Below are 55,523 nucleotides of genomic sequence, written 5' to 3'. Positions count from 1 at the left end.
AGCGTCCAATCCGGCGCCCTATGCGGCACCGACTGGTGGAGTTCCAAACACGATGACCGGCAGACTAGATGGAAAACGCGCCCTGGTGACCGGAGCGGGGCAGGGCATGGGACGGGCCATCGCGCTCGCCTTCGCCCGGGAGGGGGCCAGCGTCGTCGCGGCCAGCCGCACGCTGTCGAAGATGGAGGATCTGCCCCGCATCGACTCCAAGATAACCCCGGTCGCGCTCGACGTGACCGATCCGGCGGCGGTCCGGCGCGTCGTCGCCGAGGCCGGGCCGCTCGACATCCTCGTCAACAACGCCGGGTGGGTCCACAACGGCACCATCCTGGATTGCGGCGACGAGGATTGGGCGCGCAGCCTGGACCAGAACGTCACCTCGATGTTCCACACCATCCGCGCGGCCCTTCCGGGCATGATCGAGCGGCGCCGGGGTTCCATCGTGAACGTCGCCTCGGTGGCGTCGAGCCTGACCGGCGTCGCCAACCGCACCGCCTACGGGACCAGCAAGGCGGCGGTGATCGGCCTGACCAAGGCCGTGGCCCGCGACTTCATCGGCGCCGGCGTCCGCTGCAACGCGCTGTGCCCCGGCACCACCCACTCGCCGTCACTGGAGGAGCGCATCCAGTCGAGCGCCGATCCCGAGGGGATGCGGGCGCAGTTCGTCGCGCGCCAGCCGATGGGCCGCCTGGGCACCGTCGAGGAGATGGCCGCCGCCGCCGTGTATCTGGCCAGCGACGAGTCCGGCTTCATGACCGGCGGCCTGCTCGTCGCCGACGGAGGGCAGACGCTGTGACCGGACAGGCTCAGCCGTCCGCGCGCTACCACGCGGATTCCCTGGACTCCTTCTGCCGCGCTGTGTTCCTGGCCACGGGAGCGGACGAGGCGACGGCGGATGCGGCCACGCGCGCGATGATGCACGGCTCCCGGCTTGGGGTCGACAGCCACGGCGTGCGGCTGCTCGGGCATTATGTGGCCACCATGACCCAGGGACGGGTGAACCCGCGTCCCGCTCCGCGCATCCTGTCGGAATTCGGGGCCGTCGCCACGCTGGACGCCGACCATGCCCACGGCGCGCTCGGCGCCTACCGCGCGCAGGAAAAGGCGGTCGAACTGGCCGGCCGGTTCGGCATCGGCGCGGTCGCCATCCGCAACAACTCCCATTTCGGTCCGGCCGGCGCCTTCGCGCTCGCCGCGGCGGAGGCGGGCTGCATCGGCATGGCTTTCTGCAACTCCGACAGCTTCATGAGGCTGCACGACGGTGCCGAGCGCTTCCACGGCACCAACCCGATCGCCATCGCCGTTCCGGTGAAGGACGGCGATCCGTGGCTGTTCGATATGGCCACCAGCGCCATCCCCTACAACCGCGTCCAACTCTACCGCAGCCTCGGGCTTGCGCTTCCCGAAGCCACCGCGTCGGACCCCGAGGGGCGCAACACCACCGATCCCGAGCGGGCCGAGATGCTGGCGCCGCTGGGCGGAGAGTTCGGCTTCAAAGGGGCCGGGCTCGCGGGCTTCGTGGAAATCCTGAGCGCCATCCTGACCGGCATGAAGCTGAGCTTCGAGATCCTGCCGATGCCGGGGCCGGACATGAGCACGCCGCGCGGCATGGGCGCCTTCGTGATGGCGATCCGTCCGGACGCCTTCCTGCCGCGGGAAAACTTCGAGGACAACATGGCGCGCTATCTGGCCGCTCTGCGCGGATCCCAGGCCGTGCCGGGCCGAACGGTCATGGCGCCCGGCGACCGCGAATGGGCCGAGGCGGGGCGCCGCAGGACGCTTGGCATTCCCATCGACCAGACGACCATCGACACCTTCAACCAACTTGCCCAGGCCTATGGCATTCCCGTTCCGGTCCCGGCGGGCTCACCAACATAAGGCCGAGTGGGACTGGCCGGCTCGGTCGCACACTCGTCGTGTGCGCGTAATAATGGCAGGGCGGGTCCCTGTTTCCCGAACAGTCGGGTAATCTCGGTTCGCCCAGGATGACAGGTGAACCCGGCGACGGGGAAGCGGGGACCGGATCAGACCCCCTGGAACCGAACGATTCCAGGGGACTGTCTGTTATGAGGGCGGAAAAGCCCTGGATTGTTGAGACGCCACCGGTTGCCCGAGGCTGCGCCATTCACGGCGGCCGCCGGCTTCCAATGCCGTTCAGTGTGCCCTGACAACGGTGAGGAAGGCGGGGTTGTCAAGGGCTTGGTCGATGGCCGCCTGCATGCTGTCGTTGGTCAGTTTGCTCAGTTCCTCAACCGAACCGAAGACACCGGTTATGAATGGGTTTCCCGCGCCCTCGCGGTCGTCTTGCACGACCTTGCTGTAGACCGGCTGGCCCGTGCTCTTATCCAAAACCGCGACACGGAACCGCGCGTGCGCCTCCTTGCGGACCAACTGACTGCAATCGAGCTTCTCGACCGTGATGTCCAGGCCGTAGCTTCCGCCATTGGTCGAGGCGAGAAGACCGCGCGCGTTGAGAGCGTCCTCGAAAGCCTTGTGCACCACGTCCTTGACCGGGCCTGACGCTTCGATGGTCTTCAAGGCGTTGCCATAACCGCCGCGGATCGCACCCAGATGCTTGCCGGTGTATTTGCGCGCGTCCGTGACGGTGAGCACCTCGACGTTCGGCTTCGCCAACGGTGGTCTCTGCACGGCGGCAGGACTGTAGGTCATCGGGACCTGATGCGTCGAGCATGCGCCCAGCAGACTTGCCGCCATCAGCGCACACAGCGCGGCCATTCGCATTCCAATTTCCCCTTCGGTTGTTGAGGCGGTCTCCTCATGCGCATTCATGAACGGAAAAACCACCGTGGCGAGCATATCCATGGATGCGGGGAAGGGGAACTGAAAATGGCAGTCAGGCCATTGACTGCAACCATTCAAACAGGAAGTATGCCGTCCTCGCGTCACATCGACAAAGGACAGGCCTGTGCGCAACATTCTGGCCGCCGCCGCCATTCTCTTTCTCGCCGCCTGCCAGACCCGGCCGATCACGACGACCCAGGAGCACGCTGTGCCCCCTGGGGCACAAGCCCTGCCGCTCAACGCCATCGAACTCGCCATCGTCGAGGCCGGCGCCCGGCGCGGCTGGCGTTTCCAGCACCTTGCGGATGGACAGGTCCGTGCCACCTACACCAAATGGCCGTGGGTGGCCGAGGCCGATGTGCTGTTCTCGAACCGGAGCTACCGCATCCAATACGTCAGCGCAAAGAACATGGAGCGCAGCAACGACGGGGTGGAGCGGGCCTACAACCGCTGGGTCGGCAACCTCGAACGCGACATTGCGGCCAAGCTGGACCAGATCGCAGATCGCCGCTGAGTTCGGTCGCTTGACGTTGCGCCAGCAACAGGGGTAGGAGGTCGCTTCTCCGACCGGCAAGTCTCATGGAGACGGCATGAGCATCCGGGCCTGCGCCATCATCCCCAGCCACAACCACCACACGGCGCTCGGCGGCATCGTCGCGGCGCTGCGGGGGCATGGGCTGGAGGTCATCCTGATCGATGACGGCAGCGGTGAACCGGCCCGCACCGCCATCGCGGCACGGCACGCCCCTGCCGATGGGGTCGAGGTGCTGCGGCTGGAGGTGAACCGGGGCAAGGGCGGCGCCGTCATGGCCGGACTCCGGCGCGCTCATGAGCGCGGTTTCACCCACGCGGTGCAGGTGGACGCCGACGGGCAGCACGACCTTGCTGCCGTTGCCGACCTCCTGTCCACCGCGGCGGCGCATCCCGATGCGCTGGTCAGCGGCCGGCCGGTCTATGACCACTCCGTCCCCCGCTCGCGGCTGATCGCGCGCTGGGCCACCCATGTGTGGATTTGGGTGGAGACGCTGTCGCTGCGGGTGAAGGACAGCATGTGCGGCTTCCGCGTCTACCCTCTGGCCCCCACCATGGCGGTGCTGGACAGCGAACGGCTCGGCACCCGCATGGACTTCGACCCGGAAATCGTCGTTCGCCTGTTCTGGCGTGGCGTTCCGCTGATACACATCCCCGTGCGGGTCGTCTATCCCGAGGGAAACACCTCCAACTTCAACCTCCTGCGGGACAACCTGCTGCTGACGCGCATGCACACGTGCCTCGTGCTGACCATGCTGCTGCGCCTGCCTTCAGTGCTGCGCAACCGTCCGCCAAGAATGGGAGCCGACGCGCACTGGTCGACCGTGGGGGAGCGGGGCGCCTGGTGGGGCATGAGGCTGGTGACGCTGGTCTACCGGCTGCTCGGCCGGCCGGGCTGCATCGCGCTCCTGTGGCCGGTGGTCAGCTATTTCTATGCGACCAACGCCGCGGGGCGGCGGCATTCGCTGGATTTCCTGGCGCAAGCCAACGCGGCGAAAGGCCTGCCCGCCCCTTCCTGGTGGGACGGGTTGCGTCACCATATGAGCTTCGCCGTCAAGGCGCTCGACACCTTCATCGCCTGGGCCGCTCCAGAGCGCACCGGTCCCATCGCCGTCGACGGCGCGGAGCCGCTGAGCCGCCTCGCCGCGGAGGGGCGGGGCGCGCTGCTGATCGTTTCGCACCTGGGCAACGCCGAGTTGTCGCGGGCCCGCCTGGGGACCCGGTTCGAGAAGGACATCAACGTGCTGCTGCACACGCGGCACGCCGTCCGCTACAACCGGATGATCCGCTCCGTCCGTCCCGACGCCGCGGACCACACCATACAGGTCACCGACATCGGCCCGCAGACCGCCATCGATCTCAAGGAGAGGGTGGAGCGTGGCGAGTGGATCGCCATCGCCGGGGACCGCACACCGGTGGAGTTCAACGGCCGGGTCAGCCGGGTTCCGTTCCTCGGCCGGGACGCCGCCTTCTCGCAGGGGCCTTACGTGTTGGCGGCGTTGATGGGCTGCCCGGTCTATCTCCTGTTCTGCCTGCGCGAGGGGCAGGGCCACCGCGTCACCTTCGAGCCCTTCGCCGAGCGCATCGAATTGCCGCGGCGCGGGAAGGACGACGCGCTCGCCGCGCTTGCCGCACGCTATGCCGCAAGGCTGGAATACCATTGCTTGCGCGACCCACTGCAATGGTACAACTTCTTCGACTTCTGGGCCGACCCGAAGGCCGGACAGCGGTGAGACCACTCTACGGAATTTTACAGCCTGAGATGGCATCGCGTGGGGCGAGGCGTTTAGAATGTTGGGCTCTCGTCCTGCATTGCCCGGCTTTCCTTCCATGACGCATCGTCCCTCGTCCGGCCAGTCCTCGGCGTGGCCGATGCCGACGTTCGGCGGTTGGCCGGCCGGGGAGCACGAGCATCATGCGGTGGTGGTCGGCGCCGGGATCGGCGGGCTGTCGGCGGCGGCGACCCTGGCGGCGCGCGGGCTGAAGGTGCTGGTGGTTGAGGCGCACGACCGGCCGGGGGGCTACTGCTCGTCCTGGCTGCGCAAGGTCCGCGGCCGGGACGGTTCGGTGGGGCGTTACGTCTTCGACGCCGGGGTGCAGGATTTCAGCGGACTGGGCCCGCGCGGCCCGCTGCGGCGGCTGCTGGACGGCCTAGGCGTCGCGCAGCGCATGGATTGGCGCCGGGTCCGCCACCGCTATGTGCAGGACGGCCTGCGCCTGGATGTGCCGGACCAGCCGGCGGATCTGGTGAGGCGCCTCCAGGCGCTGTTCCCGCCTGAGGCTCCGGGGATCGCCGCCTTCTTCGCGGAGATGGAGCGCGTCTACACCGATCTCTACGCCGATGTGGACGACACCGGCGGCGTGCCGATGCCGCCCGCCACGCTGGAGGAGATGCGGTCCTGGACCGCCCGCCGGCCCGACGCCTGGCGTTGGATGCACCGCCCCTACACGGAGATGCTGGACACCCATCTGCGCGACCCGCGGCTGAAGGCCCTGCTGACCACCATCAGCGAGTACGTCACCGACCGCCCCGAGCTGCTCCCCGTGCGCGAGATGGCCCCGCTGTTCGGCTATTATCTGGAAGGCGGCTGGTACCCGGCCGGCGGCTCTCAGCGGCTGGCGGAGCTGCTGTGCGCGGTGGTGCGGGAGCGGGGCGGCGCTGTCCTTCTGCGCACCCGCGCCGAACGCATCCTGACCGAGGGCGGTCGCGCCGCCGGCATCGCCACCGCCGACGGAACGGTGCACCGGGCGCCGCTGGTGCTGGCCAATTCCGACGTGGTCGGCACGTTGACGCGGCTGGTGGACCCGGCGCTGCTGCCCAGGCGCTACGCCCAGCGTGTGAAGGGTCTGAAGCGCGGCCCCACGGCGGTGCTGGTCAGCCTCGCCGTGGAGGGCGTTCCGGACCTGCCGGCCCGCGTGTTCGTCGGGGCGGACGGCCTGCATTTCGGAATCGGCAACCCGAGCGCGGTGGATCCGTCCCTGGCCCCGGAGGGCCACGCCGCCGTCACCATGCTCTGCCTGCGGCCCGAACCGGAGGCCGCGGAGTGGTTCGCCGCCGACAAGGCCGCCAACCGCCGGCGCAAGGAAGCCTTCGCCGACCGTCTGGTCACCGCGGCGGAGGGCGTGCTTCCCGGGCTGCGGGGGCGCATCCTCTACCGCCAGACGGCCAGCCCGACGACCTTCACCCGCTACGCGCTCGCCGACAACGGCGCCATCTACGGCGCCGCCCGCGGCCAATGGTGCCCGCCGAACAAGACGCCGTTGCCGGGGCTGATGCTGGTCGGCGCCGGTTGCCAAAGCGGTCCCGGCGTCGAGGCGGTGGTGATCTCCGGCATGAGCGCGGCGAACCTGGCGACGGGGATCCCGGCGGAGGCCAAGGCGGCGGAGTAGGCGCCCGTCTACCCGCGCCGGAACACCAGCGACGTGTTGATGCCGCCGAAGGCGAAGTTGTTGGACATCAGGAACTCGGTGTCGATCCGCCGGCCCTCGCCCATGATGTAATCCAGCTCGGCGCAGCGTTCGTCCACATTGTCCAGGTTGGCGGTGGGGGCGAACCAGCCCTCGCGCATCATCTCGATGCCCAGCCACGCCTCCAGGGCGCCGCAGGCGCCCAGCGAATGGCCGAAATAGCTCTTCAGCGAATGGATGGGCGCGCGCGGGCCGAAGACGGCGTGGGTCGCGGCGGTCTCGGCGATGTCGCCCCACTCGGTGGCCGTGCCGTGGCCGTTGACGAAGCCGATGGCGTCCGCCGACACCCCGGCGTCCTCCAGGGCCATGCGCAGGGCGATCTCCATGGTCCCGGCCTGCGGCTGGGTGACGTGGTTGCCGTCGGAGTTGCAGGCGAAGCCGACGATCTCCGCATGGATGTTGGCGCCGCGGGCAAGAGCGCGCCCGCGTTCCTCCAGGACCAGGGTGGTGGCGCCTTCACCGATCACCAACCCGTCGCGGTCGCGGTCGTAGGGGCGGGGGCTGGTGTGCGGGCGGTCGTTGCGGGTGGAGGTGGCGAACAGCGTGTCGAAGACCGCCGATTCGGTCACGTCCAGTTCCTCGGCGCCGCCGGCGATCATGGCGTCGGCCTTGCCCCACTTGATCGCCTCGTAGGCGTAGCCGATGGCCTGGCTGCCGGAGGTGCAGGCGCTGCTGGTCGGGATGATGCGGCCGGTCACGCCGTAGAACAACCCGATGTTCACCGCCGCCGTGTGGCTCATCATCTGGATGTAGCTGGTGGCGTTGAGGGTCTTCGACGCGCCCTGGGTCATCAGCTCGGCGAAGGCGATCACCGGGGCGGGGCTGCCGAACGACGATCCGTAGGCGATGCCCACCCGCCCGCCGCGGACGAACGGGTCGTTCAGCAGCGCCGCGTCGTTCAGCGCCTTCTCGGTGGCGTAGACCGCCATCCGGGAGACCGGCCCCATGGTCCGCGTCTTCTTGCGCGGATAGCGGTCGTCCACCGAGAAGCCGGTCACCGGGGCGGCGAGGCGCGTGTTGATCCCGTGGAAACGGTCCCACTCCGCCATGGTGCGGACGGCGGTTTCGCCCTTCGCCATGCGGGCGCGGATGGTCGGCCAGTCCTCGCCCAGCGCGCTCACCCCGCCCATGCCCGTGACAACAACCCTGCGCATCACACCATACCCCCGTTCACCGCGATCACCTGCCGCGTCACGTACGCCGCCCCGTCGGAGCAGAGGAAGGACACCACCGACGCCACCTCCTCCGGCCGTCCGGCCCGGCGCATGGGGACCAGCTTCAGGGCTTCCTCCATGGGCAGCCCGTCGGTCATCTGCGTCTCGATGATGCCGGGCGCCACGCAGTTCACCGTGATGTTCCGCTTCGCCAACTCGATCGCCAGCGCCTTGGTGGCGCCGATGATGCCGGCCTTGGCGGCGCTGTAGTTGACCTGCCCGCGGTTGCCGATCAGCCCCGACACCGACGACAGCGTGACGATCCGCCCACCCTTGCGGGCCGAGACCATCGGCATCACCAGCGGCTTCAGCACGTTGTAGAAGCCGTCGAGGTTGGTGTTGAGGACCGAATCCCAATCGTCGTCCGCCATGGCCGGGAAGGCGGCGTCGCGGGCGATGCCGGCGTTCAGGACGGCGCCCCAATAGGGGCCGTGCGCCTCCATGTCGGTCTCCAGCGCGGCGCGGGTCGCCTCGCGGTCAGCGATGTCGAAGCCGAGCAGCCGGCCCTCGCCGCCGGCTGCGCGAACGTCGGCCAGCGTCGCCTCGCCGCCGGCCGCGTCGCGGCCGTAATGCACCACCACCGCGAAACCGTCGGCGGCCAGCCGTTCCGCGACCGCGCGGCCGATGCCCTTGCTGGCGCCGGTGACCAGGATCGTCTTCTTCATCGTTTGACCTGAACTCCCTGACTGGCGAGCAGCGCGGCCGTGTCCTCGGGCTGGTAGACGGTGAGCTGGGCCTTCGCCAGCTCCTCCCCGCTGCCCGCGCGCGTCACCACACAATCGAAAGACCCGATGTTCTCGTCCCGGAAGACCGGCGCCACCGACACCTCCAGCCGCTCGCCGACGGCGAACCAGGGGACGAAGGAGCGGAAATCGCGCGTGCCCAGCAGCAGCCCGAGGCGGACGTCGCCGCCGGCTTCCCTGGCCTCGGCCCCGACCTGGGCGCCGCAGGTCTGCGCCATCCACTCCACGGCGACATGGGCCGGGGCGCCCCGCCCCGTCACCACGAAGGGCGCCCCCTCCCGCACGGTCAGCGCCGACACGAAGCGGCCGTCCACCCGTCCGACCGCCTCGTCCAGCAGGATCATTGGCCGTGCGTGCGGCAGCAGATCCTCGATGGGCCACGGATACGCGCTCATCGCCATTCCCCCCGGCCCAGCACCAGGGCCACGTTGCTGCCGCCGAACGCGAAGGAGTTGCTGAGCATCGCCGCCGGCCCGGCGGGAAGCCCGCCGGAGAAGGTGGCGCCGGGGCCGATCAGGTTCAGCGGCGGGATCTCCGGGTCGGGCGCACCGTCCCACAGATGCGGGGGCAGCAGGCCGTCCGGGTTGTGGGCCGGATGCAGCGTCAGCCAGAGGAAGGCCGCTTCGCACGCCCCGGCGGCGCCCAGCGTGTGGCCGGTCATCGCCTTGGTGGAACTGCACGGGGTCGCTCCGCCGAACAGCGCGTGCACCGCCTTGCCCTCCATGGAATCGTTCAGCGCCGTCGCGGTGCCGTGCAGGTTGACGTAGGCGATGTCCGCCGGCGTCAGCCCCGCGTCGTCCAGCGCCGCCCGCATGGCGGCGAGGGCGCCGTGGCCCTCCGGGTCGGGGGCGCTGACATGGTGCGCGTCGGAGCTTTCGCCCACGCCCAGCAGCCGCACCGGGGCGTCCTCCGCGGTCAGCAGGAAGACCGCCGCCGCCTCGCCGATGTTGATGCCGTCGCGATTGGCGCTGAAGGGATTGCAGGGGCCCGCCGACACCGCCTCCAGCGCGCTGAAGCCGCCGAGCGTGGTGCCGCACAGCGTGTCGGCGCCGCCGACGACAGCGGCGTCGCACAGCCCGGCGCGGATCAGCCGCCGGGCGGACGCGAACGCCTTGCCGCTGGAGGAGCAGGCCGTCGCCACCGTGTAGGCCGGCCCCGGCAGGTCGAGCGCGCGCGCCGCGAACTCTCCCGGCCCGCCGGTGGCGAGCTGGTCGTAATGGAACGGACCCGTCCACGCGCCGTCGCGGCGCATCGCCGCGAAGCCGGCCTCCGCCTCGGCCATGCCGGAGGTGCTGGTGCCGACGATCACGGCGATCCGGTGCCGGCCGTGGCGCGCGGCCGCCGCTTCGACGGCGTCGCGGATCTGCTCCAGGGCCAGCAGCAGCAGGCGGTTGTTGCGGCAGTCGTAGCTTTCCAGCCCCGCCGGCACCGGCGGCAGCGGCGTGTCCACCGAACCGACATGCACCGCGCGGCCGGGCACGAAGCCGGAGCGCGGACGCAGACCGTCGCGGGTTCCCTCAAACAAGGCATCGGCGACCGCGCCCGCCCCGGTTCCGATGGGGGTGGCGAGGCCCAGGGCGGCAAGTCCGAGCGGACGGCTCATCGCGCCGCCGCCGTGGACGCCGGCGTGGATGCCGCCATGGACTGCACCTCGATCTCGTAGCCCCAGGCGAGGTTGGCGTAGCGCAGCGTGCCGGTCCACGGCGCGCCGTCGGCCCAGCTGCGTTCGGCGCGCAGCACCTCCTCGCCGCCGATGCGCACGCTGCGCCGGTGCGCGTCGGCGCTCAGCGTGCCGCCCGCGGGGGCGAGCGCCTGCCGCACGACCGCCTCGGGCCAGTACAGCACGACGATGTCGGCCAGCATGCTGCCCGGCCGCAGGGCCGGGGGCAGCCAGGGTGCGGTTTCCACCTCCAACCCGGCATCGTTCCAGGTGACGGTCATGGCGCGGCGGCCCAGGCTGTCCACCCCGACCAGCAGGAAGCGCTCCGGCGTGACGCTGACCCGGCCCTCGAAAACGAAGGTCTGGCCGTCGCGGCTGGCGGTGATGAGCTGCGCCGCCTCGACGCTCTGGCCGAGATCGGACGGGCGCGGCAGGGCCAGCGGCTCGCCGGGGGCGAGCAGCGGCGTGCTTGGGTCCGCCGGGGCGCTGCCGGGCACGGAGGCGCACGCTCCGAGCAGGAACAGGAGCGCGACCCACCCCTTATGCATGGTCATGACGTGAGGCGATTTCCCAGAAGCGAATCTGACGTAGAGCATACACCAATCAGAGTAGTCGCGCATTGTTTGTGGCTTCATTGTGGCGTGTGCCACGCGCGGCCAGCGGTGCGAAAAGAAAGGCAATCGAGTTTCCGACCAGCATGGTCACGCCGAAGCTGTGCACCGCGGGAACGGCGCTGAAGGCCAGAAGCCCGAAGGACAGCAGGGTCGTCAGCGTCGCCAGCCACACCGCCAGCATGGTCACCGGCTGCTGCTCCACGCCGCTCTCCGCGCAGAAGACGGCGTAGTCCACGCCGATGGAGAGGATCAGCACCAGCGCCATGGCATGGAAGAAGGTGAAATCCTGGCCCATCAGCCCCACCGCCGCCGGCGCGAGGATGAGCGCCGCCCCGGGTGGCAGCAGCGCCCACAGCCCCCCGCGCCAGCCGTAGCGCCACATCAGCACGGGCAGCATCAGCAGCCCCGCCAGCCCGGTCAGCAGCAGCGCCCGGTGCCGGTACTTGGCGAGCAGCGCCGAGAAGTCCGCCGTCGGATCGACCAGCCGGACGCCGGCCGTGCCGGCCACCGCGGCGCGCACGGCGTCCGGGTCGCTCAGCCCCTGCAAGGCCACCACATGCAGTCCCGGCCCGAGCACGAGTTCGCGCAGGAACGGCACGCTGTCCGCCGCCAGCGCACTTTCCAGGGTCAGCACCCCGCCCGGCGCCTTGCTGTTCGGCCCCTTATCATTCGGATCGGCCGGCGGCAGGCCGAGGCTGGCGCGCTGCGCCGCCAGCAGCGGACCGTCGAGCGCCGTGGCGACCAGCGCGCGGTTTTCCCGCTGCGTCCGGGCGGACGGCACGAAGGCGGCCGGCATCTGGTAGCCGGCGATGCTTCCCTTCGCCTTCAGCCCGGCCAGCGTGGCGGCGAGGTCCTCCTGCCGCCGCAGCGCCGCCTCGTCGTCCGCAGCCTGCACCAGCAGGAACTGCGCGGCGGTTGTGGCGCCGATCAGCCGTTGGATCTCGTCCTGCTCGTGCCTCAGCTCCGCCGAGACCGCCTGCAACCGCCGGACGTCGTCGTCCGCCGACAGCCGCGCCAGCCCGACCGCTCCGGCCGCCACGCAGCCCAGCACAAGAACGAGGCGCGCGCCACGCCAGCGCCGCTCCTCCCAGAAATCCCACAGGCCCGCCGCGGCGCGCAGCATTCCGGCGCCGTGCGTCAGCCGCCCCGCCCGGTCGAGCGACGGCAACCACAGCACCACGGTCAGGAAGGCGCCCACGAGCCCAATGATCGAGAAGGCGGCGATCTGCCGGAGCCCCGGAAAGGGCGCCAGCATCAGGGCGGCGTAGCCGATCAGGGTGGTGACCAGCCCCAGCGCGATGCCCGGCAGCACGTGGCGCAGTCGGTCTTGCGGGCTTCCCGACAAGGGGTCGAACAGGCTGGCGCTGTAATGCAGGCTGTAGTCGACGGCAACGCCGATCAGGCTGGACCCGAACAGCAGCGCCGCCACATGCAACTCGCCGAACAGCAGCAGGCTGCCGCTCAACCCGACCGTCATCCCGACGCCCAGGGCCAGCAGATTGTGCAGCAGCGGCCCCGGCCGGCGGAACGCCAGCCCGACCAGCAGCACGGTGCCGACCAACGACAGCGTGCCGAGCGTGGACGCCTCGGCGATCGCGGTCTTGGAGCCGGCATGCGCGAAGAACACGGCGCCCAGCCGTTTCACCGTGACGCCCGGCATGTCCCGAACGGCGGCGTCGAAGGCACCGACCAGCCGGTCCTGCAAGTCCAGCTCGAACGGCTCGCCGGCGAGCACGGCGCTGACCAGCACCCAGGTCGTGCCGTACTCGGTGACGCTGAGCATGCCCTCGTCGGGGGTGAGGCGCGACAGCGGGAAGGGCAGGTTGGTGAGGAAGGAGGGCAGCAGCAGGAACGGGTCGGTGCGCAGCAGCCCGGCATCCACGAGCCCGGCGAAACCGAACGCCTGGGACAGCGCGCGGGTGGCGACCTCCTCCCCCTTGCCGGCCGTCAGGAGCGCCCGGTCGCCATCGCTGAGCAGGCTTTGGCGATGGGGAAAGTAGAGAGCCCCCAGCCGTTTCAGCCGGTCGACGTCGATGCCCTCGCCGATCCGCTCCACCTGTCCCGTGGCCAGAAGGGCGTCGCCAAGCGTCGTCGCCGCCTCGCGGGCGGTTTCGCGGTCGGCGTGGCCGACCAGCGCCAGCACCCGGCGACCCAGCGCCTTGGTCACCGCGTCGTTGGCGCGCTGCAGGACAGGGTCCTGCTCCTCGCGCGGCAGCAGGGCCAGCAGATCGGTGCGGAAGCCCAGCCCGTCGTGAAGGCGCAGCGCGAGATAGCCGCTGGCCAGCAGGACGAGCGCGAGCCAGAGCAGCGCGCCCAGACGTCTCACGGGCGCGCCGCCGAGGCCAGCAGCGCCGCCTCGTCCGCCGTCGGCGGCTCCGCCTTCAAAAACTGGTCGCGGAAGGTCAGGCGGTCGCGGTCGCCGTCGGGCTTGACGATGTCCACCGCGTCCACGAAGCGCCCGCCGCGCACGTCGATGGCGCGGATCGGCATGGTCGGGTCGTCGGCCCGGCGCGGCGTCAGGTGGAGGGTCCAGGCGTCGGCGCCGCCCCCGCGCTCCACCGCGAACATGTCCTCCAGCGCCTTCCAGTCGCCGGTCAGCGCGCCGCCCAGCATGGTGTAGAGCTTCGACATGAAGGGCAGGCGCGCGGCGGGCAGGCGCATGGTCTCGTTGCCCTTCACCTCCTGCACGAGGCCGGCGGGGCTCATGACGGTGGTGACGGCGAAGGGGGTTTCGGTGCGCCAGATCAGCCCGCGGCCGGGCGCCAGGGCGAAGCGGCCCTCGCTCTTCAGCGGCGCCTGGAAGCCCTTGAGGAAACGCTCCTGCACGAAGGCGCCGCGCAGCATCTGCCCCTCGCTCAATGTTTCGGCGGCCCGCGTCTCGGCAACAAGCGCCGGCAGGGCGGCCAGCAGCGCCAGGATGAGAACGACGATGCGCGTCACAGCAGAGCCCTCACCTTGTCCGTGAACACCGCGGGGCATTCGAAGCACAACTCCGCCCCGTCCTCCTTCACCGCGAGCTGCACGGTGCGCGCCTTGGTCAGCAATTCGCCGCTCGGCTCGTCGTGGATGCGGTAGTCGATGCGGATGCGGTTCTCATACTCGACCAGCGTGGCCGTGATCCGGATCGACTGGCCGAAGCGGATCGGCCGCACGTACTTCACGTGGAGGTCGACGATGGGGAACACGTATCCCGACGACGCCATCTCCGGGTAATTGTAACCGATGCGGTCGAGCAGCGCGCAGCGCGCCTGCTCCAGATACCGGGCGTAGTTGCCATGCCAGACCACCTGCATGGGGTCCAGGTCGTAGAACTGCGCGCGGGTGCTCACCTCTGCCGAAATCATGGGGCGATCCTCTCCATGCCGACGGAGCCGGAGGACAGCGTCTCGTCCCCGCAGCGGTACTCGAAGGTCAGGCGCCGCCGTGCCGGGGCGTGGCGCAACGCCAGCGTCACCAGCGTGTCCGGAACGGTGACGCGCCGAAACTTCACCTGGAGCGACTGCGCCGCCTCGATCCCGAGGCCGAGATGCGCGTTGGCGAACATCACCGCCCAATCGATCTGTGCCACGCCCGGCACGATCGGCATGCCGGGGAAATGACCATCGAGCTGCGCAAGGTCGCCGGGAATGAAGAGGTCCAGTTCCACCCCGTCGGCAAGCGGCCGGACGGCGCGAACGTCGGGGGCGGTTGGCCGATGTGTGGCGATCTCAGACAGGGCGGTCTCCTGGAACAGGGCGGCGATGTCGGCCTGCCGACGCTTGCCCAGCGTGCCATCCGGCAAACGGCTCACGAAACGCCAGCGGCGCGGCAGGCCGGCGGGCTCCTGAACGGCGGACAATTCCCGCCGCAGCAGGCGGCCGAAGCGGAAGGCGCCGAGGTCCGCCAGGCGCGCCGCGCCCTCGGCGCTCGGCACCACGACGGCGCAGAGCTGCTCCAGCATCAGAGCGGCGGCGTCGGCCACCAGGGGGGAGCGGCGCAGCTGCGCCTCCACCTCGGGCAGGCTGACGCGCTTGCCCTCCACCTTGGCGATCCGGTCGGCGCGGCCAAGGACGCGGAAGCCGCCGTCCTCGGCCATCTCCACGAGGTCCGAGCTGACATGCTCCCGACCCTCGACGTGCGTCGCCCCGACCCGCAGGCGACCGTCCGGAGTGCGTCCGGCGACGACGCCGGGCAGCGGGCGCCAGGACGGATCTTCGGCGTCGCGGCGGCGGTGGGCGATGGCTCCGGTTTCGGTGCTGCCGAAGATCTCGGTGACCGGCGTGCCGAAGACGGCCGCCGCCTCACGCGCGGCCGGCTCCGGAAGCGGGGCTCCGGCCGACAGCACCAGCGCCGGGCGCCGCGACGGCGGCAGCGGCGCGATGCCCGCCAGCCGCGTCAGGTGCGCCGGGCTGGTGACCAGCACGGACCCCGCGTCGAGCGCGGCCAGCGCCGTCTCCCACAGCTCGTGCATGGCGCTGGCGAAGGGGCGGCCGGTGACCAGCGGCCACAGCAGGCGGAAGTTCAGACCGTAGACGTGCTGGTGGGGAACCGTGGCGTGCACGCGAGCGGTTGGCCCGGCGAGCCGTCCGAGCACGGCCTCGGTCGCCAGCGCTTCGGCCTCCAGCATGCCGAGGGTGCGAACCACCCGCTTCGGCTCGCCGGTCGAGCCGGAGGTGAAGAAGGTCAAGGGCGTCTCGGGGGCGAGCGGAGACAACGTCATGCTCTCGCCACCGGGGCGCAGGTCGTCGCCGACGGGCACGGCTCCGTCTGCGGTCAGGGCGGCCAGCGTTCCCGGCTGGGCGTTGGGCGGTATCGTGACCTCGGCGCCGGCGTGCAGCAGCGCCAGCAACCCGACCGCCCCCCAGTAGCCGTCCGGCGCGACCAGAAGCCCGCGCCGGCATCCCTTCAGCCGTGCCGCGTTGCCGGCCACGTCGGCGCGGAAGCGGGCGAAGGTGACGCCGTCGGCAACCGGCGCGTCGTCCGGCCGCCCCACGGCGAGCAGACGGGACAGCGGGATGGCGGTCATGCCCCGGCGTGCCTCCGGCGCAGGGAGCGGCGGACCAGGACCTCGCCGCCGAACAGCGCTCCCATGACGATGTAGGCGATCAGCCCGGTCCACAGCGCCCACGCCTCGTCGCTGCCCCACAGGGCCAGCGCGCCGGCGACGGCGGCGTTCACCACCAGCCAGACGGTCCACACCATGGTGACGGTGCGGCAATAGGCCTGACCCGCCGGTGGCAGATCGGGCTCCTGGAGGCGGGCGAACCGCTCGACGAGGCTGGGCGGCTGCCGCAGCGAGGCGCCGAACACCGCTGCGGTGCCGAGGCTGAGGGCGACCGGATAGGCCTTGGCCGCCAGCGCGCCATCGAGCGCGGCGAGCAGGCCGACCAGGGCCGCCGCCGCCGCCAGCGGCAGGCGCCAGACCCGTGCCTCAGGCGCGGAGCAGGCGGCAATGCGCGCGCCGATCAGCGCCAGGGCCACCGCCACGAAAGCCAGCGGCGGCACCAAAGCCCGACCGCCATAGACCAGCGCGGGATAGAGGGCCCCGGCGACGACCAGGGCCGCGACGCCGAAGGGGACCGGCCTATTCCTGGAGGAGGGCATGCACGCGGTCGAGAACATCGCCGACCGTGCGGACGCTCTTGAACTCCTCGGGCTTGAACTTGCGGCCGGTCAGTTCCTGCAGCTTCACCACGAGGTCGACCGCGTCGATGCTGTCGAGGTCGAGGTCCTCGAAGAGCCGCGCCTCGCGGGAAATCTTCTCGGGCGGCACCTCGAACATGTCTTCGAGATAGCTCTGCAGACGTGCGTAAATCTCATCCGGCGTCAGCATGGCCCTTACTCCGCACGCTGGGATTGAATAAAGCGGGCGAGGGAGCGCACGTTGGCGAAGTGCTGCTTCACGTCGTCGGTCACGGACTCGATCTTGATGCCGTAAGCTTTGCGCAGCGCGACACCCAATTCCAATGCGTCGATGGAATCGAGGCCCAACCCGTCATTGAAGAGCGGTTCCTCGCTGTCAATCTCTCCCGGGTCGATGTCTTCCAGCTTGAGCGCGTCTACAATCAAGGTCTTCAACTCACGTTCAAGCTTTTCCATCGGCCAACCGTTCCGCAAAATAATCCTCGAGGCTGCGCACCAACTTCCTGGCCGCCAGCGAGCGGTACTGATAGCCGAGCAACCCTGTAACGTCCAGACGATCCCCTACCATGACGCGAAAAATCGGTCGGCGCGGCGGGGTCATCCACCATTTTTCGCCCTTTATGAGCGTGGGCGGATCGCAGGTTATCGTGACGGGTTGCACCTCGGCTTCCAGCAGGGTCGCCAGATTGGCGAAACCGCGGCGGAAGCGGACCGGCTCGCCGGGGACGGTGCGCGTGCCTTCGGGGAAGATGATGATTCCGTCTCCGGCCTCCAGCGCGGCGCGGCAGGCGTCGAGCAGCGCCTCGGGGTCGAGGTCGTTGCGGATGTAGCCGGCGCCGCGCACCATGCCGCCCAGCCAGCGGCTCTCCCACAGCTCCTTCTTCACGATGCACTGGGCGCGCGGCATCAGCGCCATCAGAAGCACCACGTCGAGCAACGAGGGATGGTTCGCCACCACCAGCTTGCCGCGCCCGTCGCGCAGCCGCTCGGCGCCCTCGACCTCCAGGTCGATGACGCGCAGCACAAGCAGCATCCGGATGTAGAAGCGGAAAATGAGATGGACGAGATGTTGGCAGCGCTGGCGCCGCACCGCGCCCGCCGGGCTGGTCAGCGCCACCAGCGGAAAAACGGTGGGCGCCAGGATCGCGCCGCCGCCGAACAGGAAGGCGAAGGCGAAGCCGGTGGCCGCGCGCCGCCACAGACGGTCCAGACACCTAGCCGGCACGGCGCCACACCCAGTCGAGCCGCGCCCCGTGCGAGGTCGCCTGCGGTGCCCCGGACAGCAGGAAGCGCAGGAAATCCAAGGCCGTGGACTCCGCAGGCGGCTCGCCGGTCGCGGGCGCACACCGCAGTGCGAGTCCTTCGCCCTCTGCATCCGCGGGGCCGAGCACCAGGGCGACCGCCAGCGGCAGGGCTTCGTCGGCGGCGGTGCGGAACGGCGCGTACTCGTCAGGCATCGGCGCGTCGGCGTAGAGCAGCAGCACCGGCTCCGACGGGGTTTCGGCCAGGCTGGCGGCGGCCTCCAGGAGTCCGAAGCCGAAGCTGTCCGGACCGGCGGCCAGCGCCGTGTGGCCGCGCCGATTGCCGGTGTGGATGGACAACAACCCGGCCAGACCGTGATGAACGGACAGGCTGAACTCGGCGGGCGACGGCAGTTCGCCCTGCCGCAGCGAATCGATGATGCCGACGGTCCGCGCCAGTTCCCCGTGGCCGGAGGCGAGGACGTAGCGCGCCGTGTGCGCCGCGTCGCCGCAGGCCAGCGCGGCGGCGATCAGCTTCTGCGCGATGGGCGAAGTGCGACGGCGCAGCATCATGGGGAGCGCTGGCGGCGGGGCATCGTCCGGCATGGCGGGCGCACCCGCCCAGGCCCGCCACGCGGCCCGAGTGCTGCGGTCCGGTGCCCAGGCACACCAGCCGCGGATGGCGACACGCAGGGTTTCAGTCATGGTGCGGGCCGGACTCAGTGTTTGGCTTGGCGCAGGCGCCGTTCGATCTCGTCTTCCAACGCGCGCACCAGCTTGTTGTAAGCGTGATGAACGGTTTCACCACGCTCCCGCAGGTTGGTCGTGGACACATGATCGATGGTGTAACTTTCCTGCGAATACCGGATTTCGACGACCGCCTCGTGGTCCTTCCATGCCTTCGTCGCCAGGATCTCACCGGGCGCCTTCCACTCCGCGGACCAGCCGCGGTCGGTCGCCGCCTCCATGATCGTCCGCTGGAGCGCCGCGGCGGGCAGGTCGCGCGATGCCGCCGGGATGGGGTGGTCGGTTGCCCTGTAGATGGGTTGCCGACGGCTGCAGCCGCCAAGCACGGCGACCGTCGCCAGAATTAGGAAAAGCGCGCGGATGCCGGTCGTCAAAGTCATGTCCTGCCGTTTCCGGACGCCATGGGAGCGAGTCGGGACCCTATCATGACAGGGTCACGTTGTGGATAGAGGCCCATATCAATTCTGCGGTGCGGTGGCCGGCGTGGGCAGGCGACTGCCGGTCTTGCCGTCGATGGCCGGCTTGGGCGCGCGTGGGGCGGCCACCGTCCGGGGCGGGGGGCAGCCGCGGTGCGGCCTGGTCATCAGAGCCGGGCATGCCTGGGCGCGCGCGTCGGCGCCGCTTGGCAGGGCGCGCCTCGTGTCGGACGCCCACGCGGCCACGTCCTGCGTCACCCGGTCGCCGTCCAGCGTGCGCATCAGCAGGTGCCGCCCTTTCGGATAGAGCGCAATGCGCGTGTCCGGCGGCAGAGACCGGGCCAACGCCGCCACCCCGTCGCGCGGCACATGCACATCCAGGTCGCCCAGCATCAGCAGCACCGGAACGTCCACCTTGCGCGCCTCGAAACGGGCGTCGTGCATCAGGTCCACGATGCCGGCCAGCGTCTGGAAGCGCGTCCGATGGATGATCAGAGGGTCTTCGCGCATGCGCCGCAGGACCACGGGATCGTCGGTGGAGGGGGTGGCCACCCGAAGCGGCGGCACGGTCATGTCCGGCACCAGCGAACCGAGGATCATGGCCGCATCCAGCGTCACCGTCGCCCGAAAGCCGGTGCCCCAGACCGCCGGAGCGGACAGCACGATGCCGGACAGCAGTCCCCGCTCCGCCCGCGCCGCCGCCAGAACGACGACCGCACCGCCCATGCTTTCGCCCAGCAGATAGACGGGCACGCCGGGATGGCGTTCGCGCGCCAGCCTGGACAGCGCGACGATATCGTCGGCCATCCGCTCGCCGCCGTACCAGCGACCGCGCTCCATGGCCTTTCCGAAGCCACGCTGGTCGATGGCGTAGGTGGTGATGCCCGCCCGCGCCCACAGCCGCGCCGGCCGGTCGAACGCAAACCCGTAATCGTTCATGCCGTGGGCGGCGACGATCACCGCCCGCAACGCGCTCTCCGCCCGCCAGGTGTGAAGCGGTATCGGCGTGCCGTCATCGGCGATCATCGCCCCGCCCGTCAGCACCGGAGGTGCGGTCACGGCCGGCGACGGGAACGGCGGATCAGCGGTGCAGGCGCCGGTCAGCACCGTCGCCGCAAAGGCCACCGCCAGCAACAGCCGACGCCGCATCGTTCGCTCCTCGCCTTCCGCATCCGTGCAGGGGTTGCCGCCGCCGCCGTGCCCGTGACGGCCGCCCTACTTGGCGCCCAATTTGACCACGGTTCCCTTGAGCGCCACCCCAGCCATGATGTTGCCGGCGCCGCACATGTATTCCGTGTTGCTGGTTGTTTCCGTGTTCTTGTAATTGCTTTTGATGTTGATCACCGCATCGCCGCCCTGTTTGCGGGCGCGCTCCTGCAGTTCCAGAACGGCGCTGAGGAAGACCCACTCGCAGGCTTCCTGATCGGACTTGTTGAAGGCGTTGGTCTTCTTGTTGGTCGCCCATTCGCCGAGGTTGGCAACGGGCTTGGGGTGCTTCTGCTCACCGAAATAGAGCCTCACGCCCCTGTCCAACTTATCCTGAGCTGCGGCTGTGCTGAGCGCAGCTTCCACCGGAAACGAGAGACGCTCATCGCGGGCCAGCGCCGGAGAGTTGGCAGTAACGATTATGGCAATCAGCGTCAATGCGGCGGTATGGTTCACGAATCCCCTCAGGGTAAGAGCTATTCACAAGGCACTCTATTTTAAGGAGAGTCATCGGCTATGCAACCGCTTTGAAAGAGCGCCGGCTGGCAAACGCACCAGCCTGCGGCCATTTGCTACGGCGCGTGCGGCGAAACAGCGCGCCCGGATCGCCATCCGCCTCGCCCCGGAGATCAGGTGGACGCCTCGAAAAACCATAGTGCTGTCAGCGTTGCCGCGACTCCCTTGGGCTGGGCAGAACTGACCGGATTCCGGCACTTCCACAACAAGATCGGCCCGGCTCGGATCATTTTCATGAGCCGACGCCGTTAAGAAGGCCGTTGTCGGGTGGTTCAATGTAGAGACGGGCTCTCCGTGGTTTTCGCCCCGTACCGGCCGCCGCAAAGGCAATGGATTGCTTTGCGAGGGCCTCGGGAATGAGGCAGGGTTCTCCGGCCTGGCCTAAGGTGCGGGCGGTGAGGTGGTTCGCGCGGGACGACCCTCGATGGGGTAGGCAGGGTCGTTGTAGCCTGGAGACGACGGATGTCCGGTCGTTACCAGCCGGTCGATCAACGCCTCGTCCTCGGCGGTGAAGGCGTAATCCAGCGCGCCGAGGTAAGCGCGCCATTGCTCTTCCGTGCGCGGCCCGGCAATCGGAGCGGTCACAAGGCGATTGTTGAGCACCCAGGCAACGGCGAATTGCCCCGCCGTGATCCCGCGCGATTCGGCATGGCCCTTGATCTCCTGGGCGATTTCCAGACTTTCCTTGCGCCATTCCGTGTTCATCATGCGCTGGTCCTTGCGGCCGGCGCGGGTGTCGGCGGGCGGCTCATCCCCAGGGCGATATTTGCCGGTGAGCACACCGCGGGCGAGCGGGCTGTAGGGGACCACGCCCAAACCGTAGTGGCCGCAGGCGGGCAGGATTTCGACCTCGGGCATGCGGTTGAGGGCGTTGTAGTAGGGCTGGCAGGCCACCGGCCGGTCAATGCCCAGACGGTCGCACAGACGGCAGATCTCGGCGATGCGCCAGGACCGGAAGTTCGACACGCCGAAGGTGCGGATCTTGCCGCTGCGGATCAGGTCGCCCAGCGCGGCAACGGTCTCCTCCAGCGGGGTGTCGGGGTCCTCACGGTGCAGGTAGTAAAGGTCGATCCATTCCGTGCCCAGGCGCCGGAGGCTCGCGTCGCACGCCACGTTCAGCCGGCGCCGCGAGAGGCCCCGCTGGTTCGGACCCGGTCCCGTCGGATTGCCGACCTTGGTCGCCACCACCCAGCGCTCGCGGTCGCTCCTCACGGCGCGGCCGACGACCTCCTCCGACCGGCCTTCGTTGTAGACGTCGGCGGTGTCGATGAAGTTGATGCCGGCCTCCGCGGCATGCGCGATGATGCGCACGGCCGTCGGCTCGTCGGTGGGGCCGCCGAACATCATGGCGCCAAGGCACAGCGGCGACACCTTCACGCCACTGCGGCCGAGCTTGCGGTAGTTCATCCTTGCCACCCTCCCGTTGTGGTGTTTTGGCCGGCTCCGCCCGTCATCCTGGCCGCGGGCGATGCGAGTTGCCAGGGAAATGCCTTGCCGAGACGATGACGGAGTCTGAAGCCCACGTCCGGTGAGACAACCGTTTCGCGCAAACCGCACTCCATTGAGATGTTTGCGAAAAACCCGGCGCGATTCAGCATCAGCCCCCCAAAAGATTGGTGCGAACCTGCAGCAGATGCTCCTGGAGGGCGGCACGGGCCTGATCCCCGTCACGGTCCTTGAGCGCGCTGACGATGCGCCGATGCTGGTCCTCATAGACGGCGCGCCGCGCCGGCGTGAGGCTGCGCACCTTGAGCCGCGCCCATTCCGGCTGGTTTCGGATGGCGTTGATCGCGTCGTAAACATCCGACAGCAAGCCGTTCTTGGCTGCGCCGATGATCGTCACATGCAGCATGCCGTCCCAGTGTTCGAACTCCGGAATGTCCTGGGCGCGCTCGGCATGGCCCAGGCATTCCTCGATCCGGTGGAGATCCGCCGCGGTGGCCCGCCCGGCGGCCAATTCCGCCGCCTGCGGCTCGACCATCAGCCGCAGTTCCATGATCTCCGCCGGGCTGGCGCCGATGATGCGGCTGGTCAGGCTTTGAGCCTCGTTTGTGGTCTTGAACGTCGCTTCCGATGTGACGAACGAGCCGCGGCCCACATGGCGGACGATCTTGCCCTGCTCCTCAAGCACGCGAAGGCTCTTGCGCAGCGTGTTGCGGGAAACGTTGAAGCGTTTCTCCAATTCACGCTCGGTCGGCAGTTTGGTGCCCGGACCCCAGGTTCCGTCGGCAATGCCTTGTTCGATCAACGCAACAACCGCGCTCGCTCCGGAAGCAGCCCGATCCCTGAGATTCAGCGCGTCCATGTTCGTCTCACCGGCATTATTGCTCCATTCTTCATCCAATATGGGGCGTCCGGAGCCGCCGCGCAATCTCAATTTTAGGGGTGGTGACGCTTTGGGTTCAGACGACGGACCGGAAAGAATGGGGCCAGGTGCATTTTCTCCTTGACCAATCATGAACCGAAATCGTCATAATGGATCACGCATGGCGCTGATGGCGCAGCATTGAGCCTGGAAATGGCTCAAAATCGGATCAGCGGAGGCAGCGCATGAAATTCGTCACCTTCCAACATGAGGGGCGCCGCAAGGTCGGGGTGATCGATCCGGACACGCAGCGGGTTTGGCCGATCGAATCCGTTCTCGGTGAGCCGGTCCATGACACGCTCGACCTTATCCGCCGTTACGACGCGGCCAAGGGAGAATTGACGCTCGCCTCTGCGTGGATTCCATTGGCCGACGTCCGTGTCGACGCGCCGATTCCACGCCCCGACCGCAACATCTTCTGCGTCGGCAAGAACTACCACGACCATGCCCACGAGTTTACCCGCAGCGGTTTCGATGCCGGGTCGAAGGTGGCGGCCGACGCAATCCCGGAAGCGCCGATCTTCTTCACCAAGCCGCCGGAGACGGTGATCGCCAATGGTGATCCAATCCGTTACCCGCACGGGGTCAGCGACAGCCTTGACTATGAGGCCGAACTGGGCGTGGTCATCGGCAAAGGCGGCCGCGGGATCACCAAAACCAAAGCCTACGACCATGTCTTCGGTTACGTCATCATCAACGACATGACGGCGCGTGACTGGCAGTCGCGCCATAAGCAGTGGTTCCTGGGAAAGAGCTTCGACACCTTCTGCCCGATGGGTCCTTGGCTGGCGACGGCCGACGAAGTCGATGCGGCCAATCTGGCGCTGCGCTGCTGGGTGAACGACGAACGGAATTGCGTGAGAAGCTGCCGACAGTCATTGAATCCACGGGCGAGGCTCTGGAGCGCGCCGTTCGGTTCCTGCACGAACTAGGGGTCCACAGTCACCGTCTGCTGCCTTACGCCATGCAACTTGTTGTACTGTGCGCGTTCTTCCTGGAGTGTCCGGATCCGACCGAAGAACAGAGGCGGTTCCTGAAGCGGTGGTTTTGGGTATCGTCGTTCACGGCGCGCTTTTCCTCCAGTAATCCTTCGCGCGATGGGTACCTTGTTGCCGAATTCCGGGACCGTGTATCACGCACGGCAAATCCCACAACATTGGACTACATGCGCCTCGACGTTCCAGCCGAACCGTTCCCCTCGACCTTCGACATGCGCAGCGCCCGTGCTCGAACGTTGCTGCTTGTTCTGTTGTCGCTCGCACCACGCGCCGCTAATGGAGAGGTGATCCCTGAACCCTGGCGACGCATCGCCGACCACGGCCCGAACGCCATTGGATATCTGTTGGCAACCGTAAACGATAAGGAGTTGAGGTCTAGCCCTGCGAACCGCATTCTTAGAATTGACATGTCGCAACGCCGATCCCAGGCAAAAAACTGGCTAGAAACTCTTTCCGACACTTCGCACGAAATCAGAAATATAACTCTAGAAAGTCATGGAATTCCACTTGAGGCTTTTCAGTTTCTTCTGAATGGAGACGGTGAGGAGTTCCTTCGTCTGCGCCGCGCTCATCTGATTGATTTGGATCGCCAGTTTATGAGCAGTCAAGGTGTCATTCTGCCGCGAGACCTAGAGCCAAAGCCTGCGGCAATCGACAACGACGAGGACTGACCCCGGCGCGCTCCAAGCAGGCATCCGGCTGGCTCACCGGAGTCAGGGGGCAATGGCTGCTGCAGATAGGAGTCCGAAAGCTCCTCCCTTACGAGCCCAGCGTATGGGGTGGCACGTCAAGGGTCAGTCCTATTGTGGATCCGGGTCAGTTATATTGTGGGTTAGGGTCAAGTATATTGTGGTCCGACAACTTCAACGGCGTCCGAACAGCCGTTCGATGTCGGAGAGCTTCAGTTCCACATAGGTGGGGCGGCCGTGGTTGCACTGGCCGCTGTGGGGGGTGGCCTCCATCTGGCGCAGCAGGGCGTTCATCTCCTCCACACTGAGGGAACGCCCGGCGCGGACGGAGCCGTGGCAGGCCATGGTCCCGCACACGTCCTCCAGCCGCTCCTTCAGCGACAGCGCATCGCCCAACTCCGCCAACTCTTCGGCGAGGTCGCGGACGAGGCTCTTCACGTCGCTCTGCCCCAGCAGGGCCGGGACCTCGCGCACCAGGACGCAGCCGGGGCCGAAGCCCTCCACCGCCAGACCCAGTTCCGCCAGTTCGGCGGCGCGGCCCAGCAGGCGGTTGGCGGACGGCTCGTCCAACTCCACCAGCTCCGGGATCAGGAGGGCCTGCCGCTTGACGCCGCCCTCCAGAAGGGCGGTCTTCATCCGCTCATAGACCAGCCGCTCGTGGGCGGCGTGCTGGTCGACGATGACGATGCCCTCGCTGGTCTGGGCGACGATGTAGGTGTTGTGGACCTGGGCGCGGGCCGCCCCCAGCGGGTGGCTGTCCAGCGGCGGAGCGGCGGCGGCCTGCACCGAGTAGTCCGGCGGGCGCGCGGCGGGCGCGGCCTGCCAGCCGGCGAGGCGGCCCTGCAAGGGGGGCAGCGGCGCCGGATGGGGCGCCTGGAAGGCGGCGGCCCGGTCAGCCAGCCCGCGCGGCACGACGGAGCCGTAGCTGCCGCCCCAGGACGGCACCGGCTGCTGCGCGGGGTTGCGGTAGGGCAGGGGAGAAGGCGGTGGCATGGTTCCATCCGCGTCCACCCCGCTCTCCGGGCGCAGCGCCCCCAGCGTCGCCAGCCCCACGGTGGTCGAGGCGCGATGCCCGGCCTCGGCCAGCGCGTGCTTCAGAGCGCCGACGATCAGCCCGCGCACCAGGCCCTGGTCGCGGAAGCGCACCTCCGCCTTGGCGGGATGGACGTTCACGTCCACCTCCTGCGGGTCGAGGTCGAGGAACAGCGCCAGCATGGGGTGGCGGTCGCGCGGCAGGAAATCGGCGTAGGCGGCCCGCACCGCGCCGACCATCAGCTTGTCCCGCACCGGGCGGCCGTTGACGAACAGGTGCTGGTGGCGGGCCGTGGGGCGGTGCAGGGTGGGCAGGCCGATCCAGCCGGCGAGTGCCACCCCCTCGCGGGCAGCCCGCACCGGCACGGCGTTGTCCTGGAAGTCGCGGCCCATCAGGGCGCCCAGCCGGGTCAGCCGGGCGTCGAGCAGGTCGCCCTGCGCCGCCGACAGGCGCAGCGTCGAACGCCCGTCGCCGTCCAGCGTGAAGGCCACGCCGGGGTGGGCCATGGCCAGCCGTTCGATGCAGTCGCCGATGTGGTCGAACTCGGTCCGGGCGGCCTTGAGGAACTTCAGGCGGGCGGGCACGGCGGCGAACAGGTCGCGCACCTCGACGCGGGTACCCTGGGCCAGCGCGGCGGGCTGCGGCGCGCCCTTCAGGCCGGCGTCCACGGTCAGCGCCCAGGCGCTGTCGGCGCCGCGCGGGCGGCTGGTCAGGGTCAGGCGGCTGACCGCCCCGATGGAGGGCAGAGCCTCCCCGCGGAAACCCAGCGAACGGATGTCGAGCAGGTCGTCGGACGGCAGCTTGGAGGTGGCGTGCCGCTCCACGGCGAGCGCCAGCTCGTCGGGGCCCATGCCGCAGCCGTCGTCGGTGATGGTGATGAGCGACTTGCCGCCGTCACGCACCACCACATCGATGCGGGTGGCCCCGGCGTCGATGGCGTTCTCCACCAGTTCCTTGACGGCGGCGGCGGGCCGCTCGATCACCTCGCCGGCGGCGATTCGGTTGACGAGCGTGTCGGGCAACATGCGGATCGGCATGCGCCAAATATAGTAGGCTCACGTCAGGAATGCCACCATGTGCGGCAGGGGTTACGCCTTGGCGAACAAATCCTTCAGGCCCTTCAGCAGACCCGTGGCCACCTCAGCGGCGACATCGTCCATACCCACGGACCGGACCGAAGCGAGCAGACGGGCGCTTGGACCGTCACCACCATCGGTCACCGCCCACAGGCTGGCGTCCTGGCCGGGTCGGGTGTCGGTATAGCGCCCCAACGCGCCACCCTTGACGGCGCCGAGCAGCGGTGCGGTGCGCCCGTCACTGTCGTTCAGCGCGACCATGCGCAGCGGCTTTTCCGGTTTGCCGGATGAGGAAGGGCTGGTCAGGGCTTCAAGGCCGGACAGGTCGAAGGCTATTTGCAGCGTGTTGCTGCTGTTCGGCATGCCGATGCCGATCATCCCGGCGCCGGACTTGGCGTTCTCCTCGAAGGGGTCCTTGAACCCGGCGGCGCGCAGATTCTCCGGCAACTCGGGCTTGCTCAGGCCGTTCTTCGCCGCCACCTTGTCCAAAAAGACGGACGCCGCGTCGGCCAGCACCAACGGCTGGTCTTCGGGCAGCTTGAGCGTCTGGCGCAGCAGCTCAAACGACTGCCGGGCATATTCGCCGCGCTGCAGGTTGAACTGGGCATAGGCAAGGCGGTTTTCCATCTCGACCGCCACCGGGTCGGAGGATGCCCCGGTGTCCCCCTTCGGCGGAATAGGGATGGAAAAAGACCGTTCGTTCAGAGCTTTGGCGGCTTCCGGGGACAGACTCACAACATCCTCAAGCCCCCGGCGGCCGACCGGACTGGACTCATCCGATGGTTTCGCCGAGGGATGCTTCGGGGCACTGCCGCCGACGCCGTAGCCAATGATCGCCGTGCTCGCGGTGGCGGTGACGGGCATGGAAATCCTCCGAATTCGGACGCCATCCTCCCGAAAATGCACTTGGAGGTGGCGAAAATGATGGCCGATTCGAGAGGGGTTGTCCACACCGTTCCGTCCGGCCCGAGCGGGTCACGCCGGACCGGTCTTGTCGGCGGGACGGCCATCCTCCTGGGGCTCCGGCTCAGCGGGAGCGGCGGGGGAATTGGCGCGGGACGGGCCGGTGACGACGTCGAAATCGAAATCGGACATGATGGGACCTCCGGTTCGTAAGGGAGGCCGCCGTGACCGTCAGGAGGATTTTGCGTGCACCGCGTGCTGAAAACACAAAAGCCGCCTCGGGTCGGGCGGCTTCGGGTGCATCGTGGGTGTGCGATACCTAGGCCGCCGGTGTGTACCAGCGGTACCAAAATCGCCCCAGAAGGGCGGGAGAGGGGAGGCGCACGGGGTTCATGGCCTGCACCCTACGCCGGATCGCCGCGCCGAACAAGGATTTCCTGCGGGAGCGTCGCCCGGCGCCTCGGTCATCCCGACGTCAGGCGACCGCCTCGCTGATGTCGTCGTACAGCTCCTCCGCGGCCTGGGCGGCGCCCCAGGCGATCTCCACGATCTTGTCGGCCTGGGCGGACAGGTCGGTGAAGGAGAGGCCGAGATCGAGCAGGACGAGCGATTTGTCGAAAACCTTCAGCCAGCCCGGCTTGCCCTTCTCCAGCATCTCCAGCGCCTCGTCCATCCGGTTCGCCCACTCGCGGCCTTCGTTGATCATCTCCTGCTTGGCGACGATCTTGACGATCAGGTCGTTGATCTGCTCTTCCAGCTTGGGCAGCGCCGCGGCGAGCGCCTTGTTGTTCTTGGCGACGGTCTTCATGTCCTTCATCGCCCGGTCGAGCTTGGACATCACCTTGCCGAGCTCCCGCGAGATTTCGTGGGACTTGACGTCCACGCCGTCGAGCTTGCTCAGATACTGCTTGATGTCGCCGCGGCACTTCCCGATCGTGCCGAGTTCCGTCCCGAAGACCGCGTTGATGACCTCCTTCGCGGAGTCGGAGCTGTTGCGCGCCACCGACTTCTTCGCGTTGTAGGCCTTGACGAGCTTGGTGACCTGCCCGTTGATCGCCGTGCGGAACTTCTCGGCGGACAGCCAGAGCTTGACCAAATCCTTGAACAGCCCGAGGCAGCTCTTGACCATGCCGTAGATGCCGATGACCGCGGACACCCCGCCGGTCGCCACGGCCCCGCCGATCCCGGCGGCGGAGATCGCGACGCCGCCGATCTGGAGGCCGACATGGACGGCGGCCCGCCACTTGTACTTGCTGTAGTCCTTGTTGGTCTTGATGATCTGCGCCCACGCCTTCTTGACGTTGGCGTCCACCTCCTTGGTCAGGTTGGACGCCTTCATCTTGAGTCCGGCGTAGCAGACGTCCGCCGCGGCCTTCTGCATGGTGGGGTCGCCGACCAGCCGGCCGATCACCTTGTCCGTCTTGACGACTTCGGCGACCGCCTCGGCGATGAAGTCCTTGTAGGCGGAGGAGGCGGCGTCCTGGAGCTTCTGCCAGGACAGCGGATCGTCCTGGAGCTTCTCGATGAACTCCTTATCGAACTCGACGCCGATCCCGATGTTCAGCTTGCCGTTGCCGAAGGTGATGTTCTTCGGCTTGGCTTCCGCCAGGATGGCCTTGGCGGCGTTGACCTCGATGAATTTCAGGATGGGCATCAGCGTCTCCACACGCACGGGAATTCCGAAGCGGTCCGGAAAAGCGTGACGGTGGAGGATTGCTGGCGCTACAAGCGATTGCACCAAATTGGCGGAGTGGACGGCGCAGCGCCTGGATGGCCGGGGCTTTGTCCATCCAACCCGGACCTCATCCCGGCGGAACGAGGGCCAGGCCGTGGAGGGGAGGGCGTTCCCGTCGCAAGGAGTCAGCGGCCGTTCCGTCGCATGATCTCGGCCAAATGCGACGCCTGTTCCTGCACCATGCCAGCCACATCGTCTTCGCCCATGCCGCGGGCGGCGTCCGTGAGGCTGGACAGGGAGACGCCGGCGTCCTTCAGCTTGTTGCTTGCCGCTTCCTCTTCGCCGTTGCGGATGAAAAAAGGGTCGCCTAACTTCATGTAATAGGGCGAGATGATTCGGGTCTGGCGCAAATGGGCGTTCGCCCGGCTGTTGCCATGGGGTTCCGCGCTCGGTTGCCCGGTGCCCGTGCCGGGCTCCACTCCGGAAAGGGCGCGCAGGATCTCGCTGTAATCGTCGGAACCGCCCTGGCCATTCTTGTCCAATTCTCCCAGCCGCGCGACCAGCTCCTTGCGCCGGGCCAGCGTGTCGTCCGTCGCCTTCAGCATCTCATCCGCGGTGGCGGTGGCGGCGCGGGCGAAGAGGCCGCGATTCAGGGACTCGAACATCCGGCCTCCGTTCGAGAAGGCCGTGGACCGAGCCATCTTCAGGCTGCCCATCAGCGCATTGTTCACGTCGTCTCCGGTGACCTTGCCGCTGTCCACGAGGCCGCTGAGCAGGGTGCGCTCGTTCTGCTTGAGCTTGTTGAACAGGTCCAGCGAAGGCCCCTTCAGGCTCGCCGCCAGGGGGCTCAAGGACAGCGTGTCTTTGGCGCCCGTGGCGGTGGTGGCAGCCGTTGCCGCTCCAGGGGAACTGCTTGCGGCGCCTTGGGCCGACGATGTGGATTTTGCGGCGGTGACGGCCGGGGTGGCAGCCAAAGGGGGCAAGGCGTCCATCGGAACATCCCTCACGGTTATGGAATCCCGTGATGATGACTTTAGGGTTGTTTTTCCCCTTTGGCAATGAAACCATAAGGAAGTGCGACAGCGCTCAGCGGTGCTTCCGGTACCAGCCGATCAGCCCGTTGGTCGAGCCGTCGTGCCCCAGCGCGGCGGTCGGGCCGGTCTGGAGTTCGGGCAGGATCTTGCCGGCCAGCTGCTTGCCCAGTTCCACGCCCCATTGGTCGAAGCTGTTGATGGCCCACACGATGCCCTGGACGAACACCTTGTGCTCGTACAGCGCGATCAGGGCGCCCAGCGTGTGCGGGTCGAGCTTCTTGAACAGGATGCTGTTGGACGGCTTGTTGCCCTCGAACACGCGGTGGGGGACCAGCGGCTCGATGGCCTCGGCCGGCTTGCCGGACTTGGCCATCTCGGCGCGCACCTCGTCGGCGGTCTTGCCGCGCATCAGGGCTTCCGGCTGGGCGAAGAAGTTCGACAGCAGGATGCGGTGGTGGTCGCCGATGGGGTTGTGGGTTTCCGCCGGGGCCAGGAAGTCGGCGGGGACCAGCTCCGTCCCCTGGTGGATCAACTGATAGAAGGCGTGCTGGCCGTTGGTGCCCGGTTCGCCGAAGACCACCGGGCCGGTGGCGTAATCCACCCGCGCGCCCTGCCGGTCCACCGTCTTGCCGTTGCTCTCCATGTCCAGCTGCTGGAGATAGGCCGGGAAGCGGTGCATGTACTGGTCGTAGGGCAGCACGGCGTGGGACTTGGCGCCCCAGAAATTGACGTACCAGACGCCGAGCATCGCCATCAGCACCGGCATGTTGCGCTCCAGCGGCGCGGTGCGGAAATGCTCGTCCATGGCGTGGGCGCCGTCCAGCAGCTCATAGAAGCGGTCCATGCCGATGCCGAGCGCGATGGACAGCCCGATCGCCGACCACAGCGAATAGCGCCCGCCGACCCAGTCCCAGAAGCCGAACATGTTCGCCGGGTCGATGCCGAACTTGCGCACCTCCGCCTCGTTGGTGGAGACGGCGACGAAATGCCTGGCGACGTGGGCGGGGTCGCCGGCGCTCTCCAGGAACCAGCGCCGCGCGGTGTGGGCGTTGGTCAGCGTCTCCTGGGTGGTGAAGGTCTTGGACGCGATGACGAACAGCGTCGTCTCCGGGTCCAGCCATTCCAGCGTCTCGCTGATGTGCGTTCCGTCCACGTTGGAGACGAAATGCACGCCGATCTGCGGGTGCAGGTAGGGGGTCAGCGCCTCCGTCACCATCACCGGGCCGAGGTCGGACCCGCCGATGCCGATGTTGACGACGTCGGTGATCGGGTGGCCGGTGTAGCCGGTCCAGGCGCCGTCGCGGACCTGCCGGACGAAGCGCTCCACGCGGTGGAGGACGGCGTTCACCTCCGGCATCACGTCCTGGCCGTCCACCATGACCGGGCGGTTGGCGCGGTTGCGCAGCGCGGTGTGCAGGACGGCGCGGTCCTCGGTGATGTTGATCCGCTCCCCGGCGAACATGCGGTCGCGCCAGCCCTCCACGTCCTGCTGGCGGGCGAGGTCGAGCAGAAGGGTCCGAGTCTCCTCGGTGATGCGATTCTTCGAATAATCGAACAGCAGGCCGCAGGCTTCCAGGGAGAAGCGGTTGAAGCGGTCGGCGTCGGCGGCGAACAGGTCGCGCATGTGGAGGGCCGAAACGTCCTGGCGGTGACGGGCCAGGGCTTCCCAGGCGGGCGAACGGGTGAGCGCTGACATTGGGATTTTGCCTCCTTCTCGCGTGCGCGGAGCCTAGCACCGATCGGTGCGCGCCGGGTACGCGCCAAAGCGGCGCATCCAACGTGCACAAAGGTCTAGGTGAAGCGGTCTAGGTTGAGCGGACTATGCGGGGCGGACGATGAAACCGGCAACCGCTGCCCTGTGTTCTTTTCAGGACAGGAGGTGACCATGAGCGATCCGAACAAACCCGAATTGAACCCGCCGGTTCCGGCCGAAGAGGAACGCCGCGAGGACGAGCGGCCCGATCAGGTGGGGATCATCCCCGGCAAGGTGCCGGGCCGCCCCGTGGACCCCGGCGATCCGCGCTTTCCGGGGAGCCAGCCGGATCTGGCGTGAGCGGAGTGGTCGCGGCGGGCCCCCCTCCCGACCTCCCCCTGCAAAGCGGGGGAGGGTTGGGTGGGGGCTCGTCGCAACAACGCTCCTCAGCTCCCCCCGTCGATCGTCCGCGTCGCCGTCACGCCCTCCGGACGGCCGACCAGCACGGTCAGCAGCCGGTTGGGGTCGAGCAGCCGCTTCGCCACGCGCTGCACGTCGGCCTGGGTGACGCCGTTGATGAAGGCGTCGCGGCGGTCGAGATAGTCGATCCCCAAGTCGTCGCGCTTGACCTGGAGCAGGATTCCCGCGATCGCCTGCGTGCTGCCGAGCTGCAACGGGAAGCTGCCGGTGAGATAGGTCTTGGCGTCGGCCAGTTCCTCCTCCGTCACGCCCTGCTCGGCCATGCGCTTCCATTCCTGGCGCATGATGTCCAGCGCCTGACCGGCCTTGGCGTTCACCGTGTTGCCGCCGGCCATGACCAGCGCGGAATGGTCCATCGGGATCAGGTAGCTGTAAACGCCGTAGCTGAGGCCGCGCTTTTCCCGCACCTCCTCCATCAGGCGGGAGCCGAAGCCGCCGCCGCCCAGGACGTAGTTCATCACGGTCGCCGCGTACCAGTCGGGGTCGGCGCGCTTGAGCCCGGTCTGGCCCATCAGCATGACGGTCTGCGCCGTCGGGCGGGTGGCGACCAGCGTTTCGCCCAGCCCCTTCGGCTCGACGTCGGGGATGGCGGCGTTCGCGGAGGTGGCGGGCAGGCCGCCGAACACATGGTCGAGCGCGCGGCCCAGATCCTCCGGGCTGATGTCGCCCGCCGCGGCGACGACCAGCCGGTCGCGCCCGAAGCCGGCCTTCACGAAGCCGCGCAGGTCGTCCGGGGTGATCGTCGGCAGCGACTCCAGCGTGCCGCGGATCTCGTCGCCGTAGGGATGGCCGGGGAAGGCGGTGGAGTAGAACAGCCGCCGCCCGACGTAGTTGGGGTCGGCCTGATCGCGGCGCAGGCTGGACAGCACGGCGGCGCGCATGCGCTCAACCGCTTCCGCGTCGAAGCGCGGCTCGGCCAGCGACAGGCGGGTCAGCTCGAACGCTTCGTCGCGGCGGTCGCTCAGCGTGCGCAGGCTGCCGCCGAAGCCGTCGCGCCCGGCGTCGTAGCCCAGCGCGATGGCGTTGTCCTGAAGCCGCGCGGCGAAGGCCTGGCTGTCATAGGGACCGGCGCCCTCGTCCAGCGTGCGGGCGGCGAGGTTGGCGAGGCCCTCCTTGCCCTTGGGGTCGGACGCCCCGGCCCCTTCGAAGGCCCATTCCAGGGCGATGATGGGAACCTTGTGGTCCTCGACCAGCCACGCCTCGATCCCGCCGGGGCTGACCACCCGCTTGATCTCGATGGCGGTTGCCGGAGTGGTGATGGCGAAGGCGAAAAGGAAAAGACAGGCGCCGAAGACGCGCTTGGACATAAGGCGCTTGGATAGGACGATCATCTCAGCTTCCCTTGTCCTGGAGCGGCAGCAGAAGGCCGGTGACGTGGTTGGTCTGGCCCAGAACGGCGCGGGCGGCGGCGTTGACCTGGTCGGCGGTCACCGCGTCGATGCGCACCGGCCAGTTCTCCACGTCGTCGATGCTCTGGCCGGTGGCGACGGCGGCGCCCAGCGTCTGGGCCGGGCCGGTCAGGCTGTCGCGGGCGTAGGCGGCCTCGGCCAGCATGCGCTTCTTGGCGGTGGCCACCTCCTCCTCGGTCACGCCCTTTTCGACGAGCGTCAGTATGTCGGCCTCCAGCGCCGCTTCCAGTTTCTCCATGGTCACGCCGGGGGCCGGCGAGGCGCCCGCCGCCAGCGAGGTCATGTCCCAGGACGACGGGCTGTAGCCCAGCCAGGCCGAGGTGGCGATGCGCTGTTCCACGACGAGGCTGCGGTAGAGGCGGGAGGTCGGGCCGCCGCTCATGATCTCCGACAGCACCTGGAGCGGGTAGGCGTAGCCCTCCTTGTCGGTGCGGTAGGAGGGGGCGAGCCAGTTCCGGCGGATCGAGGGCTGGCGCACCTCGTCGTCGCGCAGGATGACCCGGCGGGCGGCGCTGATCGGCGGCTCCTGCACGCGGACGCGCTCCGGCACCGGGCGGGCGGCGATGCTGCCGTAATATTTCTCGGCGAGTGGCTTCAGCTCTTCGGCCGTGACGTCGCCGGACACCACCAGCACGGCGTTGTTGGGCGCGTACCAGCTCTTGTAGAAGGACTCCGCCTCCTCCCGCGTCAGGGTGGCCATCTCCTGCGGCCAGCCGATGATCGGCGTGCCGTAGGGGTGGTGGACGTAGAGGGTGGCGTTGATCTGCTCGCCGATGCGGTCGGCGGGCTCGTTCTCGATGCGCTGGCGGCGCTCCTCGATGATGACGTCACGCTCCGGATAGACCAGCTGGTCGGTGAGGCGGAGGTTCGACATGCGGTCGGCCTCCATCTTCATCACCAGCTCCAGCCGGTCGCGCGCCACGTTCTGGAAATAGGCCGTGTAGTCCCAGGAGGTGAAGGCGTTGTCGCGTCCGCCGTTCTTGGCGACGATGCGGGAGAAGGCGCCGGGCGGAACCTCCTCCGTCCCCTTGAACATCAGATGTTCCAGGAAATGGGCGATTCCCGACACGCCGCGCGGCTCGTCCGCCGCGCCTACCTTGTACCAGACCATGTGGGTCACCACCGGCACGCGCTGGTTGGTCACCAGCACGACCTGCATGCCGTTGGACAGGGTGAAGGTCTCCGGAAAGAAGACGCCCTTCTCGGCGGCGAAGGCAGGGGTGGCGGCGGGGACGGCGCCGGCCAGGGCGAAGGCCAGGACGCCCGCGGCGGCAAGCCGGCGCCAGGGCCGTTTCCAGGGTGGCGGGGCGGTGGGGCCGTTGGGGAGCATGGGCCTCTCGTTGGGTGCGAAGGGGACGGGAATGCAAAAGGGGCGTCCCCGTCTGGGAACGCCCCCTAGATACTGGTGCGGCGAAGCGCCCGGAACAATGCCCCGAGTTGGGGCCCTGAATTGGAGCCCCGAAGTCGGCTTAGAACAGCCCTTCCAGCGGCGCCCGGCGCTTGCGCTCGATGGTCGGGACGGTGCCGTCGTTCAGCGCCTTGCCGGCGGCCTGGGCCTCGCGCAGGCGCTGGTTTTCCTTCTTCGGATCGACGACCTCGTAGGGCTGCTCCTGCGTCTGCCAGAACAGCAGGGAGTCGATCCAGCTCTTGTCGGCGACGACGAGCTGGGTCGTCTCCTGATCGACCTTGTTGCGGATGCCCGGCTCGATGCCGCCCTTGGCGCCGGCCTGGGCGATCAGCGCCGACTCGCCGGCGGTGTGTCCGGCGGTGGCGGCCGTGGTGCGCGAGGAGCCGCCGAAGACCGAGGCGGCGGCCACCGCGGACGACGTGGCGTCCTGCGGCCGCGCCGCGCCGGGGCGCGGTTCCGGCAGGCGGGTCAGGCTGGGCGGCATGGTCAGCGGCGCGCGGGACACGACCGTGAACTCGTCCGGGCTCGTACGGTCGAGGCCGATGGAACGGCGGACGTCGGTGCATCCGGTGAGCGCCAGCGCGACGAGCGCCAAGCCCAGCAGCGGACCCCGCCCCAGGGAACGGGTGGAGCGCCGTGCGATGGAGGAGGCGGAGGAAAGCATGGTCACGTTCGAGTCCCGTCGTCTAGTCGTCAGGCCGCTTGTCGTCGGGCCGCGTCCCTTATAGCGGCTCCGTCGCGTGAACTATTACGACTTTTCGCGGCCGGCGAACAGCCCATCCAGCACGAGAAGCGCCACACCGACGCTGATTCCGCTGTCTGCCACGTTGAAGGCCCAGAAATGCCACCCCCCGATGTGGAAATCGAGGAAATCGGCGACGGCCCCGTAGAGGAAGCGGTCGATCACGTTGCCGATGGCGCCGCCGATGACCATGCCCAGCGCGAGCGCGAGGTAGCGCCGGTCGGCCTGCCGCAGCCAGAGCAGCAGCGCCACCACGATGGCGAAGGCCACCGCGGCCAGCACATAGGGCATCCAGGCGTGGGAGCTGCCGAAGGTGCCGAAGCTGACCCCGGTGTTCCAGGCCAGCACGAGATTGAAGAAGGGCGTGACCTCGACGACCCGTGGGTAGGGCTGCATGACCACGTCGAGGATCCACCATTTGGTGAGCTGGTCGAGGACCACCACCAGCGCGGCGACGGACAGGCCGAAGACCGTGTGGCTGCGGCTGCCGGACGTGGAGAGGCTGCTCATGGAGTGCTCCGAAGAGTGAAAGGCGTCCAGGCCCCCTCCCTAAACCCTCCCCCGCCTTCGGCGAGGGAGGGGATCAAGCTCCCTCTCCCGCGAAGCGGGGGAGGGATGGCGAGGGGGCCTGCTGCGAATCAGAACGCCGGTTCCGCGTCCACGGCTTCGGCGCAACGGAGGCACAGCGTCGGGTGTGCGGCGTTCGTGCCGACCTCCGGAAGGATCTTCCAGCAGCGCTCGCACTTGCCCCCTTCGGCGAGGCCGGGCACCACCGCGATGCCGGCCACGTCGGGCAGCACGAACGCTCCCTCGGGCGCGGGGCCCTCCGCCACGGTGATCTGCGAGGTGATGCAGATCTCGGCGAAGTCCACGCCGTCCAGCAGCGCCTTGGTCGCCGCGTCCACGAAGACGGTCGGGTTGGCCTGCAGCGACGAGCCGATCTTCTTGTTGGCCCGCTCCAACTCCAGCGCGCCGGTGACGGTGCGGCGGACGGTGCGGATGGACTCCCACTTGGCGGCGAGAGCGTCGTCGCGCCACTCCGCCGGGATGGCCGGGAAGACGCGCAGGTGGACGCTCTCCTCGCTCCAGCCCTCGACGCCGGTCAGGCCCGCGGGACGGGCCAGCCACGCCTCCTCCGCGGTGAAGCAGAGGATCGGGGCCAGCCACGCGGTCAGGGTGGAGAGCAGATGCTCCATCACCGTGCGGACCGAGCGGCGGCGCACCGAGCCGGCCGCGTCGCAATAGAGGCTGTCCTTGCGGACGTCGAAGTAGAAGGCCGACAGCTCCACGGCGCAGAAATTGTGGATCGCCACCGACAGGTCGTGGAAGTCGTAGGCCTCGATCTTGGCGCGGATCAGCGTGTCCAGCTCCGACAGGCGGTGCAGGACCCAGCGCTCCAGCTCCGGCATCTCGGCGACGGCGATGCGCTCCGCCGGGGTGTAGTCGGCCAGCGCGCCGAGGATGTAGCGCAGCGTGTTGCGCAGGCGGCGGTAGTGGTCGGCCTGATACTTGATGATCTCCGGCCCGATGCGCTGGTCCTCGGTGTAGTCGGTGCTGACCACCCAGAGGCGCAGGATGTCGGCGCCGTACTTGTCACAGACCTCCTGCGGGGCCACCACATTGCCCAGCGACTTGGACATCTTGCGGCCCTGCTCGTCGAGCGTGAAGCCGTGCGTCAGCACCGCGTCGTAGGGCGCCCGGCCGCGCGTGCCGCAGCTTTCCAGCAGGGAGGAGTGGAACCAGCCGCGGTGCTGGTCGGAGCCTTCAAGGTACAGCGAGGCCGGCCACTTCAGCTCGGGCCGCTGCTCCAGCACGAAGGCGTGGGTCGAGCCGGACTCGAACCACACGTCGACGATGTCCTTGACCTGCTCGTAATCGTCGGCGCGGTAGGCGTTGCCGAGGAAGTCCTGCGCCGGGCGGGCGAACCACGCGTCGGAGCCTTCCTTCTCGAAGATGTCGGCGATGCGGTTGAACACCTCGGCGTCGCGCAGGATCGCGCCGTTGTCCTTGCGGACGAACAGGGCGATCGGCACGCCCCAGGCGCGCTGGCGGCTGATGCACCAGTCCGGGCGCTGCTCGATCATCGCGCGGATGCGGTTCTCGCCCTGGGCCGGGAACCACGTCGTGTCGGAGATCGCCTGCAACGCCGTCTTGCGCAGGTCGTTCGTCTCCATGGAGATGAACCACTGCGGCGTGGTGCGGAAGATCAGCGGGGCCTTCGACCGCCAGGAATGCGGGTAGCTGTGCTTGACGCGGCCCTTGGCGAGCAGCGCCCCGACCTCCTGGAAGGCCTTCAGCACGGCGCCGTTGGCCTCGCCCGGCTTGCCTTCGGCGGTGTAGACGCGCAGGCCGGCGAACAGCGGCACATGGTCGTAGTAGCGGCCGTCCTCGCCGACCGTCTGCGGCACCTCGATGCCGTTGGCCTGACCGAGATGGAAGTCGTCCTCGCCGTGGCCCGGCGCGATGTGGACGAAGCCGGTGCCGGCGTCGGTCGTCACGAAGTCGCCGGCCAGCAGCGGCACCTTGAAGTCGTAGCCGCTGCGGGTCAGCGGGTGGTGGCAGTAGCCGCCGGCCAGACGCGAGCCGGGGAAGCGGTGCAGCAGCCGCGCGTCCTTGATCTTGGTTTCCTTGAAGACGCTCTCGGCCAGCGCGGTGGCGACGACGAGCCGCTCGCCGACCTCGGCGAGGCTGCCCTCCTCGACCGCCAGCACCTTGTAGGTCGCGTATTCGATCTCGTCGCCGAAGGCGATGGCGCGGTTGCCCGGCAGGGTCCAGGGGGTGGTCGTCCAGATGACGATGTTGGCGTCGTCGACCTCCGGCGCCGGCGAGCCCCAGATGGCGAAGCGCGCGAAGACGGTGGTCGAGGTGTGGTCGTGGTATTCGATCTCCGCCTCGGCCAGCGCGGTCTTCTCCACCACCGACCACATGACCGGCTTGGCGCCCTTGTAGAGGCCGCCGTTCATGGCGAACTTGTGGATCTCGCGGACGATCTGCGCCTCGGCGGGCAGAGTCATGGTCAGGTACGGGTCGGCCCAGTTGCCCTCGACGCCCAGGCGGCGGAACTCGCCGGCCTGCACGTCCACCCACTTCTGGGCGAACTGGCGGCACTCGGCGCGGAACTGGTTGAGCGGAACCTCGTCCTTGTCCTTGCCCTCGGCGCGGTACTTCTCCTCGATCTTCCACTCGATGGGCAGGCCGTGGCAGTCCCAGCCGGGGACGTAGTTGGCATCGAAGCCCTGCATCTGGCGCGAGCGGACGATGACGTCCTTCAGCACCTTGTTGACGGCGTGGCCGATGTGGATGTTGCCGTTGGCGTAGGGCGGGCCGTCGTGCAGGACGAACTTCTCGCGGCCCTTCGCCGTCTCGCGCAGCCGCTGGAAGAGGCCCATGTCCTCCCAGCGCTTCAGCAGCTCCGGCTCCTTGGTGGGCAGGCCGCCGCGCATGGGGAAGTCGGTGCGGGGCAGGAAGACGGTGGACTTGTAGTCGCGGGTCATCGGGGATTCCTGGAAGACGAATTCTTCGGGCGGCAGCGGTCGGGCCGCCCGACGCACACACGGAATTGCCCGGCCCTCCTCAGAGAGCCGGGCCGGTAATTCGCGCCGGAGGCGCCGTGACCCGCCAATCGAGCTTCATGGCGCGGATATTAGCGGGGTGTGCGGTGCGGTCAAGGAGCAGGGCGAGAGGCTTTCCCTGCGAAGGGCCTCAGTCGAAGCTAGCCTTGCCGCCGTGGGCGGCGGACCAGCCGACCGGGTCGTTCAGGAACTTCTCGACCTCCGACAGGGTGTTCTCGTCGAAGTACTGGTTCTCGCGGGCGACCTTCAGCACGTCCCACCAGGTGCACAGCTCGTGCAGGCGGACGCCGATGCGGTCCATGTTGGTCTTCGACTGCGGGAAGATGCCGTAATGGAAGATCACGAAGCTGTCGGTCACGGTGGCGCCGCCGTTGCGCAGCGCGGTGACGAAGTTCTCCTTGCTCTTGCCATCGGTGGCGAGGTCCTCGACCAGGATGACCCGCTGCCCCTCGGTCAGCACGCCCTCGATCTGGGCGTTGCGCCCGAAGCCCTTCGGCTTCTTGCGGACATACTGCATGGGCAGTTCCAGCCGCTCGGCGATCCAGGCGGCGAAGGGGATGCCCGCCGTCTCGCCGCCGGCCACCGCGTCGATGCTCTCGTAGCCGATCTCGCGCTCGATGGTCTGGACGGCGAAGTCCATCAGAGCCTTGCGGGCGCGTGGGAAGGACACGATGCGCCGGCAGTCGGTGTAGACCGGGCTCGCCCAGCCGGAGGTGAAGATGAAGGGCGTCTCGGCGTTGAAATGCAGCGCCTTGATTTCCAGCAGGATCTTCGCGGCGGTGGCGGCGATGGTCGCCCGGTCACCATTGGCAGGGGCGGGCAAAGCGGCGGTGGTCATGGCCTAACGGCTCCCAGGGAGGCTCAAACTGCCCCGTGTGTAGCCCCCCGGCGTGCGAATCGCAATGGGGCGGGCTTGCCGGTCAGTCCAGCCCGTGCCGGTTGGCCGGGATGAAGTCGTCGTCCAAAATCTGGGCGAGGTTGTAGGGGCAATCGGTGGGAAGGGCTTCGGGCGCCACACCGTCGAACAGTTCCAGAGCCTTGACCGCCAGCCGGTGCCCTTGCTTCCACGCCTTCGGGAGAAGATCGGGCGCCCTGCGCGCCAGGGTGCCGCTGTCCTCCAGCGCGTAGACCGCCCGGCCCCGCTGCTCCACGACGCTGAGCATCCATTTGTTGCGTGGCGCCGGGGCGGGCGAGTGCTCCAGCTTCAACAGATGTTCGATGACGTGGGTGAGGGCGCTGACCAGTGCGCTTTCCTGGCTGCGCCCCAAGCTCTCGACCTCCTCCGCCAGATTCTCCAGATCCAACTCGGAGTTGACGCGCGTCTCCGCCATCCGACGAAGCGCGGCGGCCTGCTCCAGGGTCCAGGCGTACCAGTCGGTGTCGTAGAGGCGGCCGTCGGGCATGGGACCCTCCCGGTGGAATCCGTGCGTCAGGTTACCCTGGAACGCCGCGGGCGGTCCATGGGTTCACTTCCCCGGCAGCGCCAGTGTGATGCAGCGGGTCAGCACCGGGTTGCCGGTCATCTCGCGGTAGGCCTGGACGATGGCGGGCTCGGCGGCCTTGCACTGCTCCATCGTCTGGAACTCGATGGTGGTCGGGCCGCCCTGGTTCAGGATGAACAGCAGCAGGATCACGCGGTCCATGTCGCTCAGCCTTCCGACTGCGGTTCCCGGGCCAGCACGGCGCGGGCCGCCGCGGCGTCCTGGACGATCTGGTCCTTCAACTCGTTGAAGCTGCCGAACTTGCGCTCCGGCCGCAGGAACTCGATGAGCTGCACGCGCAGGTGCTGGCCGTACAGATCGCCGTCGAAGTCGAGGATGTGGGTCTCCAGCCGCTCCACCGTTCCGCCCACGGTCGGGCGGCGGCCCAGGTTGGCGACGCCGTTGCGCCAGACCGTGCCCGCCCCCTGGTCCACCCCGGTGCGCACCGCGTAGACGCCGAAGGCGGGGCGCAGATAGTCGGCCAACTCGACGTTGGCGGTGGGGAAGCCGATGGTGCGGCCCTTGTGATCGCCGTGCTCCACGCGCCCCTCGATCTCCCAGGGGGAGCCGAGCAGCCGCGCCGCCTCGCGCGGGTTGCCGGCGACCAGCGCGTCGCGCACGCGGGTGGAGGAATAGACGCCGTCTGTATCGTCGGACACCGGCCCGACCTCGGTCACGCCGAAGCCGTGGGCCGCGCCGGCCTGCCGGAGCAGGGCGGGGTCGCCGCCGCGGCCGTGGCCGAACAGGAAATCGTAGCCGCAGACGACGTGCCGCACGCCCAGTCCGGCCACCAGATCCTCCTGGATGAAGGCGTCGGCGGTCTTGTGCAGGAAGCTCTCGTCGAAATGGCAGACGAACAGCAGGTCGACCCCCAGCGCCTCGATGTGGCGGGCCTTGACGCGGAAGGGCGACAGGCGGAAGGGCGCGTCGTCAGGGCGGAAGACCGAGCGGGGATGCGGCTCGAAGGTCATCACCGCCGAGGGCGCGCCGAGATCGCGGGCGATCCGCTGGGCGGTGGCGATCACCGCCTGATGGCCGCGGTGCACCCCGTCGAAGTTGCCAAGGGCGACGACGGCCCCGCGGGCGTCCTCCGGCAGGTCGGCGGTGTGTCGGAACAATCGCATGCGTCACGCCCTGATGGTCTGCGGGCCGCGGACGGCCCCCCGAAAAGACGGCGGCCCGCCGGGGCGGGCCATGCCATGGGCGTCTTATATAGACCGGAGCCGGCGCGTGGTCTACGCGCCGGCGACCGGCAAGTCATTTCGCTTGTTGAAGGCTTGGCCCCACGATGGTTCGGCGGGGACGGTCAGCCGCGCGACGGGACCATCAGCAGGGCCTCGCCCTCGATCACCACCGTCTCGCCGACGGTGCAGACCGTGCGGACGACGGCGCGGCGCTTCTCCGGGATGATCTCGGTGACGGTGGCGCGGGCGGTCACCGTGTCGCCGGCGCGGACCGGCGCCTTGAAGCGCACGGTCTGGCTCATGTAGATGGCGCCCGGACCCGGCAGCTTGGTTCCCAGAACGGCGGAGATGAAGCTGACGCTCAGCATCCCGTGGGCGATGCGGCCCTGGAACATGGTGCCGCTGGCGTATTCCTGGTTCAGGTGGACCGGGTTGGTGTCGCCGGAGATGCCGGCGAACAGCACGATGTCCGCCTCGGTAACCGTCTTCGCAAAGGACGCCGTCATGCCGACGGTCAAATCCTCGATGCAGTGGCCCTCGTTGTCCTTCAGGACTTGGCGAACATCATCCATACCGCGGTTCCTTTTCATCAAGCACCGGCCGAGCGGTGCGACAACACGTATGGTGCAATGCGATATATGCACTGCAACCACGTGATGGCAACACGACTCGCCCGAAAAAGTGAAAAAACCGCTAACCTCTTTCGAAAGAGGAGGCAGTCGAGGCGTCCTGCCTATTTCCTCCGGTCAGGAAATTTCAGTTCCGTGACAGTAAAAGTCCGAAGCGGCTCCAGTTAATATGTACACTGACAATTCGGCCTGCTGCACCGCGGAATGCGGGGCGACTCGGGGGCGGGCAGCTTGACTTCGCGCCGCCGCGGCCAACCGTCACCTTTCATCCCTTCCGAACCGCGATGGAATCCGACCCATGCCCCACCGCTTCGCGCTGGTCACCGGCGGCACCTCCGGCATCGGCGCCGGCTTCGCCCGTGCCCTGTCCGCCGACACCGGCCTTCTGCTGGCCGCCCGCAACGCCGAGGCCCTGACCACCGCAAAGACGGAGCTGGAGGCCGCCGGGCGCCGGGTGGAGGTGCTGGCCACCGACCTGACCACCGACGAGGGGCGGAACGCCCTGATCCAGAAAGCGGAGACGCTGGAGATCGACCTGCTCATCAACAACGCCGGGTCCGGCGCCTTCGGGCCGGTGCTCGACAACGCGCCGGAGGCGGAGCGGACGACGGTGGAACTGAATGTGGTGGCGACCACCGTGCTGACCCGCGCGCTGCTGCCCGGCATGATCGAGCGGGCGGCCCGCGACGGGCGGCGGGCCGGGCTGATCCTGGTGTCGAGCACGGCGGCGTTCCAGCCGATCCCGTTCCTTGGGACCTACTGCGCCAGCAAGAGCTTCATCCTGGCCTATGGCGAGGCGTTGGCGGCGGAACTGAAGCGCAAGCCGGTGGATGTGCTGGTCCTGTGCCCCGGCGCCACCCGCACCGCCTTCGGCAAGCGGGCCGGCTTCGCCCTGAACGCGCTGCCGGGGGCCGCCGATCCGCTGGACGTGGCGCGGGAGGGGCTGCAGGCGCTGGGGCGCCGCACGGTGCATGTGCACGGCTTCGGCACCCGCAACATGCTGCGCCCCTTCCTGTGGTCGCGCCACGCGGCGTCGGACGGGCTGGGGGCGCTGCTGGCCGCCTTCGACCGTGGCCAGCGCGCCGGCCGGACCGTTCGTCCGCCGCGGGCCTGACCCTAACGGTCGGACCCTGACCCGCTCTGCCGATCGGCGGCGGACGAACCCGACAGAGCAGCACCGTTGCCCTTCTTCTCGGAGGCGGGCTGCTCCGCCACCTGGGTCTTGTCGGCCTTCTCGGCCTTGGCCTCGACCTTCTCCTTCACGGCCTCGGTCGGCTGTTCGGACGGCTTGGCCTCGACGCGCACCGGGGCCACGCCGTCCTCGATCATGTCGAGCTTCTTGGCGGCCTTCTTCGACAGGTCGATGACCCGCCCGTCCACATAGGGGCCGCGGTCGTTGACGATGACGTCGACGCTCTTGCCGTTGTCCTGGTTGGTCACGGTGACCTTGCTGCCCAGCGGCAACTCGCGCGAGGCGGCGGTCGGCTTGTTCTGGTCGAAGCGCTCGCCGCTGGCCGTCTTCTTGCCGTGGAACGAGCCGCCGTAGAAGGACGCCTCGCCCTCATGGACGATCACCGGCTCGCCCTCTTCCGTGCGTTCCACGGCGATCGGCGGCACCGACGCGTCCTTGGGGCTTTGCGATTTGGATGAGGGCTGGGCCTGGGCGGCCATGGGGGACAGAGGCAAGGACAGGGACAGGGCGCAGAGCGCCATGGACAGTGTACGCGCCATGTGCATTCGAATGTACCTCCCATTGGACCTGGACAACATCCGTGGGAGGGCGGGGGTTCCACTGGATCACCGGCTCCGCCGCCGCGGGCTGGACCCGCCCGGTGCGTTGATGCTTCAATCGTCCCGTCAACGAAGGAGCGCGCAGGAATGGCCGTGAGCGTGGCGGATCTGGGTGTGGAGCCACGATTCGGCTGGGTGACGATGGGGGACGGGACGCGGCTGCGCACCGCCCATTGGACGGCCACCACCGCCCCGCCGCGCGGCACCGCGCTGCTGCTGACCGGCCGAGCGGAGTTCATCGAGAAATACGCCGAGACGGCGGGGGAACTGCTCGCCCGCGGCTTCGATGTCTTCGCGTTCGACTGGCGCAACCAGGGCCTGTCCGACCGGCCCCTGCCCAACCCCCAGATCCATCACCTGGACAGCTTCGACAGGCTGGCCGGCGATCTCGACGAGGTGGTGGAGCAACTGGTGAGGCCGCGGCAGCACGGGCCGCTGCTGCTGGTCGCCCACAGCATGGGCGGGTTGGTCGCCCTGATGGCCCTGCTCCGCAACCCGGCCCTGTGCGACGCCGCGGTGCTGACGGCGCCGATGTTCGACATCTTCACCGGTCCGGTGCCGCGCCGCATGGCGGTCTGGCTGGCCGAACGCCTGTGCGCCCGCGGGCGGGCCGCCGAATACGCCTTCGGCCAGCACGATTACGACCCGGTGGAGGGGCTGTTCACCCCGGTCAACCCGATCACCTCGGACCCCCGCCGCTACGCCACCTACCACGACGCCTTCCGCGACCGGCCCGAACTGCGGGTGGGCGGGGTCAGCTTCGGCTGGGTGCGGGCGGCCCTGCGCGCCGCCGACCACATCCGCTTCACCGCGCCGCTGGAGCGGGTGACGACGCCCATCCTGCTGCTGAGCGCGCCCGCCGACGCCGTCGTCCGCTCGGAATCGCACCGGCTGGCCGCCGCCCGGCTGGGCAACGCCGTGCTGAAGGAGCATCCCGACGCCAAGCACGAGCTGCTGATGGAGCGCGACGACATCCGCGACCGGGTGTGGGCGGATGTCGATGCCTTCCTCGCCGCCCTGAACTTGTAAGTCGGGCATCCGTAGGGCGGGCTGTGCTAGGTCCTTGGCGCGGGCGCCCGCGCGCCCACATGAGGGACGCTTTGCACCCGCTTTTCTGTTCAAGGGTCCGCCTTCCATGTCTGATTTCTGGAAAGAGTCCGGTTTCCATCTGCTGACGCGCGACGCCGACGGCTGGCTGGCGGTCACGCCGGACTTCCTGCGCGCCTATCTGATGCGGCCGGAGATGCGCCCGCCCGAGGACGCCTGCGAGACCGAGCACACGCTGTTCGCCGGCCTGCTCGACGATCCCGCCCGCCCCGTGCCGCCGGGCATGGTGGAGGCGCTGGCCGATGCGGATGCGCGGGAGAACTGGGCGGTCTGGCTGGGTTTCCGCGACCGGCTGCTCGCCGCCGGCACGGTCGAGGGCTGCTACCTCCGCCTGTTCCGCGAGGGCGCGCGGGGTGTGCCGGGGCTGTTCATCGACCAGATGGCCCATGTCATCCTGCGCAACCTTCTGGACGGCACGCCGTCAGGCCTGCGGGCGCGGGCGGGTGAGCTGTTCTTCCGGCCTCAGACCGTGTCGGTGGACGACGGGCGCGTCCGGCTGGCCGACAGCGAGACGGTGGAAATGCTGGCCGCGACCGGCGGCTTCGGCAGCCTGGGCCGGCTGGTGGTGGAGGCCGGGACCGCCCCGCGCTCCGTCGATCTCGACATCCTCGACGAGACCAACCACCCCCGCTATTGGGAGCGCGATTCGCGGCACGACACCGTGCTGGACGTGACCTTCGCCGCGGCCGGGCTGGATGCGCTGTGCCGCGTCCTGGAGGGTTGGGTGACGCATTTCCTGGGGGTGACGGTGTCGATCCATCCCGTGCAGCGGATCAGCGACGAGCGCTGGGTCTGGCATGTCGGGCTGGACGGGGAGGCCACGGCGATCCTCAACGACCTCTACAACGGGGCCGAGGTGGGGGAGGAGCGGCTGGCCCGCATCCTGTCGCTGTTCCGGCTGGAGTTCGCCGATCCGGCGGCCATGCGCGCCGACATCGCCGGGCGGCCCGTCTATCTGGCCCTGGCAATGACCGCCGACCGCAAACTGCGCCTCAAGCCGCAAAATCTGCTGGTCAACCTGCCGCTGGCGCAGATGAACTGATACCGAAGGCGTTTGATGGTCTCCATCGAGCGTCTTCGGTTCAAACCCGACAGCACATGGCGCAGCCATGTGCGAAAGGGTCATACGGCCGGCCGATCATGGAACTGTTCATGCGCCGGCCGTATGACCGGCATTCCTATAACCATACTGTATCTGTGACTATCTGTCGCCCAGGCGGCTGGCGGGCGGCGGCTTATAAGGATGTTTCCTGAAGGGGGAAACGTCATGCAATTAAACAACACGCAGCCGAAGACGATGAAGCCGAACCTTGCCGACCCGCGTTGGGCGACGATGGCGTGGCAGGACGGCTTCGGCGTCGGGAACGCCGTGATCGACGCCGACCACAAGCGCCTGTTCGAGCTGTTCAACGAATTCGTCACCGCGGTGAACGAGTTCCGCGCCGACAGCGAGATCCAGGACGTGCTGGGGGAGTTGCTCGACTACACCGACACCCATTTCGATCGGGAAGAGACGCTGATGCGCGAGCACGGCTATCCCGACTACACCGCCCACAAGGCGCTGCACGACAGCTTCGTCCGCCAGTTGCACGACGTGAACAGCGCGCTGGACGCGGGGGGCGAGAAAGGCGCCTTCGTGCTGGGCTTCCTCGCCAAATGGCTGTCGGGCCACATCCTGGGCGTGGACAGCAAGCTGGGCGCCTACCTCCGCGAGCGCGGGGTGGAGGCGTAGGTCTTAATAACCCTCTCCCCAGTGGGGAGAGGGTAAATATTGATGTTCAGCGCGTCACTGCTTGTTCGACTCGCCGCTGCCCTTCGGGCCGCGGTTCAGCGAGGTCATGCTGTCGCTGTACTGGAACTCCGGCATGTCGCGCACGCTCGCCTGGGTGACGTCGCGCAGCGTGATCGGGCCGTTGCCCGGCAGCACGTCGGCCAGCGCGATGTCCGCGGCGATCTCCTTGCCGCCGATGCCGAGGAAGCCGCCGCTCTGGATCACCAGGAGCTGCGCGTTGCCGTCCGGGCCGAGGATCACGTCGGACACTTTGCCGACCTTCTCGCCGTCCGCGCCGATCACCGTGCGGCTCATCAGATGCTCGACGCTGGCGCCGCCCGTGGCGTTGCTTGTGGGGCCGGCCGGACGGGCGCTCTGGCCCTGGTCCATGATGACCGAGTTCGGGGCCTGAGCCCCCGGGGTTTGGGCCGAACCGCCGGTGCCGGTCTGGGCCACCGCGGCGCCGGTCGTCAGCGCCAGGGCGGACAGGGTCGCGATCACCGTCTTGTGCATGGAAGGTCTCCTCGTTGCACGAAACCGACCCTTCCAACCGGAGGGAGCGGGAAAGGTCACGCGGGGCCGCCTGTGACATCGTGGGGCGACTCGGGGTGCCGTTCCGGAGGCCCCGAAGGGGGGCCGGTCCAGCGGGCAAAAGTGGGTCGGTGGGCGGGGGGCGGGAGGAAGGCGTACCGCCGATTCGCCCCCCGGGAATCCTGCGGTCGGAAGGTCCCGGCGACCCCGCGAAAGTGACGGATTCCTTACGGGAATCGGGCGCCGGAGGCTTTCAGCGCGGGACTAGATGTGGGGGTTGGTCGATTTTTCCCGGGAACCCGCGGCGGCTTGGCCCGTTGACCGGAGGCGCCATATCTAGGAGGTAGGCCCGCGTCAAGCACACAATATCTTGGGCCGGGTCTTGCTTGGCCCAAAGCTTGAGGCTAGGATGCGCACCAACATACAGGGTGTTGCGTTCGTCAGCCAGCGCGAGCTGCGCCGCACGGAGCGCGACACCTTTGTTCGCCAGCCAGAGGGAGCACGAGTCACATGCGGGTCCAGCGTCGTTTCACGAAAGAGGGTCAGGATGCTTACGCCGCTCTCGGCTTCCGCCGCACGACGAGCGAGATCCGCAACCCTGACGGCTCTGTGGTCTTCCAGCAGACGGACATCGAGGTTCCCGAGAATTACAGCCAGGTCGCCAGCGACATCCTGGCCCAGAAGTACTTCCGCAAGGCCGGCGTTCCGGTCGCCCTGAAGGCGGTCGAGGAGAACACCGTCCCGTCCTGGCTGTGGCGCAAGACCGCCGACGAGGCCGCGCTGGCCGCCCTGCCGAAGGAGAAGCGCTATTCCGGCGAGAAGTCGGCCAAGCAGGTCTTCGACCGTCTGGCCGGCACCTGGACCTACTGGGGCTGGAAGGGCGGCTATTTCGACACCGAGGCCGACGCCCGCGCCTTCTTCGACGAGATGCGCTTCATGCTGGCCGCCCAGATGGCGGCCCCGAACAGCCCGCAATGGTTCAACACCGGCCTGCACTGGGCCTACGGCATCGACGGCCCGAGCCAGGGCCACTTCTACGTCGATTTCAAGACCGGCCTGCTGACCTCGTCCGCCTCGGCCTACGAGCACCCGCAGCCGCACGCCTGCTTCATCCAGTCCGTCGCCGACGATCTGGTGAACGAGGGCGGCATCATGGACCTGTGGGTCCGCGAGGCGCGCCTGTTCAAGTACGGTTCGGGCACCGGCTCCAACTTCTCCCGCCTGCGCGGCGAGGGTGAGAAGCTGGCCGGCGGCGGCAAGTCGTCGGGCCTGATGAGCTTCCTGAAGATCGGCGACCGCGCGGCGGGCGCCATCAAGTCGGGCGGCACCACCCGCCGTGCGGCCAAGATGGTCACGGTGGACATGGACCACCCGGACATCGAGGCCTACATCGACTGGAAGGTGACCGAGGAGCAGAAGGTCGCCGCCCTCGTCACCGGTTCCAAGATCTGCCAGCAGCACCTGACCACGATCATGGCCGCCGCCCAGGACGGCCAGGACCCGAAGGTCAACAAGGAGCTGAAGAAGGCCGTCGTCGCCGCCCGCAAGGCGCAGGTGCCGGAGAACTACGTCCAGCGCGTGATCCAGTTCGCCGCCCAGGGCTTCACCAGCATCGAGTTCAAGACCTACAACACCGATTGGGACTCGGACGCCTACCTGACGGTGGCCGGCCAGAACTCCAACAACTCGGTGCGCATCTCCGACGACTTCATCCAGGCCGTCCTGAACGACGACGAGTGGAAGCTGATCCGCCGCACCGACGGCACGGTCCACCGCACGCTGCGCGCCCGCGACCTGTGGGACAAGGTCGGCTACGCCGCCTGGGCCTGCGCCGATCCGGGCGTGCAGTTCGACACGACGATCAACGATTGGCACACCTGCCCGGCCTCGGGGCGCATCAACGCCTCGAACCCGTGCTCGGAGTACATGTTCCTCGACGACACGGCCTGCAACCTCGCCTCGCTGAACCTGATGTCGTTCCGTCTGAAGGACGGTTCCTTCGACGTCGAGGCGTTCGAGCACGCCTGCCGCCTGTGGACCATGGTGCTGGAAATCTCCGTGCTGATGGCGCAGTTCCCGTCCAAGGAGATCGCCCAGCTCTCCTACGAGTTCCGCACGCTTGGCCTTGGCTTCGCCAACCTCGGCGGCCTGCTGATGTCCTCCGGCCTGCCCTACGACTCGGCAGAAGGCCGCGCCTACTGCGCCGCCATCTCCGCGGTGATGACCGGCGTCGCCTACGCCACCTCCGCCGAGATGGCGCAGGAGCTGGGCGCCTTCCCGGCCTATGAGCAGAACCGCGACCACATGCTGCGGGTCATCCGCAACCACCGCCGCGCCGCCTGCGGCGAGATGGAGGGTTACGAGGGCCTGTCGGTCAAGCCGGTGCCCTTCGTCGCCGACGAGTGCCCGGAGCAGGAACTGGCGATGGCCGCCGTCCGCGCCTGGGACATGGCGCTGGAACTGGGCGAGCAGCACGGCTTCCGCAACGCCCAGGCCACCGTGGTCGCCCCGACCGGCACCATCGGTCTGGTCATGGATTGCGACACCACGGGCATCGAGCCGGACTTCGCGCTGGTGAAGTTCAAGAAGCTGGCCGGCGGCGGCTACTTCAAGATCGTCAACCGTCTGGTGCCGGAGGCCCTGCGCACGCTGGGCTACACCGCCGACGAGATCGCCGCGATCGAGCGCTACGCGGTCGGCCACGGCACGCTGAAGGGCGCGCCGGGCGTCAACCACGAGACTCTGGCGGCCAAGGGCTTCCCGGCCGAGGTGCTGGAGAAGCTGGAGGGCAACCTCGCCACCGCCTTCGACATCAAGTTCGCCTTCAACCGCTGGACGGTCGGCGCCGACGTCATCGTCGACACGCTGGGCATCCCCGCCGAGCAGATGGACGCGCCGGGCTTCGACCTGCTGACCGCTCTCGGCTTCACCAAGGCCGAGCTCGAGGCGGCGAACACCTTCTGCTGCGGCGCCATGACGCTGGAGGGCGCGCCCTTCCTGAAGGACGAGCATCTGCCGGTGTTCGACTGCGCCAACCCCTGCGGCCGCATCGGCAAGCGCTTCCTGTCCTGGGAATCGCACATCACCATGATGGCCGCTTCGCAGCCCTTCATCTCCGGCGCGATCTCCAAGACCATCAACATGCCGAACACGGCGACGGTGGAGGAGTGCAAGGACGCCTACCTGCTGTCCTGGCGCCTGGGCATCAAGGCCAACGCGCTGTACCGCGACGGCTCCAAGCTGAGCCAGCCGCTCTCCGCCGCCCTGCTGGACGACGAGGAGGACGCGGTCGAGGAGATCGTCGAGGCGGCGAACGCCACCCGCACCCAGATGGTCTCCGAGCGCATCGTCGAGAAGGTCGTGGAGCGCATCATCGAGCGCAAGCGCACCGAGCGCGAGCGCCTGCCGCACCGCCGCAAGGGCTACACCCAGAAGGCGACCGTCGGCGGCCACAAGATCTACCTGCGCACCGGCGAGTATGAGGATGGGCGCATCGGCGAGATCTTCATCGACATGCACAAGGAGGGCGCCGCCTTCCGCTCGCTGATGAACAATTTCGCCATCGCGGTGTCGATCGGCCTGCAGTACGGCGTGCCGCTGGAAGAGTTCGTGGAGGCCTTCACCTTCACCCGCTTCGAGCCGTCGGGCATGGTGACCGGCAACGACACCATCAAGATGGCGACCTCGGTCATCGACTACATCTTCCGCGAGATCGCCATCTCTTACCTGGGCCGCACCGACTTGGCGCACGCCACGCCGGAGGATCTGGTGCCCTTCACGGTGGGCAGCGGCGACAAGCAGGGCGACCTGCCGGAGACCGGCGCGGTCCAGCCGTCGGACATCGTCCGCAAGGTCGCGTCCACCGGCTATGTCCGCAACAACCTGCGCGTCCTGAACGGCGGGCAGACCCAGCGGGTCTCGGCCGCGGCGGCCCTGGCCGCCACCGGCACCGCGGCCCAGGCCACGGCGTCCGCCGCCCACGCGGCGGTGGCCTCCAGCCCGGCGGTCGGCGCCGCGGTGGTCCATGCCGGCGGCACGGCCCCGGTCGGCGGTACCACCGGCACGGCTTACGGCGGCAGCAACAGCGACCAGCGCTACGACCGCATCCGCGAGGCCCGCGCCCGCGGCTACGAGGGGGATCAGTGCGGGGAGTGCGGCAACATGACGCTTGTCCGCAACGGCACCTGCCTGAAGTGCGACACCTGCGGCTCCACCACGGGCTGCAGCTGAGGCCAGCCGGTTCCATCCCCGGCATGGCGTGGAAAAGGGGAGGTCCTCGGACCTCCCCTTTTTTCATGCGCGCTGGCTTCGGGGGCGCCACCGTCGGTGGGTTGAACCCTGCGGGCATGGTTTTCGCCGCCGGCAGGGGGCCCCACCGGCGGCGGTCATCGCGAGCGGGACGGGGTCAGACCGGGATGTTGGGAAAGACGCGGCCGGAAAGCTGGGTGTCGGCCAGTTCTGCCGGGACGGCGTCACGCTCCTTCAGCCAGCGGGCGAACTGGCGGTCCGCGGAGTTGATGTGCAGCATCAGCCATTGCGGCAGGAAAGTCGCCAGATATTCGGCGATGTTCTCCTCCGGCACGTTGCCGGTGGTGAAGGCGTGCAGTTGCTCCCACGCCAGGGAATGCTGGACGAGATGGTCAGCCAGGAAGGGATAGCCGGCTTCTTCCATCACCTTCTGCTCGCTCGCGAAGTGAATCTCCGTATAGACCACCGCATCGGCCAGGGTGCGATAGACTTCCCCGCGGGAACGGCCTTCGGCAACGGCGACATGGAACGCCTGGACCAGCCCGATCCAATGCTTGTGCTGCTCGTCGATCTCCTCGACGCCCAACTCAAGATCGTCGCTCCAGACGAGATCCTGAAAATTCTCGGCGGGCATGTCCATGATCACGATGACTCGGCTTAAAGTGGTGACAGCGTGGGCATCATAAACACGGTCGTATGTGCATCAATGGTTTGAATTGAGATAAATTGTCGCGGCTTTGGTGTTTTGGTGGTGAGCTATGGCGCAAGCCGAGGGGTGTGTGTCCTTGCCGGACGCCGGGCGCGGGTCAATATGCGGGCCTGTGACGACACAGCCGACGGGATGCGCCATGCGACGTGCGATGAACCGCCGCCTCCGCCTTTTGCCGCTCCTCGCCCTGCTGGTGCTGCCGCCGCTGCAGGTCGCGACCGCCCAGGAGGCGGCACCTCAAAACGCGGCAGCTCCAAACACACCGGCCCAACACGAGCCGAACCAGAGCGCAGCGAAGCCGGCGGAGCGGACCGGCAACGGTTTCGATGCCCAGCGCAGCGAGACCAGGCACCAGCTGCCTTTGCCCTCCGGGCCGCTCGCCTACACGGCGGTGGCGGAGTTCCTGCCGCTGCGCGACGGCCCGCGCGAGGAGGTGGCGGCCCGCGTCTTCACCGTCACCTATACGCTGGATGGGGGCACGCTGGACGGGACGCCGCGTGGCCAGCGGCCGGTCGCCTTCGTGTTCAACGGCGGGCCGGGAGCCTCCTCGGCCTATCTGCATCTGGGGGCCCTGGGGCCAAAGGTGGTCGGCTTCAACGACGACGGGTCGCTGACCCGCCCGCCGGCCCCGCTGCTGGACAACCCGGACAGCTGGCTGGCCTTCACCGATCTGGTCTTCATCGATCCGGTCGGCACCGGCTACAGCCGGGGCATACGGCGTGACGGTGGAAAGGAGGAGGGCGCGCGGCGGGACGAGGACCCCGGCAAACGCTTCTGGTCGGTCGATGCCGACAGCCGGGCCATGGCGGAGATCGTCCGGCTCTGGCTCACCCGCAACGGCCGCTGGGAGTCGCCGAAGTTCCTGGTGGGGGAGAGCTACGGCGGCTTCCGCATCGCCAAGATGGCCAACCGGCTGATCGACGACACCGGCATCGCGGTCAACGGGCTGATCATGGTGTCGCCGGTGGTCGATTTCGCCACCATCCGCGGCGGTGGCGGGCTTCTGGTGCCGGCGCTGCGGCTGCCCTCCTACGCCGCTTCCGCCGCCGCCAACGCGCTGGTTCCCGGCACGCCGGAGCAGGCGGCGGCGGCGGCTGAGCGTTACGCCTTCAACGGCTACCTTACCGGGCTGGCCGGTCTGGACTACCGTCGGCCCGGCGCGGCGCAGGGCTTCTTCGCCGAGGTGGCGCGGACCACCGGCCTGCCGGAAGAGCTGGTGACCCGCTTCCGCGGCGAGATCCCCACCGACGTCTTCGCCCGCGAGCTGCTGCGCGGGCGGGGGCGGGTCGCCAGCGTCTATGACGGCACCTTCACCGCCGCGGACCCCGACCCGTCGGCGGCGCGCCTTCCCTTCGATCCTTTCCTGAAGGGCACGGTGCCGACCTACACCACCGCCTTCGCCGCCTACGCTCACGAATGGCTGGGCGTGTGGACGGAGGTGCCGTTCGACCTGCTCAGCGACCGGGTGAATCGGGGCTGGGAATGGCCGCGCTCCGGCCAGCCCAGCGCGGTGGACGATCTCCAGGCCGCCCTGACCCTGCAGCCCGCGCTGCGGGTGCTGATCGCCCATGGGCGCACCGACCTCATCACGCCCTACATGGCGTCGCGCTGGGTGGCGTCCCGCCTGGAGCTGCCGGACGGGCAGGCCGACCGGGTCGCCGTGACGGTCCATGAGGGCGGTCACATGATGTACACCCGCGCGCCGGAGCGCGCGAAGCTGGCCGCCGACGCGCGGGCCCTGATCGAGGCCGCGCTGCGGTAAGGTGAGCGGGCGAAAAAAGACAGGCGCCCCGGTCGGGGCGCCTGCTGCGCAATGCCTTGCCTCGGCCTGTGGTCGCCGGCTGGACCTTGCCGGTTAGAACAGGCGCAGGATCGACTGCTGCGACTGGTTGGCCAGCGAGAGGGCGATGGTGCCGAGCTGCTGACGGGTCTGCAGCATCAGCAGGCTCGCGCCTTCCTCGTTCTGGTCGGCCAGCGTCAGCTTGTTGGCGCCTTCGACCAGCACGTCGCTGAACTCCTTGGTGAAGGTTTCGCGGGTCGTGATGATGTTCAGGTTGGTCGACAGCGTCTGCGAGGCCGAGCGCAGGCTCTGCTTCGCGTAGTCGATGCTGGCGACCGCCTTGTCGATGTCGGCGCGGTCGGTCCAGTCGTTCTGCGCGTAGTCCAGACGCAGGCCCTGGCCGCTGGTGGTCAGGTTCTGCGACTTCACCGTGAT

The 55,523-nt window shown here is 68.6% G+C and carries 53 protein-coding genes; 14 read left to right on the top strand and 39 right to left on the bottom strand.

The annotated features are described in order from the left end of the window. The first annotated feature begins 52 nt into the window (after positions 1-52). Both DS837_RS27835 and DS837_RS27830 read left to right on the top strand, forming a co-directional pair. The gene (locus DS837_RS27835; protein ID WP_149167697.1) at positions 53-796 is read left to right on the top strand and encodes an SDR family oxidoreductase; all 744 of its coding nucleotides are present in this window, start codon (positions 53-55) and stop codon (positions 794-796) included. Continuing rightward, the gene (locus DS837_RS27830) at positions 793-1,878 is read left to right on the top strand and encodes an Ldh family oxidoreductase (protein WP_149167696.1); all 1,086 of its coding nucleotides are present in this window, start codon (positions 793-795) and stop codon (positions 1,876-1,878) included. The genes DS837_RS27835 and DS837_RS27830 overlap by 4 nt, the downstream gene beginning before the upstream one ends. Positions 1,879-2,154: 276 nt before the next feature. Here DS837_RS27830 and DS837_RS27825 read toward each other — a convergent pair whose 3' ends face one another. Continuing rightward, on the bottom strand, positions 2,155-2,817 hold the full coding sequence (locus tag DS837_RS27825) for a YajG family lipoprotein (RefSeq protein WP_170296008.1): 663 nt from the start codon (positions 2,815-2,817) through the stop codon (positions 2,155-2,157). A gap of 109 nt (positions 2,818-2,926) precedes the next feature. Here DS837_RS27825 and DS837_RS27820 point away from each other — a divergent pair, with 109 nt between their 5' ends. The 3 genes from DS837_RS27820 (at position 2,927) to DS837_RS27810 (ending at position 6,723) form a co-directional block, all read left to right on the top strand. Continuing rightward, positions 2,927-3,316 (top strand): hypothetical protein, encoded by a 390-nt coding sequence (locus DS837_RS27820; RefSeq protein WP_170296007.1) that lies wholly within the window; start codon positions 2,927-2,929, stop codon positions 3,314-3,316. A gap of 76 nt (positions 3,317-3,392) precedes the next feature. Beyond that, positions 3,393-5,066: a glycosyltransferase family 2 protein gene (locus tag DS837_RS27815; RefSeq protein WP_149167693.1), complete on the top strand. Its 1,674-nt coding sequence runs from the start codon at positions 3,393-3,395 to the stop codon at positions 5,064-5,066. Between the two features lie 97 nt (positions 5,067-5,163). Continuing rightward, a complete protein-coding gene (locus DS837_RS27810) occupies positions 5,164-6,723 on the top strand; it encodes a phytoene desaturase family protein (RefSeq protein WP_170296006.1) in 1,560 nt (519 codons plus the stop codon). A gap of 8 nt (positions 6,724-6,731) precedes the next feature. Here DS837_RS27810 and DS837_RS27805 read toward each other — a convergent pair whose 3' ends face one another. The 19 genes from DS837_RS27805 to DS837_RS27715 all read right to left on the bottom strand — a co-directional run bounded on the left by DS837_RS27805 (position 6,732) and on the right by DS837_RS27715 (position 23,085). Further along, positions 6,732-7,955, bottom strand: coding sequence for a beta-ketoacyl-ACP synthase (locus DS837_RS27805; protein ID WP_149167691.1), 1,224 nt, complete (start codon positions 7,953-7,955; stop codon positions 6,732-6,734). Beyond that, entirely contained in the window at positions 7,955-8,680 is a 726-nt protein-coding gene (locus tag DS837_RS27800) for a 3-ketoacyl-ACP reductase FabG2 (RefSeq protein WP_149167690.1), read from the bottom strand. Before DS837_RS27800 ends, DS837_RS27805 begins: the two co-directional genes overlap by 1 nt. Further along, on the bottom strand, positions 8,677-9,153 hold the full coding sequence (locus DS837_RS27795; protein ID WP_149167689.1) for a hotdog family protein: 477 nt from the start codon (positions 9,151-9,153) through the stop codon (positions 8,677-8,679). The genes DS837_RS27800 and DS837_RS27795 overlap by 4 nt, the downstream gene beginning before the upstream one ends. Beyond that, positions 9,150-10,361, bottom strand: coding sequence for a beta-ketoacyl-[acyl-carrier-protein] synthase family protein (locus DS837_RS27790; RefSeq protein ID WP_149167688.1), 1,212 nt, complete (start codon positions 10,359-10,361; stop codon positions 9,150-9,152). Before DS837_RS27790 ends, DS837_RS27795 begins: the two co-directional genes overlap by 4 nt. Further along, on the bottom strand, positions 10,358-10,972 hold the full coding sequence (locus DS837_RS27785) for a DUF3261 domain-containing protein (protein WP_170296005.1): 615 nt from the start codon (positions 10,970-10,972) through the stop codon (positions 10,358-10,360). The genes DS837_RS27790 and DS837_RS27785 overlap by 4 nt, the downstream gene beginning before the upstream one ends. A 49-nt stretch (positions 10,973-11,021) precedes the next feature. Further along, complete coding sequence (locus DS837_RS27780) at positions 11,022-13,358, bottom strand: MMPL family transporter (RefSeq protein ID WP_149167686.1); 2,337 nt, start codon at positions 13,356-13,358, stop codon at positions 11,022-11,024. Further along, on the bottom strand, positions 13,355-13,972 hold the full coding sequence (locus DS837_RS27775; protein ID WP_149167685.1) for a LolA family protein: 618 nt from the start codon (positions 13,970-13,972) through the stop codon (positions 13,355-13,357). Before DS837_RS27775 ends, DS837_RS27780 begins: the two co-directional genes overlap by 4 nt. Next, entirely contained in the window at positions 13,969-14,376 is a 408-nt protein-coding gene (locus DS837_RS27770) for an acyl-CoA thioesterase (RefSeq protein ID WP_038529199.1), read from the bottom strand. The genes DS837_RS27775 and DS837_RS27770 overlap by 4 nt, the downstream gene beginning before the upstream one ends. Next, positions 14,373-16,037 carry an ApeI family dehydratase gene (locus DS837_RS27765; RefSeq protein ID WP_149167684.1) on the bottom strand — a complete coding sequence of 555 codons (1,665 nt, stop codon included), beginning with the start codon at positions 16,035-16,037 and terminating at the stop codon, positions 14,373-14,375. The genes DS837_RS27770 and DS837_RS27765 overlap by 4 nt, the downstream gene beginning before the upstream one ends. Continuing rightward, positions 16,034-16,615: a COG4648 family protein gene (locus tag DS837_RS27760; RefSeq protein WP_149167683.1), complete on the bottom strand. Its 582-nt coding sequence runs from the start codon at positions 16,613-16,615 to the stop codon at positions 16,034-16,036. The genes DS837_RS27765 and DS837_RS27760 overlap by 4 nt, the downstream gene beginning before the upstream one ends. Then, positions 16,596-16,844 carry an acyl carrier protein gene (locus tag DS837_RS27755; RefSeq protein ID WP_104675341.1) on the bottom strand — a complete coding sequence of 83 codons (249 nt, stop codon included), beginning with the start codon at positions 16,842-16,844 and terminating at the stop codon, positions 16,596-16,598. The genes DS837_RS27760 and DS837_RS27755 overlap by 20 nt, the downstream gene beginning before the upstream one ends. Positions 16,845-16,849: 5 nt before the next feature. Continuing rightward, positions 16,850-17,110, bottom strand: a complete 261-nt coding sequence (locus DS837_RS27750) for a phosphopantetheine-binding protein (RefSeq protein ID WP_149167682.1) — start codon at positions 17,108-17,110, stop codon at positions 16,850-16,852. Then, entirely contained in the window at positions 17,097-17,879 is a 783-nt protein-coding gene (locus DS837_RS27745; protein ID WP_149167681.1) for a lysophospholipid acyltransferase family protein, read from the bottom strand. Before DS837_RS27745 ends, DS837_RS27750 begins: the two co-directional genes overlap by 14 nt. Beyond that, positions 17,869-18,600: a beta-ketoacyl synthase chain length factor gene (locus DS837_RS27740; RefSeq protein ID WP_149167680.1), complete on the bottom strand. Its 732-nt coding sequence runs from the start codon at positions 18,598-18,600 to the stop codon at positions 17,869-17,871. Before DS837_RS27740 ends, DS837_RS27745 begins: the two co-directional genes overlap by 11 nt. Positions 18,601-18,614: 14 nt before the next feature. After that, positions 18,615-19,016, bottom strand: a complete 402-nt coding sequence (locus DS837_RS27735) for a hypothetical protein (RefSeq protein ID WP_149167679.1) — start codon at positions 19,014-19,016, stop codon at positions 18,615-18,617. Between the two features lie 84 nt (positions 19,017-19,100). Then, positions 19,101-20,207, bottom strand: coding sequence for an alpha/beta fold hydrolase (locus tag DS837_RS27730; RefSeq protein WP_149167678.1), 1,107 nt, complete (start codon positions 20,205-20,207; stop codon positions 19,101-19,103). Positions 20,208-20,273: 66 nt separating this feature from the next. Next, a complete protein-coding gene (locus DS837_RS27725; protein WP_247890168.1) occupies positions 20,274-20,720 on the bottom strand; it encodes an excinuclease ABC subunit A in 447 nt (148 codons plus the stop codon). A 441-nt stretch (positions 20,721-21,161) separates the two neighbouring features. Then, positions 21,162-22,187, bottom strand: coding sequence for an aldo/keto reductase (locus DS837_RS27720; RefSeq protein WP_149167677.1), 1,026 nt, complete (start codon positions 22,185-22,187; stop codon positions 21,162-21,164). Between the two features lie 190 nt (positions 22,188-22,377). Next, positions 22,378-23,085 carry a FadR/GntR family transcriptional regulator gene (locus DS837_RS27715; protein ID WP_149167676.1) on the bottom strand — a complete coding sequence of 236 codons (708 nt, stop codon included), beginning with the start codon at positions 23,083-23,085 and terminating at the stop codon, positions 22,378-22,380. A 245-nt stretch (positions 23,086-23,330) separates the two neighbouring features. Between DS837_RS27715 and DS837_RS27710 the strand changes: the two genes are divergently transcribed. Next, positions 23,331-24,077, top strand: a complete 747-nt coding sequence (locus tag DS837_RS27710; protein WP_247890167.1) for a fumarylacetoacetate hydrolase family protein — start codon at positions 23,331-23,333, stop codon at positions 24,075-24,077. After that, the gene (locus tag DS837_RS27705; protein WP_170296003.1) at positions 23,999-24,814 is read left to right on the top strand and encodes a hypothetical protein; all 816 of its coding nucleotides are present in this window, start codon (positions 23,999-24,001) and stop codon (positions 24,812-24,814) included. Before DS837_RS27710 ends, DS837_RS27705 begins: the two co-directional genes overlap by 79 nt. A 192-nt stretch (positions 24,815-25,006) precedes the next feature. On the opposite strand, the gene mutL is transcribed toward DS837_RS27705, so the two are convergent. From mutL to pgi, 5 genes are all read right to left on the bottom strand, one after another. After that, positions 25,007-26,902 carry a DNA mismatch repair endonuclease MutL gene (gene mutL, locus DS837_RS27700; protein ID WP_149167674.1) on the bottom strand — a complete coding sequence of 632 codons (1,896 nt, stop codon included), beginning with the start codon at positions 26,900-26,902 and terminating at the stop codon, positions 25,007-25,009. Positions 26,903-26,953: 51 nt separating this feature from the next. Further along, on the bottom strand, positions 26,954-27,805 hold the full coding sequence (locus DS837_RS27695) for a hypothetical protein (protein ID WP_149167673.1): 852 nt from the start codon (positions 27,803-27,805) through the stop codon (positions 26,954-26,956). Positions 27,806-28,319: 514 nt separating this feature from the next. Continuing rightward, entirely contained in the window at positions 28,320-29,498 is a 1,179-nt protein-coding gene (locus DS837_RS27690; protein ID WP_149167672.1) for a hypothetical protein, read from the bottom strand. 206 nt (positions 29,499-29,704) lie between these two features. Next, positions 29,705-30,511: a hypothetical protein gene (locus DS837_RS27685; RefSeq protein ID WP_170296002.1), complete on the bottom strand. Its 807-nt coding sequence runs from the start codon at positions 30,509-30,511 to the stop codon at positions 29,705-29,707. 94 nt (positions 30,512-30,605) lie between these two features. After that, positions 30,606-32,249 (bottom strand): glucose-6-phosphate isomerase, encoded by a 1,644-nt coding sequence (pgi, locus tag DS837_RS27680; protein WP_149167670.1) that lies wholly within the window; start codon positions 32,247-32,249, stop codon positions 30,606-30,608. Between the two features lie 189 nt (positions 32,250-32,438). On the opposite strand from pgi, the gene DS837_RS32230 reads away from it, so the two are divergent. After that, positions 32,439-32,606, top strand: coding sequence for a hypothetical protein (locus DS837_RS32230; protein ID WP_170296001.1), 168 nt, complete (start codon positions 32,439-32,441; stop codon positions 32,604-32,606). Between the two features lie 86 nt (positions 32,607-32,692). Here DS837_RS32230 and DS837_RS27675 read toward each other — a convergent pair whose 3' ends face one another. The 10 genes from DS837_RS27675 to DS837_RS27635 all read right to left on the bottom strand — a co-directional run bounded on the left by DS837_RS27675 (position 32,693) and on the right by DS837_RS27635 (position 43,094). Continuing rightward, a complete protein-coding gene (locus DS837_RS27675; protein WP_149167669.1) occupies positions 32,693-34,057 on the bottom strand; it encodes a M16 family metallopeptidase in 1,365 nt (454 codons plus the stop codon). A 1-nt stretch (position 34,058) separates the two neighbouring features. Then, a complete protein-coding gene (locus DS837_RS27670) occupies positions 34,059-35,465 on the bottom strand; it encodes a M16 family metallopeptidase (protein ID WP_149167668.1) in 1,407 nt (468 codons plus the stop codon). Between the two features lie 139 nt (positions 35,466-35,604). Then, complete coding sequence (locus DS837_RS27665) at positions 35,605-36,207, bottom strand: DUF3035 domain-containing protein (RefSeq protein ID WP_247890170.1); 603 nt, start codon at positions 36,205-36,207, stop codon at positions 35,605-35,607. 84 nt (positions 36,208-36,291) lie between these two features. Beyond that, positions 36,292-36,795: a signal peptidase II gene (gene lspA, locus DS837_RS27660; protein WP_149167666.1), complete on the bottom strand. Its 504-nt coding sequence runs from the start codon at positions 36,793-36,795 to the stop codon at positions 36,292-36,294. 128 nt (positions 36,796-36,923) lie between these two features. Further along, positions 36,924-39,779, bottom strand: a complete 2,856-nt coding sequence (ileS, locus tag DS837_RS27655) for an isoleucine--tRNA ligase (protein WP_149167665.1) — start codon at positions 39,777-39,779, stop codon at positions 36,924-36,926. A 208-nt stretch (positions 39,780-39,987) separates the two neighbouring features. Then, positions 39,988-40,695 carry an orotate phosphoribosyltransferase gene (locus tag DS837_RS27650; RefSeq protein WP_145689012.1) on the bottom strand — a complete coding sequence of 236 codons (708 nt, stop codon included), beginning with the start codon at positions 40,693-40,695 and terminating at the stop codon, positions 39,988-39,990. Positions 40,696-40,777: 82 nt separating this feature from the next. Continuing rightward, on the bottom strand, positions 40,778-41,260 hold the full coding sequence (locus DS837_RS27645; RefSeq protein WP_149167664.1) for a DUF29 domain-containing protein: 483 nt from the start codon (positions 41,258-41,260) through the stop codon (positions 40,778-40,780). Between the two features lie 63 nt (positions 41,261-41,323). After that, entirely contained in the window at positions 41,324-41,500 is a 177-nt protein-coding gene (locus tag DS837_RS32225) for a hypothetical protein (protein ID WP_170296000.1), read from the bottom strand. Positions 41,501-41,505: 5 nt separating this feature from the next. Beyond that, positions 41,506-42,462 carry a bifunctional riboflavin kinase/FAD synthetase gene (locus DS837_RS27640; protein WP_149167663.1) on the bottom strand — a complete coding sequence of 319 codons (957 nt, stop codon included), beginning with the start codon at positions 42,460-42,462 and terminating at the stop codon, positions 41,506-41,508. Positions 42,463-42,644: 182 nt separating this feature from the next. Further along, a complete protein-coding gene (locus DS837_RS27635) occupies positions 42,645-43,094 on the bottom strand; it encodes a MaoC family dehydratase (RefSeq protein WP_014239679.1) in 450 nt (149 codons plus the stop codon). Positions 43,095-43,449: 355 nt separating this feature from the next. On the opposite strand from DS837_RS27635, the gene DS837_RS27630 reads away from it, so the two are divergent. Beyond that, positions 43,450-44,265 (top strand): SDR family NAD(P)-dependent oxidoreductase, encoded by an 816-nt coding sequence (locus tag DS837_RS27630; protein WP_149167662.1) that lies wholly within the window; start codon positions 43,450-43,452, stop codon positions 44,263-44,265. 2 nt (positions 44,266-44,267) lie between these two features. On the opposite strand, the gene DS837_RS27625 is transcribed toward DS837_RS27630, so the two are convergent. Continuing rightward, positions 44,268-44,888 (bottom strand): septal ring lytic transglycosylase RlpA family protein, encoded by a 621-nt coding sequence (locus tag DS837_RS27625; RefSeq protein WP_149167661.1) that lies wholly within the window; start codon positions 44,886-44,888, stop codon positions 44,268-44,270. A 141-nt stretch (positions 44,889-45,029) separates the two neighbouring features. Here DS837_RS27625 and DS837_RS27620 point away from each other — a divergent pair, with 141 nt between their 5' ends. The 3 genes from DS837_RS27620 (at position 45,030) to DS837_RS27610 (ending at position 47,781) form a co-directional block, all read left to right on the top strand. Then, entirely contained in the window at positions 45,030-45,971 is a 942-nt protein-coding gene (locus DS837_RS27620; protein WP_149167660.1) for an alpha/beta fold hydrolase, read from the top strand. Between the two features lie 106 nt (positions 45,972-46,077). Next, positions 46,078-47,091, top strand: coding sequence for a DUF6352 family protein (locus DS837_RS27615; RefSeq protein ID WP_149167659.1), 1,014 nt, complete (start codon positions 46,078-46,080; stop codon positions 47,089-47,091). A gap of 225 nt (positions 47,092-47,316) precedes the next feature. Continuing rightward, complete coding sequence (locus tag DS837_RS27610; RefSeq protein ID WP_170295999.1) at positions 47,317-47,781, top strand: bacteriohemerythrin; 465 nt, start codon at positions 47,317-47,319, stop codon at positions 47,779-47,781. Positions 47,782-47,835: 54 nt separating this feature from the next. On the opposite strand, the gene DS837_RS27605 is transcribed toward DS837_RS27610, so the two are convergent. Then, positions 47,836-48,333 (bottom strand): PRC-barrel domain-containing protein, encoded by a 498-nt coding sequence (locus DS837_RS27605; RefSeq protein WP_247890166.1) that lies wholly within the window; start codon positions 48,331-48,333, stop codon positions 47,836-47,838. Positions 48,334-48,861: 528 nt separating this feature from the next. Here DS837_RS27605 and DS837_RS27600 point away from each other — a divergent pair. Then, positions 48,862-52,581 (top strand): vitamin B12-dependent ribonucleotide reductase, encoded by a 3,720-nt coding sequence (locus DS837_RS27600; RefSeq protein WP_149167657.1) that lies wholly within the window; start codon positions 48,862-48,864, stop codon positions 52,579-52,581. A gap of 175 nt (positions 52,582-52,756) precedes the next feature. Here the strand turns inward: DS837_RS27600 and DS837_RS27595 are convergent, their stop codons facing one another. Beyond that, the gene (locus tag DS837_RS27595; RefSeq protein WP_149167656.1) at positions 52,757-53,239 is read right to left on the bottom strand and encodes a bacteriohemerythrin; all 483 of its coding nucleotides are present in this window, start codon (positions 53,237-53,239) and stop codon (positions 52,757-52,759) included. A gap of 208 nt (positions 53,240-53,447) precedes the next feature. Between DS837_RS27595 and DS837_RS27590 the strand changes: the two genes are divergently transcribed. Continuing rightward, complete coding sequence (locus DS837_RS27590) at positions 53,448-55,070, top strand: S10 family peptidase (RefSeq protein ID WP_149167655.1); 1,623 nt, start codon at positions 53,448-53,450, stop codon at positions 55,068-55,070. Between the two features lie 93 nt (positions 55,071-55,163). On the opposite strand, the gene DS837_RS27585 is transcribed toward DS837_RS27590, so the two are convergent. Beyond that, the coding region (locus DS837_RS27585; protein WP_282187591.1) for a flagellin at positions 55,164-55,523 on the bottom strand (360 nt) is incomplete at its 5' end.

Origin of the sequence: Azospirillum brasilense (assembly GCF_008365405.1) — a bacterium.
GTDB classification, from domain to species: Bacteria; Pseudomonadota; Alphaproteobacteria; order Azospirillales; family Azospirillaceae; genus Azospirillum; species Azospirillum brasilense_D.
This window is presented reverse-complemented; position numbering and strand designations above follow the sequence as displayed.

What these genes read in the sequence shown, in the direction of transcription:
- DS837_RS27835 (WP_149167697.1), top strand. Translation starts at nt 53, where the DNA reads ATGACCGGCAGACTAGATGGAAAACGCGCCCTGGTGACCGGAGCGGGG.
- DS837_RS27825 (WP_170296008.1), bottom strand. Translation starts at nt 2,817, where the DNA reads ATGCTCGCCACGGTGGTTTTTCCGTTCATGAATGCGCATGAGGAGACC.
- DS837_RS27815 (WP_149167693.1), top strand. Translation starts at nt 3,393, where the DNA reads ATGAGCATCCGGGCCTGCGCCATCATCCCCAGCCACAACCACCACACG.
- DS837_RS27810 (WP_170296006.1), top strand. Translation starts at nt 5,164, where the DNA reads ATGACGCATCGTCCCTCGTCCGGCCAGTCCTCGGCGTGGCCGATGCCG.
- DS837_RS27805 (WP_149167691.1), bottom strand. Translation starts at nt 7,955, where the DNA reads ATGCGCAGGGTTGTTGTCACGGGCATGGGCGGGGTGAGCGCGCTGGGC.
- DS837_RS27800 (WP_149167690.1), bottom strand. Translation starts at nt 8,680, where the DNA reads ATGAAGAAGACGATCCTGGTCACCGGCGCCAGCAAGGGCATCGGCCGC.
- DS837_RS27795 (WP_149167689.1), bottom strand. Translation starts at nt 9,153, where the DNA reads ATGAGCGCGTATCCGTGGCCCATCGAGGATCTGCTGCCGCACGCACGG.
- DS837_RS27790 (WP_149167688.1), bottom strand. Translation starts at nt 10,361, where the DNA reads ATGAGCCGTCCGCTCGGACTTGCCGCCCTGGGCCTCGCCACCCCCATC.
- DS837_RS27785 (WP_170296005.1), bottom strand. Translation starts at nt 10,972, where the DNA reads ATGACCATGCATAAGGGGTGGGTCGCGCTCCTGTTCCTGCTCGGAGCG.
- DS837_RS27770 (WP_038529199.1), bottom strand. Translation starts at nt 14,376, where the DNA reads ATGATTTCGGCAGAGGTGAGCACCCGCGCGCAGTTCTACGACCTGGAC.
- DS837_RS27765 (WP_149167684.1), bottom strand. Translation starts at nt 16,037, where the DNA reads ATGACCGCCATCCCGCTGTCCCGTCTGCTCGCCGTGGGGCGGCCGGAC.
- DS837_RS27760 (WP_149167683.1), bottom strand. Translation starts at nt 16,615, where the DNA reads ATGCCCTCCTCCAGGAATAGGCCGGTCCCCTTCGGCGTCGCGGCCCTG.
- DS837_RS27755 (WP_104675341.1), bottom strand. Translation starts at nt 16,844, where the DNA reads ATGCTGACGCCGGATGAGATTTACGCACGTCTGCAGAGCTATCTCGAA.
- DS837_RS27750 (WP_149167682.1), bottom strand. Translation starts at nt 17,110, where the DNA reads ATGGAAAAGCTTGAACGTGAGTTGAAGACCTTGATTGTAGACGCGCTC.
- DS837_RS27740 (WP_149167680.1), bottom strand. Translation starts at nt 18,600, where the DNA reads ATGACTGAAACCCTGCGTGTCGCCATCCGCGGCTGGTGTGCCTGGGCA.
- DS837_RS27730 (WP_149167678.1), bottom strand. Translation starts at nt 20,207, where the DNA reads ATGCGGCGTCGGCTGTTGCTGGCGGTGGCCTTTGCGGCGACGGTGCTG.
- DS837_RS27720 (WP_149167677.1), bottom strand. Translation starts at nt 22,187, where the DNA reads ATGAACTACCGCAAGCTCGGCCGCAGTGGCGTGAAGGTGTCGCCGCTG.
- DS837_RS27715 (WP_149167676.1), bottom strand. Translation starts at nt 23,085, where the DNA reads ATGGACGCGCTGAATCTCAGGGATCGGGCTGCTTCCGGAGCGAGCGCG.
- DS837_RS27710 (WP_247890167.1), top strand. Translation starts at nt 23,331, where the DNA reads ATGAAATTCGTCACCTTCCAACATGAGGGGCGCCGCAAGGTCGGGGTG.
- mutL (WP_149167674.1), bottom strand. Translation starts at nt 26,902, where the DNA reads ATGCCGATCCGCATGTTGCCCGACACGCTCGTCAACCGAATCGCCGCC.
- DS837_RS27695 (WP_149167673.1), bottom strand. Translation starts at nt 27,805, where the DNA reads ATGCCCGTCACCGCCACCGCGAGCACGGCGATCATTGGCTACGGCGTC.
- DS837_RS27690 (WP_149167672.1), bottom strand. Translation starts at nt 29,498, where the DNA reads ATGCCCATCCTGAAATTCATCGAGGTCAACGCCGCCAAGGCCATCCTG.
- DS837_RS27685 (WP_170296002.1), bottom strand. Translation starts at nt 30,511, where the DNA reads ATGGACGCCTTGCCCCCTTTGGCTGCCACCCCGGCCGTCACCGCCGCA.
- pgi (WP_149167670.1), bottom strand. Translation starts at nt 32,249, where the DNA reads ATGTCAGCGCTCACCCGTTCGCCCGCCTGGGAAGCCCTGGCCCGTCAC.
- DS837_RS32230 (WP_170296001.1), top strand. Translation starts at nt 32,439, where the DNA reads ATGAGCGATCCGAACAAACCCGAATTGAACCCGCCGGTTCCGGCCGAA.
- DS837_RS27675 (WP_149167669.1), bottom strand. Translation starts at nt 34,057, where the DNA reads ATGATCGTCCTATCCAAGCGCCTTATGTCCAAGCGCGTCTTCGGCGCC.
- DS837_RS27670 (WP_149167668.1), bottom strand. Translation starts at nt 35,465, where the DNA reads ATGCTCCCCAACGGCCCCACCGCCCCGCCACCCTGGAAACGGCCCTGG.
- DS837_RS27665 (WP_247890170.1), bottom strand. Translation starts at nt 36,207, where the DNA reads ATGCTTTCCTCCGCCTCCTCCATCGCACGGCGCTCCACCCGTTCCCTG.
- lspA (WP_149167666.1), bottom strand. Translation starts at nt 36,795, where the DNA reads ATGAGCAGCCTCTCCACGTCCGGCAGCCGCAGCCACACGGTCTTCGGC.
- ileS (WP_149167665.1), bottom strand. Translation starts at nt 39,779, where the DNA reads ATGACCCGCGACTACAAGTCCACCGTCTTCCTGCCCCGCACCGACTTC.
- DS837_RS27650 (WP_145689012.1), bottom strand. Translation starts at nt 40,695, where the DNA reads ATGACCACCGCCGCTTTGCCCGCCCCTGCCAATGGTGACCGGGCGACC.
- DS837_RS27645 (WP_149167664.1), bottom strand. Translation starts at nt 41,260, where the DNA reads ATGCCCGACGGCCGCCTCTACGACACCGACTGGTACGCCTGGACCCTG.
- DS837_RS32225 (WP_170296000.1), bottom strand. Translation starts at nt 41,500, where the DNA reads ATGGACCGCGTGATCCTGCTGCTGTTCATCCTGAACCAGGGCGGCCCG.
- DS837_RS27640 (WP_149167663.1), bottom strand. Translation starts at nt 42,462, where the DNA reads ATGCGATTGTTCCGACACACCGCCGACCTGCCGGAGGACGCCCGCGGG.
- DS837_RS27635 (WP_014239679.1), bottom strand. Translation starts at nt 43,094, where the DNA reads ATGGATGATGTTCGCCAAGTCCTGAAGGACAACGAGGGCCACTGCATC.
- DS837_RS27630 (WP_149167662.1), top strand. Translation starts at nt 43,450, where the DNA reads ATGCCCCACCGCTTCGCGCTGGTCACCGGCGGCACCTCCGGCATCGGC.
- DS837_RS27625 (WP_149167661.1), bottom strand. Translation starts at nt 44,888, where the DNA reads ATGCACATGGCGCGTACACTGTCCATGGCGCTCTGCGCCCTGTCCCTG.
- DS837_RS27620 (WP_149167660.1), top strand. Translation starts at nt 45,030, where the DNA reads ATGGCCGTGAGCGTGGCGGATCTGGGTGTGGAGCCACGATTCGGCTGG.
- DS837_RS27615 (WP_149167659.1), top strand. Translation starts at nt 46,078, where the DNA reads ATGTCTGATTTCTGGAAAGAGTCCGGTTTCCATCTGCTGACGCGCGAC.
- DS837_RS27610 (WP_170295999.1), top strand. Translation starts at nt 47,317, where the DNA reads ATGCAATTAAACAACACGCAGCCGAAGACGATGAAGCCGAACCTTGCC.
- DS837_RS27605 (WP_247890166.1), bottom strand. Translation starts at nt 48,333, where the DNA reads ATGCACAAGACGGTGATCGCGACCCTGTCCGCCCTGGCGCTGACGACC.
- DS837_RS27600 (WP_149167657.1), top strand. Translation starts at nt 48,862, where the DNA reads ATGCGGGTCCAGCGTCGTTTCACGAAAGAGGGTCAGGATGCTTACGCC.
- DS837_RS27595 (WP_149167656.1), bottom strand. Translation starts at nt 53,239, where the DNA reads ATGGACATGCCCGCCGAGAATTTTCAGGATCTCGTCTGGAGCGACGAT.
- DS837_RS27590 (WP_149167655.1), top strand. Translation starts at nt 53,448, where the DNA reads ATGCGACGTGCGATGAACCGCCGCCTCCGCCTTTTGCCGCTCCTCGCC.